Origin of the sequence: Microvirga solisilvae (assembly GCF_022808595.1) — a bacterium.
Taxonomy (GTDB): Bacteria; Pseudomonadota; Alphaproteobacteria; order Rhizobiales; family Beijerinckiaceae; genus Microvirga; species Microvirga solisilvae.
The window spans coordinates 225,436-280,958 of record NZ_JAKUCN010000001.1; the positions used below are offsets into that span (position 1 = coordinate 225,436).

Sequence of the window (55,523 nt, forward strand, 5' to 3'; positions counted from 1 at the left end):
GACGGGCTCCCTCCAAAATCTGGCGACGCTTGGCACTCTCCGCGCTCTCCTCCGTTGAGGGGGATGCGCTGGAAGAGGCATCCGAAGCGCGAGCGATATCTTTCAGGTCGCTCATGTGCGTTTTATCACCTCCTGGCTATTGACCGAACGGTTCGGTCAAATCATATGTAGTTCACTTAGTCATGATAGTCCAATGCCGCAAGAATGGATCCAGACTTTCTGGGTCCGGGCGGTTCGGCTTGTTGAAAGAGGGTTGGAATGGCTTACCGGGAAGAGTTCGAGCAGGGCGCAAAGGGTGCTCCCCAGCCGGTCATGGATCGGCAGCCGGCCCAGACTCCGGAAGCGGAGCAGGACGCGAAACCTACGGTGCAGGGAGCCCAGGCCCCCCAGGAAGCTGCGCCCACGAAGGCCAAGTCGCGCAGGAAGCCCGTTATCATGGCCATTGCCGGCGCGGCTTTGCTGTTCGGCGGCTATGAGGGCTACAACTGGTGGACGGATGGCCGCTTCATGGTCTCGACCGAGGACGCCTATGTCCAGGCCGACATCACGATTCTCTCGGCCAAGGTGTCCGGCTACGTCTCTTCTGTCGCGGTCTCCAACAATCAGAGCGTCAAGGCTGGCGACCTGATCGCCAAGATCGACGACGGCGATTATCGCTTTGCCCTGCAATCGGCCAAGGACAAGCTCGCCACTCAGCAGAGCGCCATCGAGCGCATCGGCCGTCAGATCGAGGCGGGCCGCGCCTCCGTAGCCCAGGCTGATGCGCAGGTCGCGTCGGCTCAGGCCGGGCTGGAGCGCGCCGAAGGTGATTTCAACCGCCAGCAGCAGCTTGCTCGTTCGGACTACACGAGCCGCGCGGCGCTCGAGAATGCCAAGGCTGCGCGTGATCAGGCCGATGCCGGTGTGAAGAGCGCACAGGCTGCGCTTGTCGCGGCCAAGGCCAATGTCGATGTGCTCGACGCTCAGCAGAACGAAGCGCGCCGCGTCGCAGCCGAATTGCAGACATCGGTCCAGAAGGCGGAGCGTGATCTCTCGTTCACGGAAATCCGCGCTCCTGCCGATGGCGTGATCGGCAACAAGGCGGTCGAGGTCGGCACCCTCGTCCAGCCCGGCGCGCGTCTGGCCGCGCTCGTGCCGCTCACGAGCGTGCATGTGGATGCCAACTTCAAGGAGACGCAGCTCGCCTCCCTGAAAGTAGGTCAGAAGGTGAAGATCGAGGTCGATGCCTTTCCGGATGCGGACATCGTCGGCACGGTGGAAAGCGTCTCGCCGGCTTCCGGCGCGGTGTTCAGCCTACTGCCGCCCGAGAACGCCACTGGCAACTTCACCAAGATCGTGCAGCGCGTGCCCGTGCGCGTCGCCGTGAATCCGGAAGTCGCTCAGCAGGGCCTGTTGCGCCCCGGCCTGTCGGTCGTCGTCGATGTCGACACGCGCACCGTTGACGAGCCGCAAAAGACGGCGAGTGCTACCCGCTAAGGAAAGAGAACTGGCATCATGGCCGCTTCCGCCGCCATATCGAGCAAAGCCGCCATGCCGGCCGCGAAACCTGCGCAGGTGAGCCCGCGCAGGACATTCGCGTTCTTCTGCATGGTCTTCGGCATGTTCATGGCGATCCTGGACATCCAGATCGTCTCGGCTTCTCTCGCCGAGATTCAGGCGGGACTCTCGGCTTCGTCCGATGAAATCTCGTGGGTGCAGACGAGCTATCTGATCGCGGAAGTGATCATGATCCCGCTCTCGGGCACGCTCTCGCGCGTGCTCTCGACGCGCTGGATGTTCGTGATCTCCGCGGGCGGCTTCACCTTCATGAGCTTCCTGTGCGCGACGGCGACGAACATCGACCAGATGATCATCTACCGCGCGCTGCAGGGCTTCATCGGCGGCGGCATGATCCCCACCGTGTTCGCTTCCGCCTTCACTGTCTTCCCGCCGGAGAAGCGGCCCGTGATCTCGCCGATCATCGGTCTCGTGGCGACGCTCGCGCCCACCATCGGCCCGACGCTCGGCGGCTATCTCACCGATCTCTTCTCCTGGCACTGGCTGTTCCTGGTCAACATCGTGCCCGGCATCTTCGTGACGGTCTCGACCTATCTCCTGGTCGATTTCGACGAGCCGAATTTCGAGCTGTTCAAGTCCTTCGATTGGGCGGGCCTCGGCTTCATGGCGGCCTTCCTCGGCAGTCTCGAATACGTGCTGGAAGAGGGGCCTCTGAACGAGTGGTTCCAGGACGAGTTGGTGCTGATCCTCACGATCGTCTGCGTCGTCGGCGCGGTCGGTTTCTTCTACCGCGCGTTCACGGCCAAGCAGCCGATCGTGGATTTGCGGGCGTTTGCCGACCGCAACTTCCTCGCGGGCTCGTCCTTCAGCTTCGTCATGGGCATCGGCCTCTACGGCCTGACCTATCTCTACCCGGTCTATCTCGGCCGCGTGCGCGGATATTCATCGCTGCAGATCGGCGAGACCATGTTTGTCTCAGGCGCGACCATGTTCTTCATGGCGCCGATTGCCGGCATCCTTTCGCGCAAGATGGACCCACGCGTGATGATGGGCATCGGCTTTGCGGCCTTCGCCTTCGGCACTTGGATGATGAGCGGGCTTACCAAGGATTGGGACTTCTGGGAGCTCTTCATCCCGCAGATCTTCCGTGGCGTCGGCCTCATGATCTGCATGGTGCCGATCAACAACATCGCGCTCGGCACGTTGCCGCCGGAGCGCATCAAGAACGCGTCAGGCCTCTATAACCTCACCCGCAACTTGGGCGGTGCGGTGGGCTTGGCGCTCATCAACACGGTTCTCAACAACCGCCTGGATCTTCATCTCCAGCGGCTGCACGAGACCGTGAACTGGGGCCGCTCCACGGCGGTCGAGACACTGAACGCCATGACCATGAAGTTCCAGGCTCTCGGCACCGATGCAAATGCGGCAGCGATCAAGACCCTGTCCAACATGGTTCGCCGCGAGGCGATGGTCATGTCCTTCGCCGATGTGTTCCTGCTGCTGACCGTGTTGTTCCTGGGCCTGATCCTGGCCTTGCCCTTCATCAAGAAACCACGTCCGGCACCCGCCGGGGCCGGCGGCGGTCACTAAAGTTTACCTCCCGAGACTAACCTCCAAAAACTTCAGCCCGGCTTTCGAGCCGGGCTTTTTTCATGCCTCTCGGGAGATGCGGTGTTCATCCACGTCCATCTCAACCCTGGTTCTGTCCTCGCGCACAGTGCGCCTGGGCCATAGCGACCGGATATCCTCCGGCAGTGCATGGCGGATCTTCTCCAGCTGCCCCTCGGGGAGGTGGCGCGTCATGGCGGTGAAGACGGCCCGCGCGGCGTTCTCGGGGTCGATCGATCGGCTGGAAGGCATATCCTCGGCGATGCGCTCGAGAAACTCGTCGAGCGAGCGGTAATGCTCCGGCGTCGCCGTGGGATGCCAGCGGTCGAAATAGAGACCGCGCACAAGAAGCGGCAGCTCGGCGCTCAGATGCGCGGAGATCTGCAGCGGGATCCGGTCCCGCAGGGTCCTCAGAACCGAGCCCAGGGCATGCCAGGCGACATGCCGGTCGCAGCCGAGCATCTCCATCAATTCCTTGAGCCAAGTATTGGTAATGTGGAGGGTTTTATCGAAGACTTCGAGACCGGTTGCGCTCATGGCGAGCCTCCTTGGTCATGCTGTCTGCCGCAGGCTTTCCGCGGCGGGCGCGGCCTTGCGCGCTCTTCCATAGGGTGGGGCCGGAATGGGGCTTATGCATGTCGGCGAAGCCGTACGAAAGGGGTGGGGATCGAGGCCCTTAAATCTGTTGTTCTCTTGCCCCGAACGTCCTAGCTTGCGCGGCAGGTTTTCTCCCTTCAGGTGAAGTTCAAACATCTTGCCTCCTCCACTCCGCCAATCCGCTTCCGCTTCTGTCGGCGCCGTGCGCCGCACCTTCGCCCCCTGGACCGATCCCGATGCCAAGCCGCTGATCCGCTTCGAGAACGTGACGAAGCGCTTCGGTGACGCCATGGCGGTGGACCATCTGAGCCTCGACATCTTCCAGGGCGAGTTCTTCTGCCTGCTCGGCCCTTCCGGCTGCGGCAAGACGACCCTGATGCGCATGCTCGCGGGCTTCGAGATGCCCACCGAGGGGCGGATCACCCTGGCGGGGCAGGATTTGTCGGGCGTTCCGCCTTATCGGCGGCCCGTGAACATGATGTTCCAGTCCTATGCGCTCTTTCCCCATATGAGCGTGGAAAAGAACATCGCCTTCGGCTTGAAGCAGGACGGCATGCCCAAGGCCGAGATCGCCGACCGGGTCGGCGAGATGCTGCGCCTCGTACAGCTCGAAAAGCTCGCCAAGCGTTATCCCAGCCAGCTTTCCGGTGGCCAGCGCCAGCGCGTGGCGCTCGCCCGCGCGCTTGCCAAGAAGCCGAAGGTGCTGCTGCTCGACGAGCCCCTCGGCGCTCTCGACAAGAAACTGCGCGAGGAAACCCAGTTCGAGCTCATGGACATCCAGCACGAGCTCGGCATGACCTTCGTGGTCGTCACCCATGACCAGGAAGAGGCGATGACCATGGCCGATCGCATCGCGGTCATGGACCATGGCCGCATCGTGCAGGTCGCGGATCCCGGTGAAATCTACGAACAGCCCAAGACCCGCTTCATCGCTGAATTCGTCGGCGACGTGAACATTCTCGAAGGCCATGTGATGGGCCAGGAGAGCGGCCTCTGGCGCGTGAAGACCGCTTCCGCCGAGGTGCCGCTCACCATCGACGATCCTGACGAGGTGCTGCATTCCGGCCAGGCCGTTGCCATCGCGGTGCGCCCGGAGAAGATGACGATCCAGCGCGAGAAGCCGGGCCCCGAGGCCGTGAACGTCCTCACCGGCGAGGTGTGGGACATCGGCTATCTCGGCGATTGGACCGTCTATCGCGTCAGGCTCGCGACAGGCGAGATCCTGAGGGTGACGCGCGCCAACGTGTCCCGCTTCGTGGAAAGTCCCATCGACTGGGACGAGCAGGTCTACATCACCTTCGCGCCGGGTGCGGCGGTGATCCTGGCGGAATAGCCATGAAAGAGCATTCCCTCACCAAGCGGCTGAGTTCGGCTCTGGTCCCCGCCGTGCCTTATCTCTGGCTCGGCGTGTTCTTCCTCGTGCCGTTCCTGATCGTGCTCAAGATCAGCCTGTCGGATACCGCAGTCGCGCAGCCGCCCTACAGGCCGGTCTTCGAGTGGAGCGACATCGCCGCTTTCTTCAGCGGTCTCGATCTCGAGAATTTCGCGCTTCTCGCGGAAGACGATCTTTATCTGCGCGCCACGCTCTCCTCCGTGCGCATCGCCGCGATCTCGACCGTTCTTCTACTGCTCGTGGGCTTTCCCATTGCCTACGGCATGGCGCGCGCACCGGAGCGGCACCGCTCGCTTCTGGTGGCACTCGTCATCCTGCCGTTCTGGACGAGCTTCCTCATCCGCATCTATGCCTGGATCGCGATCCTGAAGCCCGAGGGGCTGCTAACGCAGGCGCTCATGGGGCTTGGGCTCACTTCCGACCCTATCGAAATCCTGAATACCGAATGGGCGGTCTATATCGGCATCGTCTATGCCTATCTGCCCTTCATGGTGCTGCCGCTCTACGCGACTCTGGAGAAGATGGACGACACGCTGCTGGAAGCGGCCCTCGATCTCGGCTCCACGCCTTGGCGTTCGTTCTGGACGATCACGGTGCCGCTCGCCATGCCCGGTATCATCGCGGGCTCGCTTCTCTGCTTCATCCCAGCAGTGGGTGAATTCGTGATCCCGGATCTGCTCGGCGGTTCCGAGACGCTCATGATCGGCCGTCAGCTGTGGAGCGAGTTCTTCTCGAACCGCGATTGGCCGCTGGCGTCGGCCGTCGCGATCCTGCTTCTGATCATCCTCGTCATTCCCATCGTGATCTATCGCGATGTGGAGGCGCGGCGCGTGGAGACACGGCCATGAACCGACGCTTAAGTCTCTTCAACGTCACGTCGCTGGTTTTGGGCTTCGCGTTCCTCTACCTGCCGATCCTACTGTTGATGATCTATTCCTTCAACGCTTCGCGGCTCGTGACTGTATGGGGCGGTTTCTCGACGCAATGGTACGGGGCGCTCTTCCGCAACCAGGCGCTGATGGAAGCGGCATGGGTGACGCTGCGGATCGCGCTGCTCTCAGCCAGCATGGCGACGGTTCTCGGCACGCTCGCGGCGCTCGCGCTCACGCGCTACGGGCGCTTCACGGGGCGCACGCTTTTCACGGGCATGATCTATGCGCCCATGGTGATGCCGGAAGTCATCACCGGCCTGTCGCTGCTATTGTTCTTCGTCGCCATCGATCTGGATCGCGGCTTCTGGACGGTCACGCTGGCGCATACCACGCTCACCATGTGCTTCGTCACGGTGGTGGTGCAGTCGCGCCTCATGACCTTCGACCGCTCGCTGGAAGAGGCGGCAATGGATCTTGGCGCGCCGCCTTTGCGCACGTTCTTCGCGGTGACATTGCCGCTGATCGCGCCGTCCATCGTGGCGGGCTTCCTGCTCGCCTTCACCCTGTCTCTGGATGATCTCGTGATCGCGAGCTTCAATACGGGTCCAGGCGCGACGACGCTGCCGATCAAGATCTACAGCCAGGTCCGTCTCGGTCTCTCGCCGGAGATCAACGCAGCCTCCACGATCCTCATCGGTCTCGTGACGATTGGCGTGATCTCGGCAACCTTGATCAGCAAGCGCTCGGTGATGCGCTCACAGCGTAACGCTCACTGAGCGGTGGCCTGCGGAGTCTGAGCGTTCGGGGCAATGCGCTCGGCAGGAAGCAGGGGCTTCGCCGCGCCCGACCGCTCAATGAGGGAGCGGGCGTTCGGCATCACGCTCACATTGTCCCATCCGCCGTCGATGTCGAAGGCGAGGGAAGGCGCGGACTTGGAATCGGCCGAAGAGACCACGGCCTTTAGGTCGAGGGTGCGATCCACCATCAGCACCTGACCCTTCAGCTCGGCCGCAATGTCCTCCGAGGTGAGCTTGCCCTCGGTGACCTCGCCGATGCCGTTTTGAACGATGATCTGGGCTTGAGCTTCCTGGAAAGGCGTGCGCCCGCCTTTCCAGTTGAGGGAGGCGAGGAGAGGGTGCTTCTCGACACGCTTCAGGGCGTCGCCGAGAGCGATGCCGACGAGTTCGCCCTTGCGGATTGTGATCGCGCTGCGGCCCTGGGCCTGCTGGATCACCTCGACCGGATTCAAGCCCTTGCCATCGAAGGCGAAGCTGCCTTGAGCGCGACCCGTGATCCAGCGCGGCTCGCCCATGCTGCTCAGGAAGGGCGCGATGTCGACGCCCGAGAAGGTGCCTTGGCTCTTGAGTTCCGTCTTTCCATCGACGGTCATAAGCGAGAGGCGTCCTTTCAGGCTGCCGTCATGAAAGCCGGCGCGGCCGATGGAGGCCTCGATCTCGCCGGGCCGCACGAGAACGCTTGCCGCCATGTCCTCGACACGCAGCTTACCGAGATGAGCCGATGCGGCGGAGAGGCGCAGGTCGAGATCACCGCCCGTGACATGGGCAAGATCCAGCTTCTCCTCGCTCCAGGAGCCTGAGGGGGTACGCGCCTGGGCAAAGGGCGAGAAAAGATCGGTCAGGTTTAGCTCGTCGGCCGCGAGAGTGCCGGTGATCACCGGGCGCTCCGTATCGAGGCGCACCGCCATGGTGCCTTCGAGCTTGTCGTTGCCCAAGGTGACGGCCACGGAGGGCCAGGACAGGCGGCGGCGATCGATGGAGAAATCGCCCTGGACGGAGAAGGCCTGGATCAGGGAGCCGAAGGGTAGCTTCACGCCGCTCCAGCGGGTGAAGGTCTGGATGGAGGAGGCCTGGATGGCTCCTTCGCCCGTCAGCCCTGGATTGGACCCCAGCTGTGCCTCGCCCTTCAGGCTCAGTCGTGCCGTAGGGGCGGTAATCGCCAGCGCGACCGGACTGATGGTACCGGAGGCGAGTTTGTCGGGGTGGATCAAGGCTTCCTTCAGAATAACCTGCTCGTCCCGCCATATCGCATGGCCGTAAGCCGTGAGCGGCTCGTTCTCGCCGACCCAGCGGATCACGAGCTCCGCGATCTTCAGATCGGCATCTTCTAGGTCGGTCCAGCGGATCTTGGAATTGTTCAGGATTAGCCGGCGAGCATGGGTGGCGCTGGTCCTGTTCCGGAACACCTCGCCCCAGTTCACGTCCTTCAGCGCCTGGGCGGAGGCCGTGATCTTGCTATCGCTCAAGTCGAAATCGGAAAGCTCGACCTGCCCGAAAAGGAGAGGCAGCACGCGGATTTCTCCGCGCAGGGTGCCGCCTTCGGCGGTCAGCGCCTGTTTGGGAAAACGGACTGTCACATCCTCGAACTTGACCCGCGGGATCGGCAGCACGGCAAAAGTACTGCGGCCCTGGACTGTCAGGTCGAGCCCGTAGCGATCTCGCATGTGGCTGGTGAGGGCAGATGACAGGCCGTTCTCCCTGAATGTCCAGGGAGCGGCGGCCGCGGCGATAACGGCAAACGTAATGAGTGCAATCGAAACAGCGATGCGGCGAGACATGAGCTTGATTTATTAAACCTTGGGGCCCGCCTCGCAAGTGACGTTGGGTCATATGCCTGTGGGCGGCGGAGCCGAATAAACAATTGTTCTCATATATCCATAGGAAGGGATTGTCTAAATTGAGGCCAAGTAGCAGGGTGCGCCCCGATCTCGTTTCAAGGCCTTGAAGGGCGGGCTTGGCCCTAGGAGGAATCGTTGATGAATAAGGTTTACAGCGACGCGACATCCGCGCTGGCTGGTCTCGTGAAGGATGGGATGACGATCATGGCCGGCGGGTTCGGCCTGTGCGGCATCCCGGAGACCCTGATCGAGGCAATTCGTGATTCGGGGGCGAAAGAACTCACTTTCATTTCCAACAATGCAGGCGTGGATGGCGTCGGCCTGGGCCGGCTGCTGGAGACCCGTCAGATCAGGAAAATGATCTCGTCCTATGTGGGCGAGAACAAGCTCTTCGCCCAGCAATACCTGTCCGGCGAACTGGAGCTGGAGTTCAACCCGCAGGGCACCCTGGCCGAGCGCATCCGCGCCGGTGGCGCGGGCATCCCCGCGTTCTACACCAAGACCGGCGTCGGCACCCTGATTGCCGAAGGCAAGGAAGTGCGCGAGTTCAATGGCGAGAAATACGTCATGGAAACCGGCCTCTTCGCGGACATCTCCGTGGTCCACGCCTGGAAGGGCGACACGGAGGGCAACCTCGTCTACCGCAAGACCGCCCGCAACTTTAACCCGATGATGGCGACCGCGTCGCGTCTGACCATCGCCGAGGTGGAGCATCTGGTTCCCGCCGGCGAGATCGACCCGGATTGCATTCATACCCCCGGCATTTTCGTGAAGCGCATGGTGCATGTGGCGAACCCGGTGAAACGCATCGAGCAGCGCACCACCCGCAAGCGCGAGGAGACAGTCTGATGGCATGGACCCGTGAACAAATGGCAGCCCGCGCCGCCAAGGAACTGCGCGACGGCTATTACGTGAATCTCGGTATCGGCATTCCGACGCTCGTGTCGAACTACATCCCAGCCGGAATGCACGTGCAGCTGCAGTCGGAGAACGGCATGCTCGGCATGGGACCTTTCCCCTTCGAGGGCGAGGAGGATGCCGACCTCATCAATGCCGGCAAGCAGACGATTACCGAGCTGCCGACAACGAGCTATTTCTCCAGCTCCGACTCCTTCGGGATGATCCGCGGCGGCCACATCGATCTGTCGATCCTCGGCGCCATGCAGGTGGCCCAGAACGGCGACCTCGCCAACTGGATGATCCCCGGCAAGATGGTGAAGGGCATGGGCGGCGCCATGGACCTCGTGGCCGGCGTGAAGCGCGTGGTCGTGGTGATGGAACATGTCGCCAAGGGCAAGGACGGATCGGAAGATCCGAAGCTCTTGAAGAGCTGCACCCTGCCGCTCACCGGCACGGGCGTAGTCGACATCGTGATCACCGATCTCGGCGTCTTCTCCATCGACAAGAAGGGCGGCACCGGCATGACCCTGATCGAACTCGCCGACGGCGTCACGGTCGACGAGATCAAGGCGAAGACGGAAGCCGATTTCAAGGTCGATCTGAACGGCAAGCAGGCGGCCTAGCACAACGAAGCCTCACCCTGAGGAGGACCGCAGGTCCGTCTCGAAGGGCGAGGCGTCTCCAGGGCGCTCTGGAGCCTCCTTCGAGACGCCGCTTCGCGGCTCCTCAGGATGAGGTTGGAGGCAGAATAAAATTGGAAAGCGGCCCTCGTGGCCGCTTTTTTATTCGGAAGGTGAAGTGTCCGTCGCTTTCGGCCGTGCCTCGGCGCTGCGCACGAGCTGGATCACGGGAACAAGGCCGATAAGCACGATGACGAGGGCCGCGAGCGAGCCGTCCTCGAAGCGTCCGCGCGAGGCATAGGTGTAGACCTGCGTGGCGAGCGTTTCCGTGTTGAGAGGCCGCAGCAGCAGGGTTGCCGGCAATTCCTTGATGCAATCCACGAAGATGAGGAGAGCGGCGCTTGCGAGCGCCGGATGCATCAGGGGAATCTGGATACGCCAGACCATCTCCTTGCGCGACGAGCCGAGCGTGCGCGCGGCATCCTCGAGACTTGGCGAAACGCGGTCGAGGCCTGCGGATAGGGAGCCGGTCGCGATCGACAGGAAGCGCAGCACATAGGCGATGACGATTGCGGCTGCCGTGCCCATGAGAAGCAGGCCGAGGCGTTCGCCGGTGAAGTGGCGCCAGATTGTACCGATGAATCCATCGATCCCGACCAGCGGTGTCATCAAGCCGAGTGCGAGCACCGTGCCAGGGACGGCATAGCCGAGGCCCGCCACGAACAAGGTGCTTCGGGTGAGCGGTGACTTGGCGATGCGTGCTGCGGAAACGAGCAGAGTGGCAATGGCCAGAACCGCCAGAGTAGCCGCGACCGAGAGGCCGATCGTCGTCAGAAGGTGGTCGAGGAACTCTGCATCGAGCTGATCGACGAGACCACCGCGCAGAATCTCGCGCATCAGGAAGACGAGCGGCAGCACGAAGCCGAGAAGTACCGGAATGGCGCAGAGCACACTCGCCAGCCATGCGCGTCCGCCGGAGAGCGGTACAGGATGCACCACGCGCGAGCGCTTGGCCGAGGTGGCATAGCGTCGGTCCTTACGGCCATAACGCTCGATGAGGATCAGCGCGACGACGAAGGCGAGCATCACACAGGCGATCTGCGCTGCGCCGGGCAGGCTGCCGCGATTGAGCCATGTATTGTAGACGGCAACGGTCAGCGTGCGCACGCCAAGATATTCGCTCGCGCCGATATCGTTGAGCGCTTCGAGGAGCGCGAGCGACAGGCCGACGGCGAGGGCAGGGCGGGCGAGGGGAAGCGCGATGACGCGAAAGAGCTTGATGCGGCTGGCGCCCAGCACGCGCGCCACTTCCAGCATGCTCGCGCTCTGCGTCAGGAACATCGCGCGCGCTGCAATATACACATAGGGATAGAGCACGGCGGACATCACGATGATGCAGCCATAGAGCGAGCGCACCTCCGGAAACCAGTAATCGGAGCGTGACTTCCAGTCCATCAGATCGCGCAAGGCCATCTGCACGAGGCCTGCGGAATCGAACAGCTCCACGTAAATGTAAGCCGTGATGTAGGTGGGAACGGCGAGCGGCAGGGGCAGAAGCCACACGAGGATATTGCGGCCGGGGAAGCGATGCGCGGTGACGAGCCAGGCCGATGTGATGCCCATGGAGCCCGCGACGACGGCGATGCCGGCGAGAAGCGCAAGCGTATCGACTATGCTCGACGGCAGAACGTTGCGGATCAGATGCGGCCAGATTTCCGCATCGCCCTGGGCTGCGATTCCGATCAGCGCGGCGATGGGAAGAAGCACGAGCAGGCCGATCGCCGCCACGGTGGCCGAGAGCCACCAGGGAATGCGCTTCACCGCTCGCCAGGAAGCGGTGTCGAAAAATGAGCGGGCGTCTGCGGTTGCTTTCAATGTAAAATGGCGCCGCCGTTGCCGGCAGCGCCTCCTATTAAGAGAACAGTTTCAACAACTGCCTTCTGATTACTGGTCGAAGCCGACCTTGTCGACCAGCTCGCTGGCCTTCTTACGCAGCTTCGCGATCTCGGCGATGGCCACGTTATCCGCCTTCAGCTCGCCGAAGGAGGCGATGGTCGGATGGATCTTGATGCCGGCCTTGATCGGGTATTCCGAGTTCGCCTCAGCGTGGATGCGCTGCGAGTCGTCGGAGACCATGAACTCCATGAACTTCACGGCATTCGCCTTGTTGGGCGCGTGCTTGGCGAGCGCGAGGCCGGAGACGTTCACGTGCGTGCCGCCGCCCTGGAAGGTGGGCAGGATCACGTTGATCGCCTCGCCCCACTTCTTCTGCTCCTCGTCCTTGCCGTTCAGCATGAGCGAGACGTAGTAGGTGTTACCGACAGCGATGTCGCAGACGCCGGCTAGGATGTCCTTGGCCTGCTCACGGTCGCCGCCCGAGGGCTTCTTGGCGAGGTTGGCCTTCACGCCCTTCAGCCATTCCTCGGCCTTCGCTTCGCCCATGTGAGCGATGGCGGCGGCGATGAGGCTGACATTGTAGAGATGCTGGCCGGAGCGAATGCAGATCTTGCCCTTCCACTTGGGGTCGGCGAGCTCTTCATAGGTGATCTTGTCCTGCTTCACGCGTTCCTTGGAGGCGTAAACCACGCGACCGCGCAGGGCGATGCCGAACCAATGGCCTTCCGGGTCACGATAGGCGGTGGGGATCACCTTCTCGAGCGCCTCGGACTTCACGGCTTGAGTGACGCCGTAATCCTTGGCAGCGGCCAGACGGCCGATATCGACTGTGAGGATGATGTCCGCCGGGCTGTTCTCGCCTTCGGTGCGGATGCGCTCCTCGAGGCCGTTATTGATGAAGATCGTATTGACCTTGATGCCCGTCTCTTTGGTGAACTCGTCGAGAACCGGCTTGATGAGACCCGGCTCGCGGGTCGTGTAGATGTTCAGGGCCTGATCGGCTGCTTGGGCCGAGCCGGCAAGCGTGCCAAGGGCGGCTGCGCCGAGAAGCAGCGTGCGGGCGAATTTCGTCGTCAATGCCATGAGGATCCTCCACCGACAATATCGAGCAGGTCGAAAGCCTGCTCTTCCATGAAGCGGGAAGAACCATGGCGGCAGCGCGGGGTCAATAAAAAACTAAGTGAAAACAATAGCTTATAAGTTTTCTAAAGTGGCCCTTGATTGGACTTATTCTAAGCTGAAGCCATCGTGCGCAGGGGTGTGGCGTCATTCGAATTCGCCCTCATCTCCGCAAGCTCTGTCTCCAGCCTCTCCATGTTCTTGAACATGCGTTCGCTGGTCAGGCGCAGGAAGTAGAAGCCGAATTCCGGATTCTGGAAGTAGAGCTGGCGCACCTCGTCGTAGGAGATGTTCAGCACCTCGCCGTCCTCGATGCATTCGAGAGTTTGCGTGCGGCGGTTCTCAGGCGACATGAAGCCCATCTCGCCAACGACCTGTCCCTGCATGAGTTCGATGCCGAGTTCGTTGAGGCGGTAACGCCCGGAGAGTGTGTAGAACATGCAATTGGCGCTCTCGCCCTTCGCGAACAGAACCTCGCCCGCCTTCACCTTGCGGCGTGTCATGAAAGGCTTCAGCCATTCCATGGAAAGGTCGCTCCGCGAGGCCTGCTTCACTTGGCGTATGAGGCGGATCATCTGGTAGAGCCGCAAGCTGTTGAGAGGCAGCAGGATCAGGTTCACCGTGATGCTGGGATAGATCTGCATCATCACCGCATAGGTCAGCGACACCGCGTTCGTGGTGATGCCGATGCAGCGCAAGGGGATGATGGTGCGCATGGCGCTGCCAGTGATGGCGAGGGCTGCGGCGAGCCAGGCCAGCCCGTCGAGCCAGGTCATATGACTGAGCCAAGCCAGGGCGTTGGTCCACATCATGAAAGTGATTCCTCAAAAGCATATATTCCGTAACGTCATATATCACTAATCGCAATGGAGGCGATGGCTGTGCTGTCGCACACTGATCGGTCGGTTCGAGGCGCTGTTACGAATGAGAAAAGGCCCCGTTCAAAGGGCCTTTCTTCGGGCTTTGCGATGTGCTCATGCCGGTCCGGTCATGTCCTCGGGCGCGGCGGCACCAGCCTGTCGGGCACGCTCAAGGAGCGCCGCTGGGCCTGCGGCTGCGCGGTTGCTCGGGCGGGAGCGCGGTTCAATGTGCCGGTCACTGATGGTGGTGGCGGCAGGCCTTCTCGCGGTAGGACGCCTTCTGCGGAAGGCGAGGTCGAGCAACCGGCGAGGGCCAAGCCTACAAGTCCCAGAAGGGAAAGGATCATTGTTTGACGCATGATATCACCCTTGGATGTGACGCTTAAAGCTAGGCCATAAGGTTGCAAAGTCGAGCCCGGCTCCACGTTGAAATTCCCGCGATTGATCTCCTTTGTCGGAGGCTGAGACCTACTTACTTCAGAGGCTGGGTTCGGCCGTTTGAGGAAAATTCATGAGATCTCTGTGCAGGAGGGAGCGATTGGGCAAGAGAGGTTGGGGCCTTCTTGGTGTCGGGCTAATCCTTGCCGCTCTTTCCGGTGGTGCGGCGGAAGCCAAATGTCAGGATTCGCCAGGGCCCAGGATCGATTGGTCCGGATGTTCGAAGGCGCGTCTCATGCTCAACGGAGAGGATCTGAGCGGCACCAACTTTCATCGCTCGCTTCTCACGCTGAGCGATTTCGGCGGCTCCAAACTGGCGGGGGCCGATCTCAGCGAGACGGAAGTCAGCCGCACCCGTTTCGAGAAAGCCGATCTGTCGAAGGCGAATTTCACGAAGGCGCTCGGATGGCGGGCGAGTTTCGCCGAGGCTGTCCTGGCAGAAGCGGATTTCTCATCCTCCGACATGAACCGCTCGAACTTCGCGAAAGCTCAGGCCGTGAGAGCCAACTTCCAGAAGTCGGAGTTGAATCGATCGGATTTCAGCGGCGCTAATCTGGAAGGCGCCGACCTGTCGAAGGCCGAACTGGCGCGGGTGATCTTTCAGCAGACCAAGCTCAAGGGCGTGAATTTCAGCTATTCCAATCTCTCAAGAGCACATCTGGAGGGTGCCGCACTCCAAGATGTGAATCTTGCCGGGAGTTATCTCTACCTGACTCAATTGAGCGGCGCGGATCTGACGGCGGCGAAAGGCCTGACGCAGGCCCAGATCGACATTGCCTGCGGCGACGCGCAAACGAAGTTGCCTGCCGGACTCAATCCCTCCAAGGCATGGCCATGCCAAGCCGAAGAGGATTGAGAGAACCTTCGCCTGCAACCAAACGGTCAGCTTAACCGTTGGATTCCTTGAGATTCCGAGACTCGTTCAGTCAAGACTTTCGGGAGTGATCCAGTGACGACGCTCAGGGAATTCGAGGATGCTCTTCGCGAGCAGGGAATGCATATGGCTCTCGCCATTCTGCAGAAGCTTCGCGAACGCGATAAGGGCAAGCGTTCCGTGGCTCCAGCCCGCCGCATCGCGGGCCGCAAGATGACGCCTGATCTGGCTCGTCGCATCCTCGAACTTCACGCCACGACGGAAATGACCCAGCAGGAAATCGCCTTCGAACTCGGCGTCAATCAAGGACGGGTGAACGAGGTGATCAAGCACGGCAAGTGGCTGGATGACGATCCGAACTCGCCTGAAGCTGTCGCGCGGGACAAGGCGAAGGCTCGCATGAAGGATAACGACGCTTCTAAGCGGCCTGTTGCGGCCAAGAGTGCTGCCTCTGTCTCGCGTAAGCGCGCGGCGAACATTGCAAGCAAGCAGGCTCAACTTAGTCTTGGAGATCTTTAGAATGCAGGGAAGGGACGAAGATCCCAGAAAAAACCCTGCCCGGAGGGGCAGGGGGAGTTGTCTCCTCGCCTTCGGTTGTAACAACCGAAAAACAGGTACATTACCGCATGTTTAAATATTAATGTCAATTAACTTGATGTAATAGATAATAACGTACAGAAAAATTACTTGCGCTCTGAAAACTATCCAAAAGTGGTACTACTTTTGATTTCAGAACATACTTGAACGAATACAGCACTGTTGCTTCCGTGCAATAGCAATTTCAGGTCATAAAGGCGTAGGCTTTCGCCGTGGATCCTCACACAAAGGGGTTACGGTAATGAGAAAGTGCGTTCTTGGTTTACTTGCAGGAGTGGCAGGCCTAACGCTTGCTGCCGCTTCTGCCTCGGCTGCGGATCTTCCTGCCCGCGCAGCCCCTCCAGCCCCGGTCATCGCGGCTCCGATCTTCACATGGACAGGCTTCTACGCAGGTCTGAACGCCGGTTATGGCTGGCGTAGCGATGATAGAGAGTCGGTCGTATTGGGCGGTGCCGTTCCGGGCACATTGTTCTTCGACAATGATGATGACGGCGGCTTCGTGATCGGTGGCCAGATCGGCTACAATTATCAGATCGGCTCCTTCGTGATCGGTCTCGAGACCGATATCCAATGGGCCGATACCGATGAAGGAAATGCTGTGCGATTCGTGCCTTTAGGCGCGGCCGGCACCTTCGTTCCCGGACGCTTCGACAACAATCTGTCTGATTGGTTCGGCACGGTTCGTGCCCGCGCCGGTGTGGCAATCGACCGTGTGCTGATCTACGCGACCGGCGGTCTGGCCTATTCGGACGACAACACCGGTTGGGCTGTCGGTGGCGGTGTCGAATGGGCGATGCCGGCAGGCTTCCTCGGCTCGTCGGCGGTGACCTTCGGCATCGAAGGTCTGTGGCTCGGCTTCGATGGGGACGATAACGATAATAACGGCTTAGTCGGCACCTTCACCCCCGTCGGTGGTGGAACCGTCAACGTCTTCGCTCCCGACATCGGCAACGACGATAACGACTTCTTCGTTGCGCGCGCCAAGCTGAACTTCAAGTTCGGTACATACTAAGCGTTTCACTCCCCAACTGATGAGGCCCAGGCTCAAACCCTGGGCCTTTTTTCGTCGGAATTTGCGGGGTGAGGAATGATAGGCCGCGACCAGATCTTTATGATCTTGGTCGCGGCCTCGGCCCGGGTTTTGCCCCCACGGGAAGTTTAGGTGTAAACCGTCCAAACGTGACCTGAATGAGGCGCTGGCTTGGCAATAAAAGTTTTTTGAAAAAACTTTGGAACCAAATCATGGAACCGACGTTTATAGGCATCTCCGGTCCTTTTTGCCCCTACGGCCGGACACCTCAGAGCACCCTCCGGGTGCTCTTTCTTTTTGCGCAAGTGCCTGACATTCAAGTGAAATCGAGCCCGAGGCCGCAGCCTCAGCTATAGCTGCGCTCGTCGGCAATGACCTTGCCGTCATTGGGCAGGCTGCCCGGTGCGACAAAACTGACCATACCTTTGAGCTTCGTGACCGCATGAAGCGTGTCCGTCACGGCAGCAAGGAGCGCATCCGAGCCCGAAGCGCATTCGGCAAGCAGGCTCATCACGTCGGTTTCGTGTTCCCGTTCCACGAGGAGGCGCAGGCGCCCGAGTTCGGGATGGCGTCGGCCAATCTCCGCCACTTGCTCGGGCCGCACGAACATGCCCTTTACCTTCGTCGCTTGATCGGCGCGGCCCATCCAGCCCCTGATCCGCATATTGGTGCGCCCGCATGGGCTTGTGCCCGGCATGACGGCGGTGAGGTCGCCGAGCGCCAGACGGATGATGGGGTGGTGGGGATCGAGGGTGGTGACGATAATCTCGCCCACTTCGCCCTCGGCGACAGGATCGCCCGTGCCAGGACGCACGATCTCCACGATGATGTCCTCGTTGACGACGAGGCCCTCGCGGGCGGAGGTCTCGTAAGCGATGAAGCCGAGATCCGCCGTGGCATAGGCCTGATACGCCTCAATGCCATGCTCGGCGAATTTCTCCTGCAGCGATTTCGGAAAAGCCGCGCCCGAGACGAGCGCGCGCTTGATGGAGGAAACATCGCGCCCGTTCGCGGCGGCTGCCTCGATGAGGATCTTCAAGAAGTCAGGCGTGCCGCAATAGGCATTCGGACGATAGGCTTCGATCAATTCGAATTGCTGCTCTGTGTTACCGGGACCGGCGGGAATGACGGCGCAGCCGAGCGCCCGCGCTCCGGAATCCATGATGAAGCCGCCCGGCGTCAGATGATAGCTGAAGGTATTGAGCACGATATCGCCTTGGCGGAAGCCTGCTGCGAAAAGACCACGCGCCGCGCGCCAGGGATCGTTCGAAGCAGGCTCTGCCTCGAAGATCGGGCCGGGCGATGTGAAGAGCCGCCCAAAGGAGCCCGGTGCTTTCGCAATGAAGCCGCCGAAGGGCAGGGCGGTTTTCTGGAGCGTAGAGAGCTCGCCTTTGCGCAGCACTGGCAGCTTAGCCAGAGCCTCGCGGCTCGTGATGCTCGCCGGATCGACGCCTTTCATCCGCTCTGTGTAGGCTGACGCGGCCATGGCCGCTTTCAGGATCTCGGGCAGTCGCACAAACAGATCGCGCTCGCGATCAGTCTGTGAACGAGTTTCAAGAGCGTCGTAATTATCGGTCAAAGCGCGTCTCTTTTATCGATGGGATCAGGCCAGCCAGCGCTTGCGGCGCTTGTAGCTTTTGACAGTGCGGAAGGATTTACGGTCGCCCTCCGATACGCCAAGATAGAACTCCTTCACGTCCTCGTTTTCCCGAAGCGCTTGTGCGGGGCCGTCCATCACCACACGGCCCGTTTCCAGAATGTAGCCGTAGGTGGCGTATTTGAGGGCCATGTTGGTGTTCTGCTCCGCAAGCAGGAAGGACACGCCTTCCGACGTGTTGAGAATGCGCACGATCTCGAAGATCTCTTCCACGATCTGCGGCGCGAGGCCCATGGAGGGCTCATCAAGCAGGATCATGGAAGGCTTCGACATCATCGCGCGCCCGATGGCGCACATCTGCTGCTCGCCGCCGGAAGTATAGCCTGCCATGGACGTACGGCGCTGCTTCAGGCGCGGGAAATATTCGTAGATGGCCTCCAGGTCGCGCTTGATGGCGGCATTGCCGTCCTTGCGCGTGAAGGCGCCGGTGAGCAGGTTCTCCTCGATGGTCAGATGGCCGAAGCAATGGCGGCCTTCGAGCACCTGGATGCAGCCGCGCCGCACCAGCTCGTTGGGCGACAGCTTGTCGACCCGCTCGCCGTTGAACTCGATGGAGCCCTTCGTTACCTCGCCGCGCTCGGCATGGAGCAGATTGGAGACAGCCTTCAGCGTCGTCGTCTTGCCGGCGCCGTTCGCGCCGAGCAGAGCGACGATGCCGCCCCTGGGCACGGTGAGAGACACGCCCTTCAGCACGAGGATCACGTGGTCATAGACCACCTCGATATTGTTGACGGTCAGAACGGTCTCTGCCGCCTGCGGCTTCGTCTGAACGGCGCTGCTCATGGGCTCTCCTTCAAAAAGGAAGCATGCGGGATTTCTCCCGCATGCTGTTTGTCAGACGTTCTTAGCTTGCCTTGTCGCAGGCTTCGGTGCGCTTGGGCCAGCCGGCGTTCTTCTCGGCATAGTCCTTCGCGGCGGCGTCAAGCTGTGTCTTCACGCGGTCGGTCATCGGCTCGATGGGGTTCGAGATCTTCACCCATTTCGTGCCGTCCCATTCCTGCATGAAGGCGGCGCGGTGGCCGTTGTGATCGTTGCAGGAGAGCACGAGCTGATCGGTGAAGCCTTCGAGGCCGAGTTCCTTCAGGCGGGCTGTGTCGAGCTTGATATTCTCGAGGCCGCGGCGCACGTCCTCGCCGGTCACCACCTTCTTGCCGGTGATTTTCTGCGCCTGAGCGATGCCTTCGGCAATCAGCAGCGAGTTATAGACGCCGCGATTGTAGAGAACCTCGCCCACCTTGTCCTTGGAGGCCTTGGAGAGACCCTTGTCGACCACGTGCTTCTGGATGTCCTGCAGGGCGGGGAAGTTCGCTCCCACCGCATGCCAGTTGAGCTCCTTGAAGCCCTTGGCGCCTGCGCCGCCGGAGCGGGCGTCATCCTCGCTCGGCCACCAGACGGAATAGAACTTGTCCATGGGATAGCCGGAGCGCACCGCTTCCTTCACGGCGGCGCCGTTCATGGTGCCCCAGCCCCACATGATCATGTAATCGGGCTTGTCGCGTCGGGCGCTGAGCCATTGCGAGGACTGGTTCTGCATGTCCTGTGCGGCGACAGGATAGAGCGCCACCTCGAAGCCCATCTCCTTCGCCATTTCCTGCAGCAGCGGGATCGGCTCCTTGCCGAAGGCGGCGTCGAGATGGATGAAGCCGATCTTCTTGCCCTTCAGCTTGTCGAGGCCGCCTTCCTTCTCGCCGATGTACTTGATGATCATCGACATGCCATCCCAATAGGTGGCCGGCGGGTTGAACACCCAGGGGAAGACGTCGCCGCGCGCCGAGGCCGAGAGCCCGTAGGCCATGGAGAGGATCGGGATCTTGTCGACGGAGGCGCGCGGGATCAGCGGCAGGGTGATGCCAGTCGACCACGGATTGACCACGACCGGGCTCTTGCCCTTCACCGCTTCATAGCATTCGACGCCTTTCTTGGTGTCGTAGCCGGTCTCGCACTCCTCGATGACGAGCTTGACGCCACCGATGCCGCCGTCGCGCTCGTTGAGCATGCGGAGGTAGTCATGCATGCCGTCTGCGATGAAGGTGCCCGAGCCTGCGAAGGGGCCGGTGCGGTATGTGAAGAGAGGGACGTAGATCGAATCCTGCGCGAAAGCGGGCAGGGCGGTTCCGGCGAGAAGGGTCGCGGCGACCAGTTTCAGGCTCAGTTTGCGAAACGACATGATGCGTTTCCTCCCGTTGTTGTCCGGCATGGAGCCGGTTCTTTGAAATTCCCGTCTCCTTTTCACGCCGGCCGTCAGTAGGGGAACGGCCAAACGAGGAGCTTCTGCTTGCCGATCTGCCAGAGCCGCGCGAGGCCGTGCGGTTCCACGATCAGGAAAAAGATGATGAGCGCGCCCACAATCATGAAGCGCAGGTGCTCGATGGTGTCGGCGCCCACCGAGATGCCGAAGGGCGAGAGCAGGGCGGGCAGCACGATGCCGAGAACGATCGGCATGATGAAGATGAGCGCCGCGCCGAAGAACGAGCCGATGAGGCTGCCCAATCCGCCGATGATCACCATGAACAGGACGAAGAAGGACTGATTGATATTGAACACATCGTATTCAGCGCCGCCGTACCACATGAAGACCATGAGCGCGCCCGCGACGCCGCAATAATAGGACGACACGGCAAAGGCGAGGAGCTTGGTCTGCAACGGACGAATGCCCATGAGTTCGGCCGCCAGATCCATATCGCGGATTGCGATCCACATCCGCCCGATGCGGCCATGGACGAGGTTGGAGGCAAGCCACGTGAGCACGATGACGATGGTGAGCACCAGCAGGTAGCGCGTCTGCGGCGTGGCGTTCGGCCCCATGATCGGAATGCCGAAGAGGGTGCGCAGCGGCGCGTCGAGGGCGCCTGAGACGTTGTAGTTCACCAGCCACGGAATGCGGATAAAGCACCATTGCAGGAAGAACTGCGCAGCGAGCGTGGCGACTGCAAGGTAGAAGCCCTTGATGCGCAGAGACGGCAGGCCGAACAACGCGCCGATGGCGGCGGAGAAGAAGCCGGAGACGAAGATCCAGACGATCACGTTCACGCCCGGAAAGGCCGTCATCAGCTTGTAGCAGGCGTAAGCGCCCACGCCCATGAATGCGCCGGTGCCCAGCGACAGCAGGCCCGTATAGCCGGTGAGGATATTGAGCCCGATGGAGGCGAGCGAGAAGACCAGGAAGGGGATCATCACCGCCTGGAGCAGGAAGCTGTTGCCGAGGAAGGCAAGGGCGTAAGCCGCGATGATGATGAGGATCAGTCCGGTCCTGTCCTCGCGCAGGGGGAAGATGGAGGCGTCGCTGACGTAGGTTGTCTTGAATTGACCGGCTTCGCGGTAGAGCACGTCAGAACTCCCTTAAATCCGTTCGATGATCTTCTCACCGAACAGTCCTTGCGGCCTGTAGAGCAGGAAGAGCAGGGCGATCACATAGGCAAGCCACGTCTCGACGCCGCCGCCGACCAGCGGGCCCCAGTAGAATTCGCCCAGCTTCTCGCCCACGCCGATGATGAGACCGCCGATGATCGCGCCGGGGATCGAGGTGAAGCCACCGAGGATCAGCACGGGCAAAGCCTTGAGTGCGATGATCTGGAGCGAGAACGATACGCCCGAGCGTGCTCCCCACATGATGCCCGCGACAAGGGCCACGAGACCTGCCGCGAACCACACGATCACCCAGATCTGGTTGAGCGAAATGCCGACGGACAAAGCGGCCTTGTGGCTGTCCGCCACCGCGCGAAGCGCCCGGCCGATGCGGGTCTTGGAGAAGAACACAGCAAGCAGGCCGATCATGATCGAGGCGATGATGGCGGCGGCGATATCGAGATGCTGCAAGCGGATGGAGCCGCCGAGCGCATCGATCTCCGTGGTGCCTTGCGGCAGGAAGAGCGCGTCCGTGATCATCTCGCGCGGGTTGCCGCCGAAGATCAACTCGCCGAAGCCGATGAGGAGATAGGTAAGGCCGAAGGTGGCCATGAAGAGGATGATGTCGGGCTGGTTCACGAGCGGGCGCAGAACCACACGCTCCACCACCATGGCGAGCACCAGCATCGCAAGCGCGGCAAGGATGAGCGCTAGGAAGGCGGGAACGCCCTTCTCGTAGAGGCCCACCAGGATCAGCGCCGCGAACACCACCATGATGCCCTGCGCGAAGTTGAATACGCCGGACGCCTTGAAGATCAGCACGAATCCGAGCGCGATCAGCGCATAGAGCACGCCGGAGACGAGGCCTTCCCAGAGGGTCTGGATCAAAAGATCCGGCGCTTCGCCCATGAAGAGGAAGGGTTCGATGAAGACCTTGTAGAGAATATCCATCAACGACCCCTCAATGCGCCACGCCGAGATAGGCATCGATCACGCGCTGGTCGCGCTTCACCTCATCGGGCGTGCCATCCGCGATCTTGCGGCCGTATTCCAGCACCACCACGCGGTCGGAAAGGTCCATCACCACGCCCATGTCATGCTCGATGAGCGCGATGGTGGTGCCGTATTGCTGGTTCACCTCCAGGATGAAGCGGGACATGTCCTCCTTCTCCTCGAGGTTCATGCCGGCCATCGGCTCGTCGAGCAGCAGCAGATCCGGTTCCATGGCAAGCGCTCGGCCCAGTTCCACGCGCTTCTGCAGGCCGTAGGGCAGGCGGCCCACTGGCGTTTTGCGGATATGCTGGATTTCGAGGAAGTCGATGATCTCCTCGACGAATTTCCGGTGCTCCACCTCCTCCTTCATGGCCGGGCCGTGGCGAAAGAGCTGCCAGAAGAAGTTCGAGCGCATCTTGATGGAGCGCCCCGCCATGATGTTGTCCAGCGTCGACATGCTCTTGAACAGCGCGACGTTCTGGAAGGTGCGGGCGATGCCGCCGCGCGCGGCCTCGTAAGGCCTCATCTTCGGGCGCTTGATGCCCCTGAAGGTGATGCTGCCTTCGGTCGGATAATAGAAGCCGTTGATGCAGTTGAGCATCGAGGTCTTGCCCGCGCCGTTCGGGCCGATGATGGCGCGGATCTCGCTCTTGCGGATGTCGAAGGATACGTCTGTCAGCGCCTTCACGCCGCCAAAGCCGAGCGAGACGTTCTCGACGGCAAGCAGCACGTCGCCCTTGGAGAGAACGGGATGATCGGGCGCTCTCATTCGGCAGCCTCCGGGATGAGAGTGGCTTTGTCGACGGGATAGAGCTTCATGTCCTTGATCTTCACCCGTGCCGAGATCACGCCTTTGCGGCCGTCCTCGAAGGTGACTTCGGTGGAGATGTCGGCCTCGGTCGAGCCATCGTAGAGCGCAGAGATCAATGGCGCGTAGCGCTCGGCGATGAAGCCGCGGCGAACCTTCTGTGTACGCGTCAGCTCGCCGTCATCGGCATCGAGTTCCTTGTGCAGGATGAGGAAGCGCTTAATCTGCGCCCCGCCCATGCGCGGCTCGGAGGCGAGCGAGCGGTTTACCTCGTCCACGTGCTTCTCGATCATCTCGTAGACGCGCGGATGGCCGGCCAACTCCTGATACGAGGCGTAAATGACGCCGTTCCTCTCGGCCCAGTTGCTCACCGCCACGAGGTCGATATTGATGAAGGCCGAGACGTAATCCTTGCCGTCGCCGAAGCAGACCGCTTCCTTGATGTTGGGATAGAACTTCAGCTTGTTCTCGACATATTTCGGTGGGAAGAGCGCGCCGTCGCGCATCTTGCCCACATCCTTGGCGCGGTCGATGATCTTGAGGTGCCCGTTGGCGTCGAAGAAGCCCGCATCGCCCGAATGCACGAAGCCGTCCGCCGTCTTGGTCTCGGCGGTCTTCTCGTCGTCCTTGTAATAGCCTATGAACACGCCCGGCGAGCGATAGAGAACCTCGCCGTTGTCGGCGATGCGGATCTCGACTTCCGGAGCCGGGCGGCCCACGGTGTCGGCGCGGATTTCGCCATCCGGCTGCATGGTGATGTAGACGGAAGCTTCCGTCTGGCCGTAGAGCTGCTTCAGGTTCACGCCGATGGAACGGTAGAAACGGAAGATCTCGGGGCCGATAGCCTCACCCGCTGTGTAGCCCACCTTCACGCGGGTCATGCCGAAGCGGTTGCGCAGAGGTGCATAGACCAGCACATTGCCGATCTGCCAAAGCAGGCGATCCCAGACGCTGACGCCCGGTTCCTTGTTCAGGATCTTCTCGCCCACCTTGTTGGCGTGCTTGATGAAGAAATGGAACATGCGCCGTTTCAAGGCGCCCGCATCCTCGATGCGCACCATGGTGAGCGTGAGAATGCTCTCGAACACGCGGGGCGGCGCGAAGATGTAGCTCGCGCCCACCTCGCGGCGATCCTCCGCCACGGTCTCGGGGCTTTCCGGGCAATTCACGCAAAGCCCGGCCAGGAAGGCCTGCGCATAGGAGAAGATGTGGTCGCCCACCCATGCGATGGGCAGGTAGGCCATGATCTCGTCGGTCTCGTTGAGATTGTCGAAATCGCAGCCGATGCGGGCCGCTGCGATCACCGCATCCGAAGTGAGCATCACGCCCTTGGGGCGGCCCGTCGTGCCTGAAGTGTAGAGGATGATCGCGAGGTCCGACCCCTTGCCGTTTTGCAGCTCGTTCTCGATTCCTGCCGCATCGTCCGCATTCTCAAGTCGCACGCGCCCTTCCTCGACCACGGAGGCGATGGAGTGCAGGCGGCTGTGGTCGTAATCGCGCAGGCCCTTCTCTTCGTCGTAGAGCACATGCTCCAGCTTCGGGAGTTGGTCGGAGACGGAGAGGAGCTTGTCGACCTGCTCCTGGTCCTGCACCGCCGCATGCGTCACCTCGGCATGGGAGAGCACATAGGCAATCTCCTCGGCGACGGAATCCGCATAGACCGGGATCGGGATCGCGCCGAGCCATTGGGCGGCAGCGATGGTCCAGTAGAGATAGGGGCGGTTGTAGCCGATCACGGCGATCTTACTGCCGCGCTGCACACCCAGCGCCTGGAGACCGGATGCATAGGCACGGACGATGTCGTGAACTTGCGCCCACGTCCAGGATTGCCAGATGCCGAGATCCTTGTGGCGGAACGCGGTGCGCTGCGGGCGGATGCGGGCATTCCGCGCCAGCAGCTTGGGGAAGGTATCGTCGCGCGAGTCCGCAGCCGCCGTCACCAGCGTCTCCTCCCTGGACACCGCATGGTTTCAAGCATGCGGGTTGGCCTCGTTTCCTCTGGCGCGGTTGTGGTGCCGCGCTTATTCACCGGCTTTGCGCCGGCAGCCCTCGTCGAGCTTTATGGGAGGTATTCTGTCGTGCCCTATCGGCATCGGCAAGGCGCGGCTTACCAATACCATGGGCTAATATTGCAGCCGCCGCTTTTAGGGCAGGGCGCCGGGGCTGATTCAGGCGCTCAAGGCAAGGCTGTCAGCGCCGCTGGCTCGATCTCTTCCGCTCTGACCAAGCGTTCGACGCCGATCGTGTTCTTGATGCGGAAAAGCCGCTCGCCTTTGTCCTGGGCGACCAGGCAAACGATGCAATAGATGCGGTGATCCGCATAGCCGGCGGAAGGATGGGCGATCCGTACGAGTTGCCCGACATGAAATTCGTTCTGCATCAGCGTCTCCGACACTGCTCGAGATGCAAAAGCCCGGAGCGGGGAAAGACTGAGGTAGCCCGCTTGGTCCCGTAAGGTGCCGGATCAAGAATGAGCGCTGCGGCGAAACGATGACAATGGCGTGTTCCGCCGCAGGATTTCCACGCCGTCCGACATAGCCTCAAGAGAATTTGAATGCGTCGAGCCAGCATTAACATAAGCTATCGGGGCGCTTACTGCGTCGGCTTGGCCGGAGCGCCACCTGGAGGAGGATTGGCCGGATTCGTCTGGGCAGGATTGTTCTGGTCGGTGCTGCCGGTCTCGTCGGGGCCGTCATCGCCGCAGGCGGTGAGCGCGAGAAGGGCGGCGAGGGGCAGGATCATTCGAAGTCGCATAAGGATCTCCTTCACTTAAGGCGTCAACTCTCCGTCTGCGCGAAGGTTCTTCGTGAGGAGCGGCGCGATGCTTTGGCGAAAAAGAAAAAGCCGCGCCCGGATCGCTCCGGAGGCGCGGCTCATGTCCTGCAAGCCCCCATGCAGGACAGTGTTTTTATGAAATTGAGATCGTTAGTTGTGTTAATGGCCCCATCAATGAGAAAGGCTGTAGCCGACGCTCCTGCTCGGAAGAAGTAAGTAATAACACGTAGCAAACTGCTTAGCTTTACATGGATACGAAGCAACGATTGGCTGAAAAGCCTTTACTTATATCGGCTTGAACTTGGCTGTATGTCGTAATGGCCAAGATTTCATGGTCCCGATGCATGTTTCGATCCTCCGGCGAGTGACATTTTTGCCATGGGTGCGTTGTGCCTTATCTGTCAGGTTGAGGAGGCTTTATGAATCGGGAACAGCGCAACAATATCTTGACCGTTCTCGGTTTCGCTACCGGCGTTCTGGCGCTGGGAGCTTTGATCACGGTCATGCTCGTCTTCGGCTGATGAGCTTGGCGGAGAATTCTGAGAACGCGATATCGTTGCTGAGAATTGCTTTGCGGATTCAGCAATTGTCAACAAGCGGCCTGCATATTAAAAGTATAGCTGTCGCATGACGCATGTGGCGGGTTGAGGGGCCGGGCTGAAGAAGCTGCCTCTCATAGGCATGATGCCGCTCTGCCAGGCCGGTGCAAATCCGGCATTTTCCCTCAACGAAGCCGTAAGCCACTGGCCCGTCCCTGTAACGGATGCGCATGCACGATTGCAGCACTCATGAGTGATGGATTGCATTTCCCGATTCGGGATGAGGTGTCGGCCGTCCCATCGATCAGAGCGCATCGTGCTGTCCAAGCAAGAATTGCTCTTGCCGTCAGCCTCGTCACGCTGATTGCGCTCATACTCACGGGCTTTGCGCTCTATTGGGCGAGCCGCGAGAGCAACAGCGTCTCCATCGAACGCCAGCTGCGCACAACCGAGCGCTCGATTAGGGCCATCGTCAATGAGCTAGCACTTCAGCAGGAAGTCGTCGCGATCTGGGACGATGCCATCGTGCAGCTCGACAAGGATGAACTCGATTTCCAATGGATCGATGCCAATCTCGGCATCTGGCTGAGCAAGACCTTCGGGCAGGACGAGGTCTATATCCTGAATGCGGATGATCGACCGATCTATGCAGGAGTAGATGGGAAACGTGTCTCGACGGATGCTTTCCGACGGGTCAGCCCTGATATTGCAAGGCTCGTCAAGAATGTGCGCGAGAGCCAGAGTTTGTCTCACGCCGGACATGGTCCAAACGCGCGGGAACTTCATCTGACGACGAACAAGGCTATCGTCGATGCGCATCTGCTCGAATTGCTCGGACGACCGACTGCTGTCAGCGTCATGAAGATCGTGCCTGAATCCGATGCGGTGCGTGTCGAGCCGGGCCGCGAGCATCTGCTCGTGAGCATCCGTTTCCTGGACGGCAGCTTCATCAATCAGATTTCCGAGCGCAACCTGATCGACGGATTGCGCTTCTCGCGCCTGCGGGTGGGCGCGAGTGATGAAATCACCGTGCCACTCACGTCGGACGAAGGAGGCCTGATCGGGTACTTCCATTGGAAGCCCGAATTGCCGGGGCAGAAGATTCTGTCCTTCGTGGGGCCTGTTGCCGCTGCCACATCGCTCGCCATCGTCGTGGTCATGGTTCTTCTCGTGCGTTCCTTACGCCGGCTGGCCGCGCAGCAGGAGATGACCATCGTCGAGTTGCGCGCCAGCCAGGCGCAGGCGCAGCATCTGGCCTTTCACGATGTGCTGACGGGCCTGCCGAACCGGGCCCTGTTCGATGCCCGTCTCGATGAGGCTTTGTCGCGCACGAGGCGCGGCGAGCAGATCGCCGTGCTGATGCTCGATCTCGACCGCTTCAAGCACGTCAATGACAATCTCGGCCATCAGGCAGGCGACAACCTGATCCGGGCCTTTGCCCAGCGGCTGCTGAAACTGGTCCGGCCCGGCGATACGGTGGCGCGGCTGGGCGGCGACGAATTCGCCGTGATCCAGACGGGAATCCGCAGCGCGGAAGATGCCGAGGAGCTTTGCACCCACATTCTCGCGGCCCTCGACAGGCCGTTCGAGACATTCGGCCATCAGATCTTCGCCGCCGCCAGCATCGGCATCGCGCTCGCGCCGGAATTCGGAACCGACCGCGTTGACATCATGCGCAAGGCCGATATTGCGCTCTACAGCGCCAAGGACGAGGGCCGGGATTGCTACCGCATCTTCACCGCGGCCATGGACGAGGCCGTGAAGGTGCGCAGCTCCATCGAGGATGAGCTCCGCTCCGCCTTGAGGAGCGGCGAGGGATTGTCGGTGGTGTATCAGCCGCAATTCAAATCCAACGGCCATTCCATCGTAGGACTCGAGACGCTGGTACGCTGGAAGCATCCCACACGCGGGCCCATCCTGCCGGAGCAGTTCATCCCGGTGGCGGAGCAGACGGGCCTGATCTCCCGGCTCGGCGAATGGGTGCTGCAGCAGGCCTGCATGGCCTCGAAGCAATGGCCAGACCTGTTCATATCCGTCAACGTGTCGCCCGCCCAGTTCCGCGTTCAGGGCTTCGCGGAACGCGTGACCGACATAGTGCGGGAGAGCGGCGCCGATCCGCGCAAGATCGAACTGGAAATCACCGAGGGCGTTCTGCTCGACAATGCGGGCGAGACGGCAAGCACGCTGCGCCAGTTGCGAGCTGCGGGATTCCGCATCGCGCTCGACGATTTCGGAACCGGCTATTCGAGCCTCGGTTATCTCCAGCGCTTTTCCATCGACAAAATCAAGATCGACCGCTCCTTCGTGATGAGCTTAGGCCAGACCGCGAATGCCATGGCCATCGTCAAATCCATCGTGGCCCTGGGCCAGGCCATGGACCTGACCGTCACGGCAGAGGGCGTGGAGACGGAGCACCAGAAGAGTTTTCTGTCCACCGCAGGCTGCAACGAGATGCAGGGCTTCCTGTTCTCGAAGGCGCTGCCGCTCGATCAAGTGGCACGCCTTCTCGCCGCGTGAACCTCACGCGCCGGGTAGCAGAACCGCTGCGATGACAAGGATGGTGCCGAGCAGCGAGACGAGCCAGACAAGCGAGCGGATATAGGGAATGCCGAGCGCATAAAGCGGCACGTAAGAAATCCGTGCCCAGAAATAGAGCTGCGCGCCCCACCACGTGAGAGCACCGTTACGCCCCGCCACATGCGCAATGAGGATCGCCGCTGCGAAAAGCGGCAGCGTCTCGAATAGATTGCGCTGCGCCCGCATTAGCCGCCCCGTCACCTTGCCCACCGGCGGCCCGTCCTCATCCCGCGCGCTGGCATTATACGCCACGCCAGTTTCGCCCGTGCGCAACATGGCAGGCAGCAGGATTTGTACGAGGGCGAGAACGAGCGTCCAGGCGAGAAGGGTGAGTTCGGTTGTCATGGGAGAGAGTGCCCAGCATATGGAGGGAGGGCGCATTATGGCGCGGACATTAAACCTGACAATCGGTGAGCTTGTGTTGTCAGAAAGCCGCCAAATGGGGTTGACGCCTCCATAAAAGCAGCCTATCTGACCGGCACTCACTGAGTTCGCCGCCGGAATACGATGTTTCGCATGTAGAAACGTCAAGCGGATCAGGGACTTACGGTGGGGGATAGTTTAATGGTAGAACAGCGGACTCTGACTCCGTTAGTCTTGGTTCGAATCCAGGTCCCCCAGCCACTCTCCCGATCAAAGCACTAGCGACGCTCGACCCCTCCTAGAACTAATCCGCTTTCTAAACCTGAGCGGCGGCATTGGGCCGGTAGAGCCTCACTCGTCAGGGGTGTCGGTCTCTGGAGCCCTGTCGTAGCCCATCTGGGCGCGATATTCCGCCTCGTCTTCAGCCTCTGCCGCGTCCGCCGCGATGCGCTCGTAGCGGTCGAGCGCGCCCTGCAGGATGTAGGCGGCGGCCATCTTGTCCACCGCGTCGGCGCGCTTGGCGCGGGAGGCGTCCGCGTCGAGGAGGGTGCGGGTCACGACCATGGTGGACATGCGCTCATCCCAGAACAGCACGGGGAGGTCGAGAAGAGGTTTCAGGTTGCGCACGAAGGCGCGGGTCGCCTGCGAGCGGGGGCCTTCCGTGCCGTCCATGTTAAGGGGCAGGCCGAAAACCAGTCCGCCGACCTCATGACGGGCCACCAGGGCCTTGATCTGCTGCACGTCGGGGGTGAACTTCACCCGCTTGATTGTCTCCAGCGGCGTCGCGATGCGGCGCTCCACGTCCGAGAGCGAAAGGCCGATGGTCTTGGTGCCGAGATCGACGCCGATGAGGCGCGCCCGGGGCGGCAATCCTTCCATGAAGGCGATCAGCTCGTCATCCCGCGATAGCATGGGCGGCCTCCTCAACCGGCTGTGTTGCGCACAGCCAGTATAGAGGAAGTCGCCTCGCGTCGAGATCAGGGCTTCGCGATCAGGCGGCTCTGCTGCTCATATCGGGGGAGGAGGGGGCGGGAGCTTTGCTTTCCGACAGGAAGGGCAGGGCCTCGCCCGTCTCCCGGAAGAGATGGCAGAATTCCGGGGCAAGCGAGAGGGCAACTTCCTGCCCGGCCTGATGGTGGGCGTCGCCCGGCTCACGAACAGTGAGATGGCGGCCTTTGCCGAAATCCACGTAGAGGAGGTGGTTCTCGCCCAGCTCCTCCACCAGCTCGATGCGCCCAGTCAGGCTGCCCTGCGGCGATACCTTCACGTGATCCGGGCGGATGCCGAGCGTCACGGTCTCGCCCACGCGCACGCCTTGCGATGACACCGGCGCGGTGAGCATGCTGGCATTGGGAAGCTGCACCTGCACGCCCTCCGCGCCCACATGAGAGACCACGCACTCGATGAAGTTCATCTGCGGCGAGCCGAGGAAGCCCGCGACGAAGAGATTGGCCGGGCGGTGATAGAGTTCGAGCGGCGTGCCCACCTGCTCGATGCGTCCGGCATTGAGCACCACGATCCGGTCGGCGAGCGTCATCGCCTCCACCTGATCGTGAGTGACATAGATCATCGTGGCGCCGGTGTCGTTGTGAAGTTTGGCAATCTCGATGCGGGTCTGCACGCGCAGCGCGGCATCGAGATTGGAAAGCGGCTCGTCGAACAGAAACACCTTCGGGTCGCGCACGATGGCGCGGCCGATGGCGACGCGCTGGCGTTGACCTCCGGAAAGCTGGCGCGGCTTGCGGTCAAGAAGGTTCTCGATCTGCAGCATGCGCGCGGCCTCGCGCACCTTGGAATCGATATCGGCCTTGGAGGATTTCGCCAGCTCCAGACCGAAAGCCATGTTGGCGTAAACGCTCATATGCGGATAGAGCGCGTAGGACTGGAAGACCATCGCGATGCCGCGCTTGGCGGGTGCGAGATCGTTGACGCGCTCTCCGCCAATGAAGAGATCGCCGGAGGAAATGTCCTCCAGGCCAGCGATGAGGCGAAGCAGCGTTGATTTTCCGCAGCCGGAAGGTCCGACGAAGACGATGAACTCGCCGTCCTTGATGTCGAGATCGACGCCGTGGATCACATGAGCCCGGCCGAAGGATTTGCGAACGTTTTTGAGAACAAGATCAGCCATATGAAAGTCCTTAGATTTATCCCTTGACAGCGCCTGCGGTGAGGCCAGCCACGATCTTGCGCTGGAAGATGAGAACCAGGGCGATGATCGGCAGCGTCACAATGACGGAGGCCGCCATGATCGTGCCCCAGGGCAGCTCGTAGGCCGTCGAGCCGCTCATCAAGGCGATGGCGGGCGGCACGGTGCGCTGCTCGTTGGTCAGGGTGAAGGTGAGGGCGAAGAGAAACTCGTTCCACGAGACGATGAAGGCGAGCAGCCCCGTCGTCACCGCCGCCGGCATCATCAGTGGCAGGAACACGCGGCGAACCACGATCCACGGCGTTGCCCCGTCGACGAAGGCTGCTTCCTCGATTTCCTTCGGCAATTCACGCATGAAGGTGGTCAGCACCCAGACCGTGAAGGGCAGGGTGAGCATGAGGTTCGCGAGAATCAGCCCGGGCAGGGTGTTGTAGAGCCCGAACGAGCGGATCAGCTCGAACATGCCGGACAGAACCGCCACCTGCGGGAACATGGAGACCGCAAGGATCGTCATGAGCAGCAGCGAGCGGCCTTTGAAGCGGATGCGCCCGAAGGCATAGGCCGCCGTGATGCCGAGAGCGAGCGACAGCGCCACCACGGAGCCTGCCACGACGACCGAGTTGAAGATGTTCGTGCCGAAGGGCTGGCGCTCGAACACCGCGACGTAGTTGGAAAAATCCAGGCGCTCAGGCCAGTAGGCGACCTTGAAGAGGTCTGCGCCTGAGCGGAAGGACGACATCACCGCGTAGTAGAACGGGAAGATCGAGAACAGGCCGATGGCGGCGACGAGCAGCCAGAAACCGATGCGGGTGAGGATTTTCATCGAGGATCTCCGCTCAAGCGGACCCGGCCCGCCGCCATGGTGATGACGATGAGAAGGGCGATGATGAGGAAGATGAGGGTGGAAGCCGCAGAGCCGAGGCCCACCTCCTGGAAGTCAACGAGCTGCTGGCGCGCATAGACCGACATGGAGGCCGTGTCCCGCGAATTGGCGGTGAGCACGTAGATCAGGTCGAAGACGCGAAGCGCATCGAGCCCGCGGAAGATCACGGCGACGATGAGCGCGGGCTTGATCAGTGGCAGCGTCACGCGGAAGAACACCTTCACCGGATGCACGCCATCCACCTTCGCGGCCTCGTAGATATCTCCGGGGAGCATCTGGAGGGCTGCGAGGATGAGGAGTGCCATGAAGGGCGTGGTCTTCCACACGTCCACCATGATCACGGTCCAGAGCGCCGTGTCGGGATTTGCGGTCCAGGTGATGGGCGCGGCGATCAGGCCAAGGCGAAGGAGCATGTCGTTGATCACGCCGAACTGGTCATGCAGCATCCAGTTCCACATCTTGGCCGAAACCACGGTGGGAATGGCCCACGGAATGAGGATGACCGCGCGCATGAGGCCGCGCCCAGGAAAGGATGCGTTGAGGATCAGCGCGACGATGGTGCCGAGAACGGTCTCGATGGAAACGGAAATGGTGGTGAACCACACCGTGTTCCACACCGAGCGCCACCAATCGGGATCGGTGAGCAGCCCGAGCCACTCGCCATCGTAATTGGCGATGTAGTTCTCGAAACCGATAAACTCATAATCGGTGAGGTTGTTGAGATTGGCATCCGTGAAGCTGAACCAGATGGTTCGTGCCAGAGGCCATCCTGCGATGAGCGCCAGCACGATCAATGTCGGCGCGATGAATACCCATGCCGCCCTGATACGCGAGCGGGTGAGGGAGGAGCGGCCTCCCTGCACAGGCACCTGTGCAGGGACGGTCGCGGGAGCAACGGCACTCGACATGATGATTACCAGCCGTTGCGCTTGATCCGCTTCAGGTCGCGGTCGAGGCGATTGAGCGCCTGCTCGGGTTGCGAGCGCTTCGAGAGAACCTCGTGAACCGCGTTGAAGAACTCGCTCGAGACCTTGTTGTAGTTCTGGCCCGTCGCGGTCGCGGGGCGCGCGACAGCATTGGCGAACACATCCGCCAGATCGCCGATAAACGGATTGGCTTTCTGGATATCGCTATCGCTGTAGAGCGCGACGATAGTGGGGTTGAACGAGCCTTCGACCGCGCGGCGCTTCTGCTCGGCCTCGCCCGTGAGGTACATCACGAGATCGATCGCGGCGTCCGCGTTCTTCGAATATTTCGAGACAGCGAGAAGCTGTCCACCGAGCGAGCCCGCATGGCGTCCGTCCGCGCCGCCTTTCGGCAGGGGCGCGATGCCGACCTTGCCCTTGATGGTGCTGTCGGCGCCTTGCGCCAGCGCCCAGGCATAGGGCCAGTTGCGCATGAAGGCGGCGTTGCCCGCCTGGAAGACGCCGCGCGCTTCCTCTTCCGTGTAGTTGAGCACGCCTTCGGGCGTGATGATGCCGACCCAGCCGGCGGCGGTCTTCAAGGCGTCAACTGCCTTCGGGTTCTCGATGGTGATCTCGCCCTTTTCATCGACGATGGTGCCAGCGTTAAACGAGGCGATCCATTCGAGCGCGACGGTGGTCAGGCCCTCATAGGCGCGGCCCTGCCAGACGTAACCCCAAAAATCGCCTTTGCCGTCCTTGCGCTCGCCTTCCTGAATGATGCGCGCGGTCTCGCTCAGGTCGGCCCAGGTCTGCGGCACGGGGCGCTTGTATTTGTCGAGCAGGTCCTGGCGGTAATAGAGCAGGCCCGCATCGGCGAACCAGGGCATCGCCATGAGCTTGCCGTTCACGCGGCTGGTCTCGGCCATGGCGGGAAGATGGCCGCCGATGGCGCTCTGGCCTTTCGCGCTCAGGTCTTGCAGATGATCCGCCAGGATGCCGGTCCACACCACGTCGATCTGGAACACGTCTATATCGCCTGCGCCTGCAGCGAGAAGCTGTTGATAGAGCGCGAGGCGCTCGGTGGCGGAGTTCGGCGTCGAGACGATTTTGACGGTGTTGCCGGTTTTCTTGGCCCAGGCATCGACGCCTTGCTTGCAGATTTCGTACTCCTTGCCGAGCGCGCTGCACGAAATCGAAATTTCGACGGCGGAAGCGCTCGCGGAGGTGAGAAGGCCAGCAGCTAAAGTGAGGCTGGCGAGAAAGCGGGTCATGGCTATCCTCCAATGGCTTTAAGAATTATTGCTTAGCTTCTAAAGCCCGAGGCCCCGCGTTTTGTTCCTTTGAAACATGGCGGTTCTTACGGCCCGCTCCATTTTCATGCGCCTGACAGCGAGGAATTTCTCATGAAGATCACTTGGTTCGGCCATTCCGCCTTCCGTCTCGACTTCGCCGACAAGGCCGTGCTCATCGACCCGTTCTTCACCGGCAATCCGGCCTTCGAGGGCGACAAGGCGAAGATCATGGAGGGTGTCAGCCATATCCTGCTCACCCACGGTCATGGCGACCATGTGGGCGACACGGTTGAGATCGCAAAAGCCACAGGTGCGAAGGTCGTCACCAATTTCGAGCTATGCATGTATCTGGCGAAACAGGGCGTCCAGAACATCGACCCCATGAACACGGGCGGCACCACGGATCAGGGCGGCTTCTCCGTCACCCTGGTGCGGGCGGACCATTCCTCCGGTCTCGTGGAGATGGACGTGAACTTCCCCCTCGGTCCGGCCAACGGCATCGTCGTGAAGGCTTCCGGCGAGCCGACAATCTATCACATGGGCGACACCGACATTTTCGGCGACATGGCCCTGATCGCCGAGATCCATCAGCCGGACGTGGCCATGGTGCCCATCGGAGACCGCTTCACCATGGGCCCGGAGGTCGCCGCACTGGCCGTCCAGCGCTATTTCAGTGGCCTGAAGGCGGTGATCCCCTGCCATTATGCCTCGTTCCCGCCGCTCGTGCCCAATGCGGACCGGTTCGTGGCGGCCCTGGAGGGCAAGGGTGTCCAGGTCGTGGTGCCCCATAAGACGGTGGCCGTGCGCATCTGACATTGCAGCCTTGGGCGGGCGGGTGCTATAGCCCGCCCATCTGAATTCCAAGGGGTATGACCATTCATGTCGGTCGATGAGAAAACGGTCCGCCGCATCGCCCATCTGGCGCGCATTGCCGTGACGGATGCGGAGGTGCCTCACCTTCAGGGCGAGCTCAACGCGATTCTCGCCTTCGTAGAGCAACTCAACGAGGTGAACGTGGAGGGCGTCGAGCCCATGACCTCCGTGACGCCCATGACCATGAAGAAGCGCCAGGACGGCGTGACCGATGGCGGCTATCCGGAGAAGATCGTCCAGAACGCCCCCGCCACGGAAGACAACTTCTTCCTGGTGCCCAAAGTCGTTGAATAGCAACGTCATCCCGGCCGTAGCGTGAGCGGAGAGCCGGGATCGCCCAATCCAGTTTCTTCTTCCAGACGATCCCGGGTTCTGCTGCGCAGCCCCGGGATGACAGGATGATCCAGTGACCGAACTGACCCATCTCACGATTGCCGAAGCCCGCGACGGGTTGAAGGCCAAGACCTTCTCCGCCACCGAACTGGCGAAGGCCCATATCGCCGCCGTCGAGAAGGCGAGGGCGCTGAACGCCTATGTGCTCGAGACGCCCGAGAAGGCGCTCGCCATGGCTAAGGCCTCCGACGAGAAGATCGCCAAGGGCGAAGGCCGCCCGATGGAGGGCATTCCGCTCGGCATCAAGGACCTGTTCTGCACGGAAGGCGTGGTCTCCACCGCCGGCTCCAAGATCATCGGCAACTTCACTCCGCCTTACGAATCCACCGTCACCCAGAACCTCTGGAACGACGGCGCGGTGATGCTCGGCAAGCTCAACATGGACGAGTTCGCCATGGGCTCCTCCAACGAGACCAGCGCCTTCGGCCCGGTCGTGTCGCCGTGGCGCCGCGAAGGCTCGAATGTGAGCGCAGGCGCTGCCGGCCAGATCGAGGGCACGCATCTGGTGCCCGGTGGATCGTCCGGCGGCTCGGCGGCGGCTGTGGCCGCTCATCTCTGCCTCGGTGCCACCGCAACCGATACCGGCGGCTCCATCCGCCAGCCGGCAGCCTTCACCGGCACGGTCGGCATCAAGCCGACCTATGGCCGCGTCTCCCGCTGGGGCACGGTGGCCTTCGCCTCGTCGCTCGATCAGGCTGGCCCGATCACCCGCACGGTGCGCGACGCCGCGATTATGCTGCGCTCCATGTCCGGCCCCGACGCCAAGGACACCACCTGCGTGGACATGCCGGTTCCGGATTACGAGGCTGCGGTCACGCGTGGCGTGAAGGGCCTGAAGATCGGCATTCCGAAAGAATACCGCGTCGACGGCATGTCGCCCGAGATCGAGAAGCTCTGGCAGCAGGGCATAGAATGGCTGCGCGCCGCAGGCGCCGAGATCGTCGATGTATCCTTGCCGCACACGAAATATGCGCTTCCCGCGTATTACATCGTGGCGCCTGCAGAAGCTTCGTCGAACCTCGCTCGCTATGACGGTGTGCGCTACGGCCTGCGCGAGAACGGCAAGGACATTGTAGATCTCTACGAGAAGACCCGCGCCGCCGGTTTCGGCCGCGAGGTCAAGCGCCGCATCATGATCGGCACCTATGTGCTGTCCGCCGGCTATTACGACGCCTATTACGTGCGCGCCCAGAAGATCCGCACGCTCATCAAGCAGGACTTCGAGAAGGTTTATGCGGAAGGCGTCCACGCGATCCTCACCCCCGCTACGCCGACCGCCGCCTTCGGCATCGGCGAGAAGGGCTCGGGCGATCCGGTCGAGATGTATCTCAACGACATCTTCACGGTGACGGTGAACATGGCAGGCCTGCCGGGCCTCGCGGTTCCCGCCGGTCTCGATGCTCAAGGCCTGCCGCTCGGCCTCCAGCTCATCGGCCGCGCCTTCGACGAAGAGACGCTCTTCGCTGTCGGTCAGGTGATCGAGGACGCCGCCGGACGCATCAAGCTGCCGACGCCGTGGTGGGCATAACGTGGGACCGACCGTTCCCGTTATCCATCTCTGGGACTGGCTGCCCGCGGCTTTCGACCCGGTGCTGATCATCGTTGCCGTGCTGCTCGGCTGGAAAGCCGATCAGTTCGGCAAGATCCTGATTGCCGCCATCGCGGCGCTCGGTCTGTCGATCCTCGTATCGTATCTGATCAGCCTCGTCGGCATTCCGTGGATCGCGCCCGTGCGCGCCGATGCGCTGACGCTGTTCCCCGTGCGCTTCATTGCGGCGCTACTGTGGGCCGGTGGCGCTTATGCGGCACGCCGTGTGGCGAAGCGCTAGTCGATCTCGATCCCGAACGTCTCCCTCAAGCCGCTGCGTCCCGCCTTCGTGATCGACAGGGCGCGGCTGTCCTTGATGCGCTCCACCCATGCGAGATCGAACATCCGCGTGCAGAGCGAGGCGCCCAGGCGACCCGCAAGGTGGGGGCGGCGTTCGCTCCAGTCGAGACAGGTCTTGCAGACCGCGCGCTTGCTGTTCTCCGGTTCGAGATCGATTCCGAAATCGCAGAGGAAGCGCTGTCCGCTCGACGTCAGAACACCCGCGCTCTCCGACAGCACCAGATGATCCTGCGAGGTGAGGGCATCCGCGATCGCGATGCCGAGCCGCCCGGCCAGATGATCGTAACAGGTGCGCGCCTTGCGCAGCGCCTCGTCCTTGGGTCCGACGGGGCGGTGGCGTTTCGGTCCGAAGGAAGCGAGCGCCATCATCGCCTCTATGGCCTGCGCCACCTCCGGTGAAACGAGCCTGTAATAGCGATGGCGGCCCTGTTTCGTCATCGCGATCAGGTTGGCCTCGCTGAGCTTGGCGAGATGCCCGCTCGTGGTCTGCGCGCTGACGCCACTGTGCCAGGCCAGTTCGCTCGCCGTCAGCGCCCGTCCGTCCATGAGGGAGGAAAGGATGTTGGCGCGGGCCACATCGCCCATGAGGGCGGCGATTTCCGCAAGCGTGATGCCTGAAACAACGGGTGTCATGGAGGCGATCATAGAGGAGCCCGAGGAGCCGGTCAGCCCGGAATGTTTCGGCCGTGGCCGAAGTGTTATCCGGCGACAACGTGGCGGCCTTATGCGAGTGATGCGCCGTCTCGCAATGCAGTGAACGGATGTGACGTCATGGCCGCCAGCCATCCCCCAAAGATCAACCTCGCCCTCGAGCTGACCCTGCTCGCCACCCTCGCGACCCTTTGGGCTGCGGCCTATACCTTCATCAAGATCGGGATTGAGACCATTCCGCCCGTCACCCTGATCGCGGCTCGCACCCTGATTGCCGGGAGCCTTCTTGTCGTCATCATGCGCCTGCGCGGCGTCACGCTTCCGCGCGACTTCCTGAGCTGGCGTAATTTCACGATCCAGGCCTGCCTCAATAGCGCCATCCCTTTCACGCTGATCGCCTGGGCGGAAAAATCCATCGATGCGGGGCTGGCTGTGATCCTCAACTCGATGACGCCGGTCTTCACCTTCCTTATTACCCTGTTATGGGTGCGCCACGAGACGACGACGTGGCGCAAGTTCGCCGGCGTCGTTGTGGGGTTGGGCGGCACCTGCGTCATCGTCGGGCAACAGGCGCTGAACCATGTAGGGCAGGAGCTTTTCGCGCAGATCGCCGTAGTGCTCGCCACCATCTGCTATGCGGGTGCCGCGATCTTCGGCAAGAACTTCAAGAATCTCGATCCGATGGCACCGGCGGCGGGCTCGCTCCTGTCGGGCGCGGCCATCCTGATCCCCGTCAGCCTCGTGGTCGATCAGCCCTGGACGCTTGCGCCGTCCAGTGCGTCCATCATGGCGCTCATCGGCCTTGCCGTCTTTTCCACCTCCATGGCTTTCGTCATCTATTTCCGCCTCATCCATACGCTCGGCTCGGTGGGCACGACGGCGCAGGCCTATTTGCGCGCGCCCATCGGTGTCGGCATCGGCGCGTATTTCTTGGGCGAGCGGCTGGATTCTTCCGCCTGGATAGGCCTCGTCTGCATCGTGATCGGCGTCATGCTCATGACGCTTCCTGAGAAGAAGCACGTGCAGGCCTTTAAGGTCGCATAACAAAAGAAAAAGCCGCAACAGAGCTGCGGCTAGGAAAGGCAAAGAGTTTCGTGATGAAACGGGAAGGGCGCGGGCCAAAAAAGCTCGCGCCCATCATCCTTAGATGAACACGAAGTGGCTCGCGTTCAGCATCGCCTTGTTCACGCCCACAAGGGTGATGGAATTGCCGTTACCGAAATCGATCACGGCATCCGTTCCGCTCATGGTGGTGCGGGCCATCAGCTGCTCGAAGGTGGACAGATCGAGCCCGTTCACATTCTTGGCGACGGCGATGACCTCACCGAGTTGGCTGAGCTCGAAGTCCTGGATCCTGTCAGCGCCGCTGCCTGAGCCGAACTCGAAGCGATCCGCGTCGGCGCCGCCGCTGATGGTGTCGTTGCCTGCGCCGCCCCAAAGGGTGTCGTTGCCGGCACCACCGCTCAGCGTGTCGTTGTTGTAACCGCCATCGAGCTTGTCGGCACCCGTGGTGCCGGTCCGCACAATGCCGGTCACATGCGCAGGGCTCGAATAGCCGTCCTTGATCACAGTGTCGGCTGGCTTGCCTTGGGTGGTGTAATCGGTTCCCGGCAGGCCGGACGTGCTGGCCTGGTAGCTCCATAGGAAGGCACCATCGAGCCATTGCCCGCCATAGTTCTTCATCACGTGATAAAGAGCTTCGTAAGCGTCCTTCTGCTCCTGAAGATCGACCGTGGAGCCGGCGATCCAGCCGGGGCTCTTGTTCACGCCGTCGTAGCTGCCGTAGCCGATCTCGGTGAAGATGACCTTCTTGCCCCACTGCTCCGAGAGGTTCTTCCAGGTATCCACGACAGATGTGGTGCCGTAGACCTGCTGGGAGTTCCAGTTCGTCGCAGGCTTGATCCAGGAATCGATGAGTTCCTGCACGGTCGGATTGTTGCTGTTGGTCATGCTGAAGTAAGCATCGACGCCGATGTAGTCCACGTGATCCCAGAACTGGATGTCCATGGCCTCTTCATCGGTGGCGGCATAGGTGATCTTGCCGGAGAAGACGCTCTTCACCGCATCGATGATCTCGATCCAGTTCTGGGTGTAGCTCTTGCCGTCCGACGTGAACTTCGTCGGATCGGTCATGCTCTTCATTTCGGTGCCCACCACGAACATGGCAGCGCCGCCTTCCTGTGCGACCTTGGCGTATTCCACCATCATGTTCTTGTAGTTCTGGAACCAAGCCTTCGGATCGGTGGGCTCGATCAGCGCGCGCCAGACGCGGTTATCGGTTTCCACGTGCGGCTTCACAACGACCTTCAGGCCGCGTGAGGATGCGTCCAGGATGCCCTGCTTGACCTGCGCGAGCGTGTCGCTCTCCGAAGCCCAGGGGTTCGTGGAGTTCAGATTGAGCTTCACGTCGTTGCTGTACTCGTTGGACATGAAGAAGTTCGGCACCATCGTGATGGTGTTGGCGCCGTTCGACTTGATCAGGTCCATGGCCGAGAGGCCGCCCGAGGTTTGGAAGTTGCCGCCCCAGTAGGATGGCAGGCTGATGCCTTCCCAGGTAAAGATGCCGTCAGTGCTGCCAGACGGCGTGCCGCCGCCGCCCGTGCCGCCACCACCGATGACGGGATCGAACTTGAACCAGCTTGCCTGCGGAGCCTGTGCGCCTGTCAGCGTGATCGTGGAGCCATCGCCGAGAGCGATCACATAGGCGGTGCCGTTGAACGTGATCGTGAACTTGTCGAGGCCGGTAATGCCCGTGCCGGTGAGATCGATGAGGTCACCTTGGCTCGCATTGAAATCGGTGATCGTGTCCTGGCCGCCCGCTTTCTGGAAGCGGAAGAGATCGGCGCCCGTGCCGCCGGTGAGAACGTCATTGCCGGTACCGCCGTCGAGGGTGTCGTTGCCACCGCCGCCGAGGATCGTGTCGTTGCCGGCCTGGCCCTGGAGCAGGTTGGCGCCGTCATTGCCGGTGATGTGGTTGGCGAGCTCGTTGCCGGTGCCCGTCAGGCCTGCTGTGCCGGTGAGAACGAGGTTCTCCACATTGGCGGCAAGCGTGTAGTTGAGGGCCGTCTGAACGGTGTCGGTGCCATCGTTCGCATATTCGCGCACCACGTCCGATGCGCTGCGCACAACGTAGGTATCGTTGCCCGCGCCGCCCGCGAGGGTGTCGATCTTGCCCGCCGCATTCACGCCGCCATCGAGGGTGTCGTTGCCTGCGCCGCCCGAGAGAAGGTTGCTGCCTGCATTGCCGATCAATACGTTGTTGAGCGTATTGCCCGTGCCGTTCAGGTTGCTCGTGCCCGTCAGCGTCAGGTTCTCGACGTTGGAGCCGAGTGTCCAGGAGACGGACGAAATCACCGTGTCGGTGCCCTCATTGGCGAGTTCCGTCACTGCATCGCCCGTCGTGTCCACGATATAGGTGTCGTTACCCGTACCGCCTGCGAGTGCATCGGAGCCCAGGCCGCCATCAAGGCGGTCGTCGCCCGCGCCGCCGTTGAGCCGGTCATAGGCCTCTCCGCCGAAGAGCGTATCGTTGCCGCCGGCACCGTTCAGGGTGTCGCCGCCAGCTCCGCCCACCAGGGAATCGTCTCCTTCCGTTCCGTTGCGCAGAATACCGGTCACCTTGCTGGCCGCCCGTGCCGCCACCTTCGCCTTTTCCAGGGTCGCGATTGCCACATAGGCATCCTTTTCCGCGCGAACGGAGCTGATTTTCTTGGAGTTCAGAGAGAGGCTGGAACCGGCAATTCCCTGTTTGAGCAGCTCGACCCAGGTGGGGATTGCAACGATGGGAAGGGATTTCTTCTTGGTCGACATATGTGCCTCGCTCTGGACGGCTTGAAATACGATGCGTTGCAAATACGCAAGCTTTTGGCAGAAAGCGGGTATATTTGAATCGCAACGGTATATTGTTAAAACACTCAAGCTCGACCACAAAGAGAAGCTTGCTTGCGTAGGCGCAAGATTGCGGGCGGGTCCTTGCACTAAAGTCTAAGCTCCGCGGATCTGCCTGCCTTGGGGCGCTAAGAGCGCAAAAAAAAGGGCCGCGACAATGCCGCGACCCTTGCATAATGGGAGGTGAGGGGGCCGCCCCTCTCTTCCGCCTTAGATGAAGAGGAAGTCGTTGGCGGACAGCTGAGCCTTGGTGACGCCTTCCAGCTTGATGCTGTTGGCGCCGCCGAGGTTGATCACGGTGTCCGCGCCGACCGTGGTTGCACGGGACATGAGCTGTTCGAAGCTGGTCACGCCCGTGTCGTTGACGTTACGGGCGATGGCGATCACCTCATTGGCGAGGGTTGGATCGAAATCCTTGATCGTATCGACACCGTTGCTCGAGCCGAACTCGAAGCGATCCGCTCCACCGCCGCCGGTGAAGAAGTCTCTACCAGCGCTGCCGGTGAGGACGTCGTTGCCAGCGCCGCCGGTCTGGAGATCGGGAGTCGCGTAGCCCTCGTTGATCACCGCTTGAGCGGGTTTGCCTCTCGTGTCGTAGTCCACAGGCGGCAGGGCCGCCTGCCGCTCCGCTGCCGTGAGAGGATGGTACTGCCACAGGAAGGCGCCATCGAGCCAATCGCCGCCATAGTTCTCCATGACGTAGTAGAGCGCCTCATAGGCGTCCTTCTGCTCCTGGTCGTCCACCGTCGAGCCTGCAATCCAGCCGGGGCTCTTGTTCACGCCGTCATAGTTGGCATAGCCGATCTCCGTGAAGATAACCTTCTTGCCGTATTGCTCCGAGAGGCCCTTCCAGGTGTCGACGACGGAGGTGGTGCCGTAGACCTGCTGGGAGTTCCAGTTGATCGAGGGCTTGATCCAGGTGTCGATGAGTTCCTGCACCGTCGGTGTGTTGCTGTTCGTCATGCTGAAATAGGCATCGACGCCGATATAGTCGAGGTTGGGATTGTCCCAGAACTGGATTCTGAGAGTTTCCGAGTCGGTGCCGGCATAGGTGATCTTGCCGGAGAACACCGCGTTCACCGCATCGATGATCTCGTTCCAGTTTTGCGTATAGCTCTTGCCGTCCGACGTGAACTTCGTCGGATCGGTCATGCTTTTCATCTCGGTGCCCACCACGAACATGGCAGCGCCGCCAGCCTCGGCAGCCTTGGCGTATTCCACCATCATGGCCTTGTAGTTCTGGAACCACAGCTTCGGGTCGGTGGGGGTGATCTCGGCACGCCACACGCGGTCTTCGGTTTCCACGTGGGGCTTCACCACGACCTTCAATCCCTTGGAGGCAGTATACGCGACGCCTGCCTGGAACGTTGCCAGGCTGTCGCTCTCGGCGCCCACATCCAGGTAGACGCTGTTGCTGTTCTTATCGGCCATGAAGAAGTTCGGAATCAGCGTGACGGTGTTGCCGCCTGCGTCCTTGATCATCTGATATGTTTCATTGGCGCCGGCGGATTGCAGACGTCCGCTGTAGTATTGCGGTACGCTGAAGCCCTCCCAGGTGAAGAGATCCGTGCCGCTGCCGCCGGGAGGCGTACCGCCACCGCCACCCGTGTCGAACTTGAACCAGCTCGCCTGCGGCGCGCTGGTGCTGGTCAGCGCGATGGTGGAGCCATCGCCGAGGCCGATGGTGTAAGCGCCACCGGCTCCTGACGTGATTTGCAGCTTGTCGAGGCCGGTGATGCCGGTGCCTGTGAGATCAATGAGATCGCCCTGCGCTGCATTGAAGTCGGTGATCGCGTCCTGACCGCCTGCCTTCTGGAAACGGAAAGTATCCGCGCCTGCGCCGCCGGTCAGCTGATCGTTGCCCGCGCCGCCGATGAGGATATCGGCGCCGTCTCCGCCGATGATCGTGTCATTGCCGCCCTGGCCGTTGAGGGTGTTGGCGCCCGCATTGCCCTCGAGCCGGTTGGCGAGATCGTTGCCCGTGCCGTTGATGGCGCCCGTGCCCGTGAGAACGATGTTCTCCACGTTGGCAGAGAGCGTGTAGGTCACGGCAGCCCGAACGGTGTCGATACCTTCGTTCGCGCTCTCGGTCACCACGTCAGAGGTGGAGCGGACGATGTAGGTATCGTCATTCGCGCCGCCCGAAAGCGTATCGATCTTGCCCGCAGCATTGGCGCCGCCGTCGAGAGTGTCATTGCCCGCGCCGCCGCTGAGCAGATTGCTGCCCGCATTGCCGGTGAGCACATTGTTCAACACATTGCCGGTGCCGTTGATGTCGGCGCTGCCAGTGAGCGTGAGGTTTTCCGTGTTCGCACCGAGGGTCCAGGCGACGGAGGACTCGACGATGTCTGTGCCCTCATTCGCATTCTCGGTCACCACATCGCTCACATGATCGACCACATAGCGGTCGTTGCCCGTGCCGCCGATCATCCGGTCGATGCCCGCGCCACCGAGGAGATGGTCGTCACCAGCGCCGCCGGTGAGGCTATCCGCGCCATCGCCGCCATTGAGCGTGTCGTTACCGCCCGCGCCGTTCAGCGTATCGGGGCCTGCCGCGCCAGCAAGCGAGTCGGCGCCTTCAGTGCCGTTCTTCACCACGCCTGGAACCGGCTTGAAGATATCCTGGCGGTTGGTCATGTCGTAGGAGACTTTGGCGTTGTACCAGACGTTCCAGTCGGTCGTCGTGTTGCCCCACGGGGTCACGAGCGTTCCTTCCGAAGCGGTGAGGCTGACGCCGTTCACCTTCAGGGCATTGATGTAAAGCGAGCGGTTGCCGCCATCGACCATGTCATTGGCAAACTCGATGGCGAGTGAATCCACCCGCGCAGGCGTATCGAACGTGAAGACGAGGTTTTGTGCGGGCTGACCGCTCCAGCGACCTGCCGTCACATATTGCGCCGCCCCGACGCGTACGCCGTTGACGACGAGATAGACCATCGCGCCGACGCCGTTGGCGATGTCGGCCCAGGCGGAGAGTTCCACCGTGCTCTGCGTGCCGGTGGGAGGCGTCGTGCCGCCACCGCCGGAGACGGGATCGAACTTGAACCAGCTCGCCTGGGGAGCCGTAGTACTCGTGAGCGTCACAGTCGTGCCGTCGCCGAGGCCGATGGTGCGCGTGTTGCCGGAGGAGGTGACCGTCAGCTTGTCGAGGCCGGTAATGCCGGTGCCGGTGAGATCGATGAGGTCGCCCTGCGCCGCATTGAAATCGGTAATCGTGTCCTGGCCGCCGCCTTTCGCGATGCGGAATACATCCGCACCCGTGCCGCCGGTGAGGCTGTCATTGCCCGCGCCACCGATCAGGGTATCGTTGCCGCCGGCACCATTGAGGGTATCGGCAAGATCGCCGCCGGAGATCGTCTCCGCCGCATCGGTTCCGGTCTTGGTCAGACCGCCCGCCGCAGGCTTGAAGATGTCCTGGCGGTTGGTCATGTCGTAGGAGACCTTGGCGTTGTACCAGACGTTCCAATCGCCCGTCGTGTTGCCCCAGGGCGTAACAAGCGTGGACTCGGCAGCCGTGAGTCCGACGCCGTTCACTTTGAGCGAATTGATGTAGAGGCTGCGATTGCCTCCATCCGTCATGTCATTGGCGAACTCAATGGCGAGTGAATCGACTTTCGCGGGCGTGTCGAAGGTGAAGGTGAGGTTCTGGGCGGGCTGGCCGCTCCAGCGTCCGGCGGTCACATATTGCGCCGGCTCAATGCGCACACCGTTGACGACGAGATAGACCATCGCACCAACATTGTTGGCGATATCGGCCCAGGCGGAGAGTTCGACCGTGCTCTGCGTCGTGGAGTTGAGTGTCGTAGCCATGGAAACCTCGCTCACGCGGCTATTGGGAGGGGCTATCAAAAGTTGATGAAATGCAACTTGAGATCAGCTTGGGGGCGCGAGCCTATGTTTTGAATTTTGACGGCTTCAAGATACGAAATATTGAAACAAGCTCAGCCGTTCTGTTTTGTTGTTCGGTTTCAATTGCTTGGGCAATACTGTCGCAGGTGGGAATTTTGGCGTGTACGTAATCTTTAATTCCAAAACCAAATCTAACAATCGAGAATCAGCAACATTATCTCGTTTAATTTATTACTTGGCGCAATGAAAAAGGGCCTGACCGAAGTCAGGCCCTTGGGCAGCGTTACGCTCGACGAGGAATTACTGCTGCGGAGAGGCCGGGGCCGACGGGGAAGCCGGGGCCGGAGTAGCGGGGGCTGCCGGAGCCGACGGAGCGGCCGGGGCTGCCGGAGAGGCCGGACGGGTGCTCGGCGAGGAGCTTTCCGTCTGGGTACCGGTGCTGCCGGTGGTGCTCGGCTCGTTGCCGCCATCATAGAAGAGGAAGGCCAGCAGGCCCAATGCGATAACAAGACCGCCAATTACATAAGCAAGAGTGTTCGAGCTGCGACCGGACGTATCGTACACATTCGTCTCACGATTGTAGACGTTCGGTTCGCGATCCATGGGATCCATTGCCATTTTTAAGCTCCTTGACCGTTTTACCTCCCGTTCAACGCCCAATGTTGGATGCGGTTTCATGCCAGCGTGGCAATTCTTTTAAACACCTGTGAATAAATCGGAATTAATCTTGGCCTTGGATGGGATAAGCTGAACGCCTGTTCATCTTGAAGGGGGTTGACCCGGTTTCGCGTCGCTCGTACTCCCAACTCAAACGTAAGATATCAAAGGCGCAAGGCTCATGAACGCTCCGGTGAACCCTAAGAAGCTCATCAAAGGTGCGACTGGCGATTGGGAAATCGTCATCGGCATGGAAATCCATGCCCAGGTGACAAGCCAGGCCAAGCTGTTCTCTGGCGCCTCGACGGCTTTCGGCAACGATCCCAACAGCAACGTCTCCCTCGTGGACGCGGCCATGCCCGGCATGCTGCCTGTCATCAACGAGGAATGCGTGCGCCAGGCAATCCGCACGGGCTTAGGGTTGAAAGCCGAGATCAACCTGAAGAGCACCTTCGATCGAAAAAACTATTTCTATCCGGATCTGCCGCAGGGCTACCAGATCAGCCAGTACAAGAGCCCCATCGTAGGCGAGGGCGAGGTGATCGTGGACGTGCCGGAGACGGGCGAGACGATCACAGTGCGCATCGAGCGCCTGCATCTCGAACAGGATGCCGGCAAGTCGATCCACGATCTGCATCCCACCATGAGCTTCGTCGATCTGAACCGCTCAGGCGTGGCGCTCATGGAAATCGTGTCGAAGCCGGACCTGCGCTCGGCTGACGAGGCGCGCGCCTATGTCACCAAGCTGCGCACGATCCTGCGCTATCTCGGCACCTGCGACGGCGACATGGACAAGGGCAACCTCCGCGCCGACGTGAACGTGTCCGTGCGCCGTCCCGGCGAGGAACTCGGTACCCGCTGCGAGATCAAGAACGTCAATTCCATCCGCTTCATCGGCCAGGCCATCGAGGTCGAGGCGCGCCGCCAGATCGCGATCATCGAAGACGGCGGCACCATCGATCAGGAAACCCGCCTCTACGATCCGGGCAAGGGTGAGACCCGCTCCATGCGATCAAAAGAAGAGGCGCACGATTACCGCTACTTCCCCGATCCGGACCTGCTGCCGCTCGAGTTCGACCAGGCCTATGTGGACGACCTCGCCCAGCACCTGCCGGAACTGCCGGACGAGAAGAAGGCCCGCTTCATGGCCGATTACGGCCTGTCGCCCTACGACGCGAGCGTGCTCGTGGCCGAGCGTTCCTCCGCCGACTTCTTCGAGGAAGTGGCCAAGGGCCGCGACGGCAAGGCTGCAGCGAACTGGATCATCAACGAGCTGTTCGGCCGTCTCAACAAGGAAGGCAAGGACATCACGGAGTCGCCCGTCTCTGCGAGCCAGCTCGGCGGCATCATCGAGCTCATCGGCGAGAACGTGATTTCCGGCAAGATCGCCAAGGACCTGTTCGAGATCGTCTTCACGGAAGGCGGCGATCCGCGTGACATCGTCGAGAAGCGTGGCATGAAGCAGGTGACGGACACCGGCGCCATCGAGAAAGCCGTGGACGAGATCATCGCCGCCAATCCCGACAAGGTGGAGCAGGCGAAGGCGAAGCCCACGCTGCTCGGCTGGTTTGTCGGCCAGGTGATGAAGCAGACTGGCGGCAAGGCCAACCCGCAGGCCGTCAATGAGATCCTGAAGGCGAAGCTCGGGATCGAGTGATCATGCACGAACCCTTTCAACCGATCCTGCGCGCTGCTGAAGACCGCGATGCGCAGGATCTGTTTGGGCTGCTTTCCCTCTGCTTTGCGGATTATCCCGGCTGCTATGTCGATCCGCATGATGACCTGAAGGATCTGATCGCGCCGGGAGCGCCGCGCAAGAACGACGGCGTTCTCTGGGTGATGGAAGACAAGAGCGGGCGGGTCTGCGCCTGTACCTCCGTCGATTTTCCGGAAGCTGGTACGGCTGAAATTCACCGGGTCTATGTGCGTCCCGATCAACGGGGCAAAGGCCTCGGCTCGTCCCTCGTGCGCGCCGTCGAGCGCCATGCGCGCGACCAGGGCGCCACGCGCATGGTCCTCTGGTCCGACACGCGCTTCACCGATGCGCACCGGCTCTACAAGAAGTTGGGTTACACGCAGACGGATGGCCTGCGCGATCTCGGCGATATTTCGAACTCGTCGGAATATCACTTCGAGAAGGCGCTTTGAGGCTCCTGCATCTCACGGAATCTCATAAACCGAGAACTCGTTGTTGATGCCTCGCAGAGTGGTCTTCTGCAGGGTGGGGCGAATGCCCTGCGTTTCGATGATTTCCTGCGCTTCCGGATTTTCGACCACCGTTCCCGTCGCATAGATCGAGCGTGAATCCGCAAGGTTCTGCACACGGGATGCGATGTTGACGGTCTGCCCGAAATAATCCTGCCGCTCGTTGAGAACGACCGCGAGGCAGGGGCCCTCGTGAATGCCGATTTTGAGCAGCAGATCCTCGTGCCCACGCTGCTCGTTCAGGTCGCGCATGGCCTCGCGCATTCTCAGCGCCGCCGAAACCGCATGATCCGGCGTCGGGAAGGTCGCCATCACCGCATCGCCGATCGTCTTCACGATGGCTCCGGCTTCTGAAGCCACGATGTCGTTCAGCACGCGGAAATGCTCGCTCACCAGATCGTAGGCGACGAGATCGCCGACGCGCTCGTAGAGTTCCGTCGATCCTTTCAGATCGGTGAAGAGGAAGGTAAGGCTCGTGATCTTCAGTCGCTGATCGATGTCGAGCGTTTCCGTGCGGTAGAGATCGCGGAAGGTCTGGTTCGTCAGCAGGCGCTTGGCGGTGAGGAACGGGCGGCGATGCTCCATCAGGTTGTGAAGGGTGTCGCTCGCGATCCAGATCGCCGGAAGAGTACGCCGCTTCGTGTGGTTTTCGAGAAGAAGGCGCAAAGGTCCCGGCCGCATTTCCATGGTGCTGTTTTCCCGGTGCGCCTCGCTGAGGATGAATGAGAGGTTCTGGCGTTCGCGGGTGGGCTCACCCTTCACGTCGATGAATTGTGCGGCATGGGTAACCGGATCGAAGACGATCACGAATTCCGCCGGCAATTGAAGCGAGAGGATCACACGCTCGCCCGCCGGCAACTCGACGGCATCGATCACGATCTCTTCGAGCAGTTGCTCGAAGTTCCCCGGCAGGTCGACTCCCGAACTCCAGAAGATCTGGCGTAAGTATTCATGCATCGGAAGCGTGTCGGGCTCATGCGCCGCAATCCTGCGCACGCGCGGACTGACGGTGAATGTGACCTCGACCATCTCGTCGAGGGTCGGCTCGTAGCCGGCGGCGCATAGCGCGCAGCTGTATTCCTCCTGCCGGAGCGACTTCAGGCTCGTGCCGGCATTCATCACCCCGCCGCATCCCGGGCACAAGACGTTCCAGGACATCTCGAACAAGCCGAGCCGTGCGGCATGCAGAAAGGCCGCGATAGTACTCTCCTCGCCAAGGCCATGCTTGGCTGCAAAGGCGAGGGTGTTGACGCGGTTCAGCTCGTGATCCGGCGCCTCATGGATCAACCGCTCGATGGCCGTAGCGGCATCGGGATCCGCGGATTGCTGTAAAACTTCGAAAATCTTCTGGTCTTCACTCATCGTCCGACCTCCCTCGAGGTACAGGCACGCGGTGAGTCTCGGGCAATCCGACGCTCTTTATGTGAGGAACGCCTACGCTGGATGCCAGCCTAGTCTTTCAGAATAGCACTTCGTGAGCGCGATGGCTTGTAAAACAAGGAATTGGGCCAGTGTTTCGGCGGTGGCAAGGCCGGAGAATGCAAAGAGGAGAGCGGGGCTTTGCATGCTCAAGCGACTCCGAACTCCTCTGCATAGCGGTTCGCGACCCGCGTTTGCCAGAGGCACAGAAACGGCGCGACGACGAGCTCGACGATGAGGCCGCCCACCATGAAGAGCGAAGGCAGGCCGGTAAGTGCGAGGCCGATGAGGCGTCCCAGGCCCCCGATGACCACAAGGAGCGTCAGCAGCCGGAAGCGGTTGGTGTGTTCCTCGATGCGGGGAAGGGTGCTCCAGAAGCAGAGCCCGATGCCGAGAAGGAGGCCCGACAGGAACCGAAAGTGGCTCTCCGCCGAGATGCTCACCGCATCGCCCGTGAGCGCCTGTCCGAAGAGCACGCCATAGAGCCCGATCGCTACGGGAATGGTGGCGACGATGGCCACCGATTGCTGCAGCAATTTTCGTTCGCGTTGCATGTTGGGCATAACCGCTCCTCCCATGGGATTGTGCTCCTTTCGGACCGCGGCGCAATCCTCTAGGTTGTTGGAAACACGTTTCTCACAGGGATACGACATGCCGGCACGTTTCGAGCTTCACGGGATCGCCTTTTCCGGCCCGACCTACAAGGTCGGCCTCATGCTGTCGCTGGCGGGCGAGCCCTTCGATTATGTGCACGTGAACATGATGGCGGGCGAGCACAAGCAGCCGCCGCATCTCTCAAAACAGCGCTATGGCCAAGTGCCTCTGCTGATCGACCGCAACAACGGACGGCACCTGTGCCAGTCGGCGGCGATCCTGGAATATCTCGCGGACACGCTCGGCAAGTTCGGCGGCGCGACCCTCGACGAGCGCCTGCAGGTTCGCGAATGGCTCTATTGGGATTTCGACCGGCTGGCCTCGCAGGTCTATCGCTGCCGCACGATCAAGCTCGGCATTCGCCCGGCCCCCCAGGAGGTCTATGACGCCCATGCCGCCGGCGGCGACGCGGCCCTGAAGGTGCTCGACCAACATCTCGTTGGGCGTGATTGGATCGTCGGCGAAAGCGCAACCATTGCCGATATCGATATCTACGGTGTCACGGGTTACGCGGAAGAGGGCGGTTTCGATCTTGCCGCCTACCCCAACATCCAGGCCTGGATGAAGCGCGTGGAGGCCTTACCCGGCTTTGCCGCTACGAAGGCCCTGCTGCCGATGGAATCCAGGGCTGCCGCATGAGCGAAATTACATTCCGCGAGGCGAGGGCGGAGGATCTCGAAGCGATCATCCGCCTGCATGAAGAGGATGAACTCGGCTCCCACGGCGATGCGTGGACGCCCGAGACCGAGCCCGCCTATGAAGCCGCCTTCGCTGCCATCGCAAGCAGCCCTGAGAACATGCTCTTCGTGGCGGTGGATGGCGACGAGGTGGTCGGCACGTTCCAGCTCACCTTCATCCCCAATCTCACCGGGCGCGGGACATTGCGCGTGAAGGTGGAGAGCGTGAAGGTGAAGGCCGCGCGCCGCTCAGGCGGCATCGGCGGACGCATGATGACCTTCGCGGAGGAGGTGGCCCGCACGCGCGGCGCTAGGGCCATGGAGCTGACTTCCAACAAAACCCGCAAGGACGCGCATCGCTTCTACGAGCGGCTAGGGTTTTCGCGCTCGCATGAGGGCTTCAAGAAGAAGCTGTGATCGATCGACTTATGTATTGTCTTCCGGCCGATAGCGGAACCAGACAAGGTTGCCTTCGTGATGCAGTACGACATCGGTGAATACGGCGCTCGTCTCCAGGCATCGCAGGCGGAAATGCCCTTTCGCGTGAACCTCGGAACAGACCTGTTCCAGTTCCGGGTCGTCTTCCGGCCATGAATCGACATCGGTGAAGTAGGTTCGAAAGCGCTCGAATTTTGCACTCTCGAACAGATGGCCGTAGGTCCAGGGAAAATCGATGTCGTCGACGGCGATTTTCGCGATGACTTCGCCATCGAATTCCAGAGCAAAAAGCCTCGGCACATGATCCGGCGTGGCATGGCCGACCTTGAAGAGACGCTTCAAATAGTTCCACATGCCGGGCTCTCGAAGAAGAGCACTCCCTTGGTAAGGGAGTACTCTACAATGCTCATCAAGCCTTCGTGCCGCCCTTGAGGCGGGTATTGCAGGCGCTCCAGTATTTCGGCCACTTCATGCCGGCCTCGATCTTTTTGGCGGCCTTGGCCTCCTTCCACTCCGCGCTGCATGTCTTCATGCGTTCGCGGGCGGCGAGCTGGGCCGCGGTCGGCTCCTTCTTCGGCTTCGTCTGGGCGACGGCCGGAGTGGCGAAGGCCAGGGCTAGAGTGGCGGCGAGTGCCGTGCTGAGAATACGGTTCATGAGATCCCCCTAAGCGCATTCAACCTGCGCTCGATTTTTCTCATATGAAACAATGAAACATGCAAGCGGGGGTGGTCAGCTATGCGCTCTATCCACCGCAAACGAAGGGGCTTGAGGGTGCGAAGCCGGAATGGATACCCTAGCTTCTGCCTATACCTACGTCCTTGCACAAGGAGAGACGTGTCATGGCGGCATCCGCCCAACAATCGATCGATCTCTATTACTGGCCGACCCCGAACGGGTGGAAGATCACCATCATGCTCGAGGAATGCGGGCTGGCTTACGCGATCCACCCGGTGAATATCGGCAAGGGTGACCAGTTCCAGCCCGAATTCCTGATGATCTCGCCCAACAACAAGATGCCCGCCATCGTCGACCATCAGGGACCCGGCGGCCAGCCGATCTCGGTCTTCGAATCCGGCGCGATCCTGCAATATCTCGGCCGCAAAACAGGCCAATTCTATCCTCAGGACGAACGCAAGCGCGTTGAGGTCGATCAATGGCTGTTCTGGCAGATGGGCGGCTTCGGCCCCATGCTCGGCCAGACGCACCATTTCCGCATCTACGCGCCGGAGAAGGTGCCTTACGCCATCGATCGCTACACCAACGAGACCAACCGCCTCTACGGGGTGCTTAACAAGCGCCTCGCGGACCGGGAATTCGTGGCTGGCGAGTACTCCATTGCCGACATGGCCATTGCCCCCTGGGCGAAGCTCTGGGAGCGCCAGGGCCAGAACATCGAGGATTTCCCGCATGTGAAGCGCTGGCTCAACGCCGTGCTGGAACGCCCGGCCGTGCAGCGGGCGCTCGAAGTCGGCGCCGATGATCGGAGCAAGACCGACCTGACCGATCCGAAGGTGCAGGCCGTGCTCTTCGGGCAGAAGGCACGGTAATCACAAGCGTCATCCCGGGGCCGCAAAGCGGAACCCGGGATCGCATGACGAGAAAAGCGCCATATTCTGTTGACGATCCCGGATCGGCTGTGCCGTCCGGGATGACGCTATAGAAGCGTCAATTCAGCTTCGACCAAGTCTGCGAGCGGCAGATGAGGCCGCCCATGACGCAGCCTGAGAGCTGCATGGCCTTGCCTTCGAAGGTCATCTTGCCCGTATAGGTCTTGCCGTCCTTGTAATTGTAGAGCTGGCCGGTGAAGCCCTGGCCCGAGGGTTGGATGTTCGAGATCATCTGGACGCCCACGAGGCTGCGGCCCCGCTGATTGGCATCCGGGTTGTTCACGTCCTTGGCATCGCCCTGGGTGGAGATGATGGTTCCGCAATAGGCCTGGCCGCATTTGGCGATGCGGACCCGGGTTTCGCCGCTCTCGCTCAAATAGGTGCCGCTCGGGTCGGGAGCCTGGGCATAGACGGGGGCGGCTAGCAGAAAAAGGCTGATGGCGGCAAGGGATAGGGACTTCATGCTGTTCCTCCGAAGGGTCTTCATTGTCGGCCTTCACCGGGTCGATCAGGGAAGGAGACTAGGGGAGGCAGCCCCGCTTTCCAACGGTCGGCCTGTCTTTACGATAACCTTCGCAATCGCGAAAAGGCCCTTGAGGGGCAGGGGTCTCGCCGCTATAAGCGCCGGACTTTCCGAATTTTTCCTCTTAAAAGGGTGACCATCCATGGCCATCGAGCGTACTTTCTCCATCATCAAGCCCGACGCGACCGAGCGTAACCTGACCGGCGCCGTCAATGCCGTCATCGAAAACGCCGGCCTGCGCATCGTCGCCCAGAAGCGCATCATCATGTCCCGCCGCGAGGCCGAGACTTTCTACGCCGTCCATAAGGAGCGCCCCTTCTTCGGTGAGCTCGTGGACTTCATGGTCTCCGGCCCGGTCGTCGTGCAGGTTCTTGAGGGCGAGGGCGCTGTCCTCCGCTACCGCGAGATCATGGGCGCTACGAACCCGGAGAGCGCTGCCGAGGGCACCATCCGCAAGCTCTACGCCAAGTCCATCGGCGAGAACTCGGTCCACGGCTCCGACAGCATCGACAACGCCAAGATCGAAATCGCCCAGTTCTTCTCGGGCAACGAGATCGTCGGCTAACAACCCTCTCCCGGGT

53 protein-coding genes and 1 tRNA gene (1 of these 54 running past the window's edge) are annotated in these 55,523 nt (G+C 61.4%); 23 read left to right on the top strand and 31 right to left on the bottom strand.

Features of this window, described 5'->3' with window-relative positions; genetic code table 11:
* On the bottom strand, positions 1-115 hold the 5' portion of the coding sequence (locus MJ639_RS01125) for a TetR/AcrR family transcriptional regulator (protein WP_243367957.1). Its footprint begins 566 nt before the window's first position; the window shows 115 of its 681 coding nt (coding positions 1-115); its start codon is at positions 113-115; the stop codon falls past the left edge of the window.
* 143 nt (positions 116-258) lie between these two features.
* On the opposite strand from MJ639_RS01125, the gene MJ639_RS01130 reads away from it, so the two are divergent.
* Positions 259-1,476: an HlyD family secretion protein gene (locus MJ639_RS01130; protein WP_243367959.1), complete on the top strand. Its 1,218-nt coding sequence runs from the start codon at positions 259-261 to the stop codon at positions 1,474-1,476.
* A gap of 18 nt (positions 1,477-1,494) precedes the next feature.
* The gene (locus tag MJ639_RS01135; RefSeq protein ID WP_243367963.1) at positions 1,495-3,087 is read left to right on the top strand and encodes a DHA2 family efflux MFS transporter permease subunit; all 1,593 of its coding nucleotides are present in this window, start codon (positions 1,495-1,497) and stop codon (positions 3,085-3,087) included.
* A 60-nt stretch (positions 3,088-3,147) separates the two neighbouring features.
* Here MJ639_RS01135 and MJ639_RS01140 read toward each other — a convergent pair whose 3' ends face one another.
* Positions 3,148-3,642, bottom strand: coding sequence for a DUF2267 domain-containing protein (locus MJ639_RS01140; RefSeq protein ID WP_243367965.1), 495 nt, complete (start codon positions 3,640-3,642; stop codon positions 3,148-3,150).
* Between the two features lie 217 nt (positions 3,643-3,859).
* Here MJ639_RS01140 and MJ639_RS01145 point away from each other — a divergent pair, with 217 nt between their 5' ends.
* Genes MJ639_RS01145 through MJ639_RS01155 form a run of 3 tightly spaced genes read left to right on the top strand, consistent with a single transcriptional unit; the run spans position 3,860 to position 6,743 of the window.
* Complete coding sequence (locus tag MJ639_RS01145) at positions 3,860-5,035, top strand: ABC transporter ATP-binding protein (RefSeq protein ID WP_423790736.1); 1,176 nt, start codon at positions 3,860-3,862, stop codon at positions 5,033-5,035.
* Positions 5,036-5,037: 2 nt separating this feature from the next.
* Complete coding sequence (locus MJ639_RS01150) at positions 5,038-5,943, top strand: ABC transporter permease (RefSeq protein WP_243367967.1); 906 nt, start codon at positions 5,038-5,040, stop codon at positions 5,941-5,943.
* Positions 5,940-6,743 carry an ABC transporter permease gene (locus MJ639_RS01155; RefSeq protein WP_243367969.1) on the top strand — a complete coding sequence of 268 codons (804 nt, stop codon included), beginning with the start codon at positions 5,940-5,942 and terminating at the stop codon, positions 6,741-6,743. Before MJ639_RS01150 ends, MJ639_RS01155 begins: the two co-directional genes overlap by 4 nt.
* Here MJ639_RS01155 and MJ639_RS01160 read toward each other — a convergent pair.
* Entirely contained in the window at positions 6,737-8,542 is a 1,806-nt protein-coding gene (locus MJ639_RS01160) for an AsmA family protein (protein WP_243367971.1), read from the bottom strand. The genes MJ639_RS01155 and MJ639_RS01160 overlap by 7 nt on opposite strands.
* A 198-nt stretch (positions 8,543-8,740) precedes the next feature.
* On the opposite strand from MJ639_RS01160, the gene MJ639_RS01165 reads away from it, so the two are divergent.
* Positions 8,741-9,451, top strand: coding sequence for a CoA transferase subunit A (locus MJ639_RS01165; RefSeq protein ID WP_243367973.1), 711 nt, complete (start codon positions 8,741-8,743; stop codon positions 9,449-9,451).
* Entirely contained in the window at positions 9,451-10,125 is a 675-nt protein-coding gene (locus MJ639_RS01170) for a 3-oxoacid CoA-transferase subunit B (protein WP_243367975.1), read from the top strand. Before MJ639_RS01165 ends, MJ639_RS01170 begins: the two co-directional genes overlap by 1 nt.
* Before the next feature lie 159 nt (positions 10,126-10,284).
* Here MJ639_RS01170 and MJ639_RS01175 read toward each other — a convergent pair whose 3' ends face one another.
* The 4 genes from MJ639_RS01175 to MJ639_RS01190 all read right to left on the bottom strand — a co-directional run bounded on the left by MJ639_RS01175 (position 10,285) and on the right by MJ639_RS01190 (position 14,356).
* The gene (locus tag MJ639_RS01175) at positions 10,285-11,943 is read right to left on the bottom strand and encodes an ABC transporter permease (RefSeq protein WP_243367977.1); all 1,659 of its coding nucleotides are present in this window, start codon (positions 11,941-11,943) and stop codon (positions 10,285-10,287) included.
* Between the two features lie 123 nt (positions 11,944-12,066).
* Entirely contained in the window at positions 12,067-13,101 is a 1,035-nt protein-coding gene (locus MJ639_RS01180; RefSeq protein WP_243367979.1) for a Fe(3+) ABC transporter substrate-binding protein, read from the bottom strand.
* 149 nt (positions 13,102-13,250) lie between these two features.
* Positions 13,251-13,913 carry a Crp/Fnr family transcriptional regulator gene (locus tag MJ639_RS01185; protein WP_423790751.1) on the bottom strand — a complete coding sequence of 221 codons (663 nt, stop codon included), beginning with the start codon at positions 13,911-13,913 and terminating at the stop codon, positions 13,251-13,253.
* Positions 13,914-14,125: 212 nt separating this feature from the next.
* Entirely contained in the window at positions 14,126-14,356 is a 231-nt protein-coding gene (locus MJ639_RS01190; protein WP_243367981.1) for a hypothetical protein, read from the bottom strand.
* A gap of 314 nt (positions 14,357-14,670) precedes the next feature.
* Here MJ639_RS01190 and MJ639_RS01195 point away from each other — a divergent pair, with 314 nt between their 5' ends.
* The 3 genes from MJ639_RS01195 (at position 14,671) to MJ639_RS01205 (ending at position 16,918) form a co-directional block, all read left to right on the top strand.
* Positions 14,671-15,291 (top strand): pentapeptide repeat-containing protein, encoded by a 621-nt coding sequence (locus tag MJ639_RS01195; RefSeq protein WP_243367983.1) that lies wholly within the window; start codon positions 14,671-14,673, stop codon positions 15,289-15,291.
* Between the two features lie 93 nt (positions 15,292-15,384).
* Positions 15,385-15,828 carry an RNA polymerase subunit sigma-70 gene (locus MJ639_RS01200; RefSeq protein ID WP_243367985.1) on the top strand — a complete coding sequence of 148 codons (444 nt, stop codon included), beginning with the start codon at positions 15,385-15,387 and terminating at the stop codon, positions 15,826-15,828.
* A gap of 352 nt (positions 15,829-16,180) precedes the next feature.
* Positions 16,181-16,918: an outer membrane protein gene (locus MJ639_RS01205; RefSeq protein ID WP_341482607.1), complete on the top strand. Its 738-nt coding sequence runs from the start codon at positions 16,181-16,183 to the stop codon at positions 16,916-16,918.
* 364 nt (positions 16,919-17,282) lie between these two features.
* Here the strand turns inward: MJ639_RS01205 and MJ639_RS01210 are convergent, their stop codons facing one another.
* The 9 genes from MJ639_RS01210 to MJ639_RS01250 all read right to left on the bottom strand — a co-directional run bounded on the left by MJ639_RS01210 (position 17,283) and on the right by MJ639_RS01250 (position 26,493).
* Positions 17,283-18,515: a phenylacetate--CoA ligase family protein gene (locus MJ639_RS01210; RefSeq protein ID WP_243367989.1), complete on the bottom strand. Its 1,233-nt coding sequence runs from the start codon at positions 18,513-18,515 to the stop codon at positions 17,283-17,285.
* 24 nt (positions 18,516-18,539) lie between these two features.
* On the bottom strand, positions 18,540-19,376 hold the full coding sequence (locus MJ639_RS01215; RefSeq protein WP_243367991.1) for an ABC transporter ATP-binding protein: 837 nt from the start codon (positions 19,374-19,376) through the stop codon (positions 18,540-18,542).
* Between the two features lie 61 nt (positions 19,377-19,437).
* Positions 19,438-20,760: an ABC transporter substrate-binding protein gene (locus tag MJ639_RS01220; protein WP_243367993.1), complete on the bottom strand. Its 1,323-nt coding sequence runs from the start codon at positions 20,758-20,760 to the stop codon at positions 19,438-19,440.
* Positions 20,761-20,834: 74 nt separating this feature from the next.
* Entirely contained in the window at positions 20,835-21,920 is a 1,086-nt protein-coding gene (locus tag MJ639_RS01225) for a branched-chain amino acid ABC transporter permease (protein WP_243367995.1), read from the bottom strand.
* Positions 21,921-21,932: 12 nt separating this feature from the next.
* The gene (locus MJ639_RS01230; protein WP_243367997.1) at positions 21,933-22,889 is read right to left on the bottom strand and encodes a branched-chain amino acid ABC transporter permease; all 957 of its coding nucleotides are present in this window, start codon (positions 22,887-22,889) and stop codon (positions 21,933-21,935) included.
* A 10-nt stretch (positions 22,890-22,899) separates the two neighbouring features.
* Positions 22,900-23,700, bottom strand: a complete 801-nt coding sequence (locus MJ639_RS01235) for an ABC transporter ATP-binding protein (RefSeq protein ID WP_243367999.1) — start codon at positions 23,698-23,700, stop codon at positions 22,900-22,902.
* On the bottom strand, positions 23,697-25,679 hold the full coding sequence (locus MJ639_RS01240; RefSeq protein WP_243368001.1) for an AMP-dependent synthetase/ligase: 1,983 nt from the start codon (positions 25,677-25,679) through the stop codon (positions 23,697-23,699). The genes MJ639_RS01235 and MJ639_RS01240 overlap by 4 nt, the downstream gene beginning before the upstream one ends.
* 236 nt (positions 25,680-25,915) lie before the next feature.
* Positions 25,916-26,119 carry a hypothetical protein gene (locus MJ639_RS01245; RefSeq protein WP_243368003.1) on the bottom strand — a complete coding sequence of 68 codons (204 nt, stop codon included), beginning with the start codon at positions 26,117-26,119 and terminating at the stop codon, positions 25,916-25,918.
* 212 nt (positions 26,120-26,331) lie between these two features.
* Positions 26,332-26,493 (bottom strand): hypothetical protein, encoded by a 162-nt coding sequence (locus MJ639_RS01250; protein WP_243368005.1) that lies wholly within the window; start codon positions 26,491-26,493, stop codon positions 26,332-26,334.
* A gap of 809 nt (positions 26,494-27,302) precedes the next feature.
* Here MJ639_RS01250 and MJ639_RS01255 point away from each other — a divergent pair.
* On the top strand, positions 27,303-29,570 hold the full coding sequence (locus tag MJ639_RS01255; protein ID WP_243368006.1) for a putative bifunctional diguanylate cyclase/phosphodiesterase: 2,268 nt from the start codon (positions 27,303-27,305) through the stop codon (positions 29,568-29,570).
* A 3-nt stretch (positions 29,571-29,573) separates the two neighbouring features.
* Here the strand turns inward: MJ639_RS01255 and MJ639_RS01260 are convergent, their stop codons facing one another.
* Positions 29,574-29,975, bottom strand: a complete 402-nt coding sequence (locus tag MJ639_RS01260; protein ID WP_243368008.1) for an MAPEG family protein — start codon at positions 29,973-29,975, stop codon at positions 29,574-29,576.
* A gap of 205 nt (positions 29,976-30,180) precedes the next feature.
* Between MJ639_RS01260 and MJ639_RS01265 the strand changes: the two genes are divergently transcribed.
* Positions 30,181-30,254, top strand: a tRNA-Gln gene (locus MJ639_RS01265).
* A gap of 90 nt (positions 30,255-30,344) precedes the next feature.
* Here MJ639_RS01265 and ruvX read toward each other — a convergent pair.
* The 5 genes from ruvX to MJ639_RS01290 all read right to left on the bottom strand — a co-directional run bounded on the left by ruvX (position 30,345) and on the right by MJ639_RS01290 (position 35,198).
* Positions 30,345-30,905: a Holliday junction resolvase RuvX gene (gene ruvX, locus MJ639_RS01270; protein ID WP_243368010.1), complete on the bottom strand. Its 561-nt coding sequence runs from the start codon at positions 30,903-30,905 to the stop codon at positions 30,345-30,347.
* A 79-nt stretch (positions 30,906-30,984) separates the two neighbouring features.
* On the bottom strand, positions 30,985-32,121 hold the full coding sequence (locus tag MJ639_RS01275) for an ABC transporter ATP-binding protein (protein ID WP_243368012.1): 1,137 nt from the start codon (positions 32,119-32,121) through the stop codon (positions 30,985-30,987).
* Between the two features lie 16 nt (positions 32,122-32,137).
* Complete coding sequence (locus tag MJ639_RS01280; protein WP_243368014.1) at positions 32,138-32,962, bottom strand: carbohydrate ABC transporter permease; 825 nt, start codon at positions 32,960-32,962, stop codon at positions 32,138-32,140.
* Entirely contained in the window at positions 32,959-33,930 is a 972-nt protein-coding gene (locus tag MJ639_RS01285; protein WP_243368016.1) for a carbohydrate ABC transporter permease, read from the bottom strand. The genes MJ639_RS01280 and MJ639_RS01285 overlap by 4 nt, the downstream gene beginning before the upstream one ends.
* A 5-nt stretch (positions 33,931-33,935) precedes the next feature.
* Positions 33,936-35,198 (bottom strand): ABC transporter substrate-binding protein, encoded by a 1,263-nt coding sequence (locus MJ639_RS01290; protein ID WP_243368018.1) that lies wholly within the window; start codon positions 35,196-35,198, stop codon positions 33,936-33,938.
* 132 nt (positions 35,199-35,330) lie between these two features.
* Between MJ639_RS01290 and MJ639_RS01295 the strand changes: the two genes are divergently transcribed.
* The 4 genes from MJ639_RS01295 to MJ639_RS01310 all read left to right on the top strand — a co-directional run bounded on the left by MJ639_RS01295 (position 35,331) and on the right by MJ639_RS01310 (position 38,314).
* Entirely contained in the window at positions 35,331-36,032 is a 702-nt protein-coding gene (locus tag MJ639_RS01295; RefSeq protein ID WP_243368020.1) for a metal-dependent hydrolase, read from the top strand.
* Between the two features lie 66 nt (positions 36,033-36,098).
* Positions 36,099-36,386, top strand: a complete 288-nt coding sequence (gene gatC / locus MJ639_RS01300; RefSeq protein ID WP_243368022.1) for an Asp-tRNA(Asn)/Glu-tRNA(Gln) amidotransferase subunit GatC — start codon at positions 36,099-36,101, stop codon at positions 36,384-36,386.
* 112 nt (positions 36,387-36,498) lie between these two features.
* Positions 36,499-38,013, top strand: a complete 1,515-nt coding sequence (gene gatA / locus MJ639_RS01305; protein ID WP_243368024.1) for an Asp-tRNA(Asn)/Glu-tRNA(Gln) amidotransferase subunit GatA — start codon at positions 36,499-36,501, stop codon at positions 38,011-38,013.
* A gap of 1 nt (position 38,014) precedes the next feature.
* Positions 38,015-38,314 carry a hypothetical protein gene (locus MJ639_RS01310; protein WP_243368026.1) on the top strand — a complete coding sequence of 100 codons (300 nt, stop codon included), beginning with the start codon at positions 38,015-38,017 and terminating at the stop codon, positions 38,312-38,314.
* Here MJ639_RS01310 and MJ639_RS01315 read toward each other — a convergent pair.
* A complete protein-coding gene (locus tag MJ639_RS01315) occupies positions 38,311-39,006 on the bottom strand; it encodes an ArsR/SmtB family transcription factor (RefSeq protein ID WP_243368028.1) in 696 nt (231 codons plus the stop codon). The two genes, MJ639_RS01310 and MJ639_RS01315, sit on opposite strands and share 4 nt — an antisense overlap.
* A gap of 138 nt (positions 39,007-39,144) precedes the next feature.
* Here MJ639_RS01315 and MJ639_RS01320 point away from each other — a divergent pair, with 138 nt between their 5' ends.
* Positions 39,145-40,068 (top strand): DMT family transporter, encoded by a 924-nt coding sequence (locus MJ639_RS01320; RefSeq protein ID WP_243368030.1) that lies wholly within the window; start codon positions 39,145-39,147, stop codon positions 40,066-40,068.
* A 99-nt stretch (positions 40,069-40,167) separates the two neighbouring features.
* On the opposite strand, the gene MJ639_RS17775 is transcribed toward MJ639_RS01320, so the two are convergent.
* From MJ639_RS17775 to MJ639_RS01340, 3 genes are all read right to left on the bottom strand, one after another.
* The gene (locus tag MJ639_RS17775) at positions 40,168-42,834 is read right to left on the bottom strand and encodes a glycoside hydrolase family 113 (RefSeq protein ID WP_279306464.1); all 2,667 of its coding nucleotides are present in this window, start codon (positions 42,832-42,834) and stop codon (positions 40,168-40,170) included.
* Positions 42,835-43,122: 288 nt separating this feature from the next.
* On the bottom strand, positions 43,123-46,722 hold the full coding sequence (locus MJ639_RS17780) for a glycoside hydrolase family 113 (RefSeq protein WP_279306465.1): 3,600 nt from the start codon (positions 46,720-46,722) through the stop codon (positions 43,123-43,125).
* A 339-nt stretch (positions 46,723-47,061) separates the two neighbouring features.
* Entirely contained in the window at positions 47,062-47,379 is a 318-nt protein-coding gene (locus tag MJ639_RS01340) for a hypothetical protein (RefSeq protein WP_243368032.1), read from the bottom strand.
* 220 nt (positions 47,380-47,599) lie between these two features.
* Between MJ639_RS01340 and gatB the strand changes: the two genes are divergently transcribed.
* Together gatB and MJ639_RS01350 are read left to right on the top strand one after the other, a co-directional pair.
* A complete protein-coding gene (gatB, locus tag MJ639_RS01345) occupies positions 47,600-49,075 on the top strand; it encodes an Asp-tRNA(Asn)/Glu-tRNA(Gln) amidotransferase subunit GatB (protein ID WP_243368034.1) in 1,476 nt (491 codons plus the stop codon).
* A 2-nt stretch (positions 49,076-49,077) separates the two neighbouring features.
* Positions 49,078-49,566, top strand: coding sequence for a GNAT family N-acetyltransferase (locus tag MJ639_RS01350; protein WP_243368036.1), 489 nt, complete (start codon positions 49,078-49,080; stop codon positions 49,564-49,566).
* A 12-nt stretch (positions 49,567-49,578) separates the two neighbouring features.
* On the opposite strand, the gene MJ639_RS01355 is transcribed toward MJ639_RS01350, so the two are convergent.
* Both MJ639_RS01355 and MJ639_RS01360 read right to left on the bottom strand, forming a co-directional pair.
* Entirely contained in the window at positions 49,579-50,985 is a 1,407-nt protein-coding gene (locus MJ639_RS01355; protein WP_243368038.1) for an adenylate/guanylate cyclase domain-containing protein, read from the bottom strand.
* 206 nt (positions 50,986-51,191) lie between these two features.
* Complete coding sequence (locus tag MJ639_RS01360; protein ID WP_243368998.1) at positions 51,192-51,596, bottom strand: DUF4345 domain-containing protein; 405 nt, start codon at positions 51,594-51,596, stop codon at positions 51,192-51,194.
* 97 nt (positions 51,597-51,693) lie between these two features.
* Here MJ639_RS01360 and MJ639_RS01365 point away from each other — a divergent pair, with 97 nt between their 5' ends.
* Positions 51,694-52,335 (top strand): glutathione S-transferase family protein, encoded by a 642-nt coding sequence (locus MJ639_RS01365; protein ID WP_243368040.1) that lies wholly within the window; start codon positions 51,694-51,696, stop codon positions 52,333-52,335.
* Complete coding sequence (locus tag MJ639_RS01370; protein WP_243368042.1) at positions 52,332-52,790, top strand: GNAT family N-acetyltransferase; 459 nt, start codon at positions 52,332-52,334, stop codon at positions 52,788-52,790. The genes MJ639_RS01365 and MJ639_RS01370 overlap by 4 nt, the downstream gene beginning before the upstream one ends.
* 9 nt (positions 52,791-52,799) lie before the next feature.
* Here MJ639_RS01370 and MJ639_RS01375 read toward each other — a convergent pair whose 3' ends face one another.
* Both MJ639_RS01375 and MJ639_RS01380 read right to left on the bottom strand, forming a co-directional pair.
* Entirely contained in the window at positions 52,800-53,165 is a 366-nt protein-coding gene (locus MJ639_RS01375; RefSeq protein ID WP_243368044.1) for a hypothetical protein, read from the bottom strand.
* 55 nt (positions 53,166-53,220) lie between these two features.
* Positions 53,221-53,466 carry a hypothetical protein gene (locus MJ639_RS01380; protein ID WP_243368046.1) on the bottom strand — a complete coding sequence of 82 codons (246 nt, stop codon included), beginning with the start codon at positions 53,464-53,466 and terminating at the stop codon, positions 53,221-53,223.
* A gap of 185 nt (positions 53,467-53,651) precedes the next feature.
* Between MJ639_RS01380 and MJ639_RS01385 the strand changes: the two genes are divergently transcribed.
* On the top strand, positions 53,652-54,359 hold the full coding sequence (locus tag MJ639_RS01385; protein ID WP_243368048.1) for a glutathione S-transferase N-terminal domain-containing protein: 708 nt from the start codon (positions 53,652-53,654) through the stop codon (positions 54,357-54,359).
* A 118-nt stretch (positions 54,360-54,477) separates the two neighbouring features.
* Here MJ639_RS01385 and MJ639_RS01390 read toward each other — a convergent pair whose 3' ends face one another.
* On the bottom strand, positions 54,478-54,882 hold the full coding sequence (locus MJ639_RS01390) for a DUF2147 domain-containing protein (protein ID WP_243368050.1): 405 nt from the start codon (positions 54,880-54,882) through the stop codon (positions 54,478-54,480).
* A gap of 202 nt (positions 54,883-55,084) precedes the next feature.
* Here MJ639_RS01390 and ndk point away from each other — a divergent pair, with 202 nt between their 5' ends.
* Positions 55,085-55,507, top strand: a complete 423-nt coding sequence (ndk, locus tag MJ639_RS01395) for a nucleoside-diphosphate kinase (protein ID WP_243368052.1) — start codon at positions 55,085-55,087, stop codon at positions 55,505-55,507.
* Positions 55,508-55,523: the final 16 nt, after the last annotated feature.

What these genes read in the sequence shown, in the direction of transcription:
- MJ639_RS01255 (WP_243368006.1), top strand. Translation starts at nt 27,303, where the DNA reads ATGAGTGATGGATTGCATTTCCCGATTCGGGATGAGGTGTCGGCCGTC.
- MJ639_RS01215 (WP_243367991.1), bottom strand. Translation starts at nt 19,376, where the DNA reads ATGAGCAGCGCCGTTCAGACGAAGCCGCAGGCGGCAGAGACCGTTCTG.
- MJ639_RS01195 (WP_243367983.1), top strand. Translation starts at nt 14,671, where the DNA reads ATGCTCAACGGAGAGGATCTGAGCGGCACCAACTTTCATCGCTCGCTT.
- MJ639_RS01155 (WP_243367969.1), top strand. Translation starts at nt 5,940, where the DNA reads ATGAACCGACGCTTAAGTCTCTTCAACGTCACGTCGCTGGTTTTGGGC.
- MJ639_RS01385 (WP_243368048.1), top strand. Translation starts at nt 53,652, where the DNA reads ATGGCGGCATCCGCCCAACAATCGATCGATCTCTATTACTGGCCGACC.
- MJ639_RS01375 (WP_243368044.1), bottom strand. Translation starts at nt 53,165, where the DNA reads ATGTGGAACTATTTGAAGCGTCTCTTCAAGGTCGGCCATGCCACGCCG.
- MJ639_RS01160 (WP_243367971.1), bottom strand. Translation starts at nt 8,542, where the DNA reads ATGTCTCGCCGCATCGCTGTTTCGATTGCACTCATTACGTTTGCCGTT.
- MJ639_RS17780 (WP_279306465.1), bottom strand. Translation starts at nt 46,722, where the DNA reads ATGGCTACGACACTCAACTCCACGACGCAGAGCACGGTCGAACTCTCC.
- MJ639_RS01355 (WP_243368038.1), bottom strand. Translation starts at nt 50,985, where the DNA reads ATGAGTGAAGACCAGAAGATTTTCGAAGTTTTACAGCAATCCGCGGAT.
- MJ639_RS01245 (WP_243368003.1), bottom strand. Translation starts at nt 26,119, where the DNA reads ATGCAGAACGAATTTCATGTCGGGCAACTCGTACGGATCGCCCATCCT.
- MJ639_RS01250 (WP_243368005.1), bottom strand. Translation starts at nt 26,493, where the DNA reads ATGCGACTTCGAATGATCCTGCCCCTCGCCGCCCTTCTCGCGCTCACC.
- gatC (WP_243368022.1), top strand. Translation starts at nt 36,099, where the DNA reads ATGTCGGTCGATGAGAAAACGGTCCGCCGCATCGCCCATCTGGCGCGC.
- MJ639_RS17775 (WP_279306464.1), bottom strand. Translation starts at nt 42,834, where the DNA reads ATGTCGACCAAGAAGAAATCCCTTCCCATCGTTGCAATCCCCACCTGG.
- MJ639_RS01180 (WP_243367979.1), bottom strand. Translation starts at nt 13,101, where the DNA reads ATGGCATTGACGACGAAATTCGCCCGCACGCTGCTTCTCGGCGCAGCC.
- gatB (WP_243368034.1), top strand. Translation starts at nt 47,600, where the DNA reads ATGAACGCTCCGGTGAACCCTAAGAAGCTCATCAAAGGTGCGACTGGC.
- MJ639_RS01380 (WP_243368046.1), bottom strand. Translation starts at nt 53,466, where the DNA reads ATGAACCGTATTCTCAGCACGGCACTCGCCGCCACTCTAGCCCTGGCC.
- MJ639_RS01260 (WP_243368008.1), bottom strand. Translation starts at nt 29,975, where the DNA reads ATGACAACCGAACTCACCCTTCTCGCCTGGACGCTCGTTCTCGCCCTC.
- MJ639_RS01130 (WP_243367959.1), top strand. Translation starts at nt 259, where the DNA reads ATGGCTTACCGGGAAGAGTTCGAGCAGGGCGCAAAGGGTGCTCCCCAG.
- MJ639_RS01165 (WP_243367973.1), top strand. Translation starts at nt 8,741, where the DNA reads ATGAATAAGGTTTACAGCGACGCGACATCCGCGCTGGCTGGTCTCGTG.
- MJ639_RS01185 (WP_423790751.1), bottom strand. Translation starts at nt 13,913, where the DNA reads ATGACCTGGCTCGACGGGCTGGCCTGGCTCGCCGCAGCCCTCGCCATC.
- MJ639_RS01190 (WP_243367981.1), bottom strand. Translation starts at nt 14,356, where the DNA reads ATGCGTCAAACAATGATCCTTTCCCTTCTGGGACTTGTAGGCTTGGCC.
- ruvX (WP_243368010.1), bottom strand. Translation starts at nt 30,905, where the DNA reads ATGCTATCGCGGGATGACGAGCTGATCGCCTTCATGGAAGGATTGCCG.
- MJ639_RS01220 (WP_243367993.1), bottom strand. Translation starts at nt 20,760, where the DNA reads ATGTCGTTTCGCAAACTGAGCCTGAAACTGGTCGCCGCGACCCTTCTC.
- MJ639_RS01340 (WP_243368032.1), bottom strand. Translation starts at nt 47,379, where the DNA reads ATGGCAATGGATCCCATGGATCGCGAACCGAACGTCTACAATCGTGAG.
- MJ639_RS01170 (WP_243367975.1), top strand. Translation starts at nt 9,451, where the DNA reads ATGGCATGGACCCGTGAACAAATGGCAGCCCGCGCCGCCAAGGAACTG.
- MJ639_RS01140 (WP_243367965.1), bottom strand. Translation starts at nt 3,642, where the DNA reads ATGAGCGCAACCGGTCTCGAAGTCTTCGATAAAACCCTCCACATTACC.
- MJ639_RS01365 (WP_243368040.1), top strand. Translation starts at nt 51,694, where the DNA reads ATGCCGGCACGTTTCGAGCTTCACGGGATCGCCTTTTCCGGCCCGACC.
- MJ639_RS01315 (WP_243368028.1), bottom strand. Translation starts at nt 39,006, where the DNA reads ATGACACCCGTTGTTTCAGGCATCACGCTTGCGGAAATCGCCGCCCTC.
- MJ639_RS01285 (WP_243368016.1), bottom strand. Translation starts at nt 33,930, where the DNA reads ATGTCGAGTGCCGTTGCTCCCGCGACCGTCCCTGCACAGGTGCCTGTG.
- MJ639_RS01370 (WP_243368042.1), top strand. Translation starts at nt 52,332, where the DNA reads ATGAGCGAAATTACATTCCGCGAGGCGAGGGCGGAGGATCTCGAAGCG.
- MJ639_RS01235 (WP_243367999.1), bottom strand. Translation starts at nt 23,700, where the DNA reads ATGAGAGCGCCCGATCATCCCGTTCTCTCCAAGGGCGACGTGCTGCTT.
- MJ639_RS01350 (WP_243368036.1), top strand. Translation starts at nt 49,078, where the DNA reads ATGCACGAACCCTTTCAACCGATCCTGCGCGCTGCTGAAGACCGCGAT.
- MJ639_RS01150 (WP_243367967.1), top strand. Translation starts at nt 5,038, where the DNA reads ATGAAAGAGCATTCCCTCACCAAGCGGCTGAGTTCGGCTCTGGTCCCC.
- MJ639_RS01295 (WP_243368020.1), top strand. Translation starts at nt 35,331, where the DNA reads ATGAAGATCACTTGGTTCGGCCATTCCGCCTTCCGTCTCGACTTCGCC.
- MJ639_RS01275 (WP_243368012.1), bottom strand. Translation starts at nt 32,121, where the DNA reads ATGGCTGATCTTGTTCTCAAAAACGTTCGCAAATCCTTCGGCCGGGCT.
- MJ639_RS01230 (WP_243367997.1), bottom strand. Translation starts at nt 22,889, where the DNA reads ATGGATATTCTCTACAAGGTCTTCATCGAACCCTTCCTCTTCATGGGC.
- MJ639_RS01320 (WP_243368030.1), top strand. Translation starts at nt 39,145, where the DNA reads ATGGCCGCCAGCCATCCCCCAAAGATCAACCTCGCCCTCGAGCTGACC.
- MJ639_RS01135 (WP_243367963.1), top strand. Translation starts at nt 1,495, where the DNA reads ATGGCCGCTTCCGCCGCCATATCGAGCAAAGCCGCCATGCCGGCCGCG.
- ndk (WP_243368052.1), top strand. Translation starts at nt 55,085, where the DNA reads ATGGCCATCGAGCGTACTTTCTCCATCATCAAGCCCGACGCGACCGAG.
- MJ639_RS01390 (WP_243368050.1), bottom strand. Translation starts at nt 54,882, where the DNA reads ATGAAGTCCCTATCCCTTGCCGCCATCAGCCTTTTTCTGCTAGCCGCC.
- MJ639_RS01290 (WP_243368018.1), bottom strand. Translation starts at nt 35,198, where the DNA reads ATGACCCGCTTTCTCGCCAGCCTCACTTTAGCTGCTGGCCTTCTCACC.
- MJ639_RS01360 (WP_243368998.1), bottom strand. Translation starts at nt 51,596, where the DNA reads ATGCAACGCGAACGAAAATTGCTGCAGCAATCGGTGGCCATCGTCGCC.
- MJ639_RS01280 (WP_243368014.1), bottom strand. Translation starts at nt 32,962, where the DNA reads ATGAAAATCCTCACCCGCATCGGTTTCTGGCTGCTCGTCGCCGCCATC.